The sequence below is a fragment of the Bacteroides sp. FSHCM14E1 genome (genome assembly GCF_019633785.1).
In the GTDB taxonomy this organism is placed as follows: Bacteria; Bacteroidota; Bacteroidia; order Bacteroidales; family Bacteroidaceae; genus Bacteroides; species Bacteroides hominis.
Genome location: NZ_JADKYL010000017.1, coordinates 1 through 57,671 on the forward strand (window position 1 = coordinate 1; position 57,671 = coordinate 57,671).

Annotated in this window: 60 protein-coding genes (1 of these 60 running past the window's edge); 37 read left to right on the plus strand and 23 right to left on the minus strand. The window is 38.9% G+C overall.

Features of this window, described 5'->3' with window-relative positions; all coding sequences use genetic code 11:
• The first annotated feature begins 249 nt into the window (after positions 1-249).
• From upfY to ISX59_RS19335, 37 genes are all read left to right on the plus strand, one after another.
• Positions 250-810 carry a capsular polysaccharide transcription antiterminator UpfY gene (upfY, locus tag ISX59_RS19155; RefSeq protein ID WP_220576206.1) on the plus strand — a complete coding sequence of 187 codons (561 nt, stop codon included), beginning with the start codon at positions 250-252 and terminating at the stop codon, positions 808-810.
• An 11-nt stretch (positions 811-821) separates the two neighbouring features.
• Positions 822-1,304, plus strand: coding sequence for a UpxZ family transcription anti-terminator antagonist (locus tag ISX59_RS19160; protein WP_220576170.1), 483 nt, complete (start codon positions 822-824; stop codon positions 1,302-1,304).
• A gap of 36 nt (positions 1,305-1,340) precedes the next feature.
• Positions 1,341-2,228 (plus strand): glucose-1-phosphate thymidylyltransferase RfbA, encoded by an 888-nt coding sequence (gene rfbA / locus ISX59_RS19165; protein ID WP_193684640.1) that lies wholly within the window; start codon positions 1,341-1,343, stop codon positions 2,226-2,228.
• A 2-nt stretch (positions 2,229-2,230) separates the two neighbouring features.
• Positions 2,231-2,800 (plus strand): dTDP-4-dehydrorhamnose 3,5-epimerase, encoded by a 570-nt coding sequence (rfbC, locus tag ISX59_RS19170; protein ID WP_220576171.1) that lies wholly within the window; start codon positions 2,231-2,233, stop codon positions 2,798-2,800.
• Between the two features lies 1 nt (position 2,801).
• The gene (gene rfbB, locus ISX59_RS19175) at positions 2,802-3,872 is read left to right on the plus strand and encodes a dTDP-glucose 4,6-dehydratase (RefSeq protein WP_220576172.1); all 1,071 of its coding nucleotides are present in this window, start codon (positions 2,802-2,804) and stop codon (positions 3,870-3,872) included.
• 7 nt (positions 3,873-3,879) lie between these two features.
• Positions 3,880-5,328, plus strand: coding sequence for a lipopolysaccharide biosynthesis protein (locus tag ISX59_RS19180; RefSeq protein WP_220576173.1), 1,449 nt, complete (start codon positions 3,880-3,882; stop codon positions 5,326-5,328).
• A 6-nt stretch (positions 5,329-5,334) separates the two neighbouring features.
• Complete coding sequence (locus tag ISX59_RS19185) at positions 5,335-6,717, plus strand: NDP-hexose 2,3-dehydratase family protein (RefSeq protein ID WP_193684008.1); 1,383 nt, start codon at positions 5,335-5,337, stop codon at positions 6,715-6,717.
• Positions 6,718-6,721: 4 nt separating this feature from the next.
• Entirely contained in the window at positions 6,722-7,699 is a 978-nt protein-coding gene (locus tag ISX59_RS19190) for a Gfo/Idh/MocA family protein (protein ID WP_220576174.1), read from the plus strand.
• The gene (locus ISX59_RS19195; protein ID WP_220576175.1) at positions 7,689-8,771 is read left to right on the plus strand and encodes a DegT/DnrJ/EryC1/StrS aminotransferase family protein; all 1,083 of its coding nucleotides are present in this window, start codon (positions 7,689-7,691) and stop codon (positions 8,769-8,771) included. Before ISX59_RS19190 ends, ISX59_RS19195 begins: the two co-directional genes overlap by 11 nt.
• A gap of 25 nt (positions 8,772-8,796) precedes the next feature.
• Entirely contained in the window at positions 8,797-9,939 is a 1,143-nt protein-coding gene (locus ISX59_RS19200) for a glycosyltransferase (RefSeq protein ID WP_220576176.1), read from the plus strand.
• Between the two features lie 656 nt (positions 9,940-10,595).
• Positions 10,596-11,693 (plus strand): EpsG family protein, encoded by a 1,098-nt coding sequence (locus ISX59_RS19205; protein ID WP_188521355.1) that lies wholly within the window; start codon positions 10,596-10,598, stop codon positions 11,691-11,693.
• A gap of 82 nt (positions 11,694-11,775) precedes the next feature.
• A complete protein-coding gene (locus tag ISX59_RS19210) occupies positions 11,776-12,339 on the plus strand; it encodes a transposase (RefSeq protein WP_255580242.1) in 564 nt (187 codons plus the stop codon).
• Between the two features lie 135 nt (positions 12,340-12,474).
• Positions 12,475-13,320: a glycosyltransferase family A protein gene (locus tag ISX59_RS19215; RefSeq protein WP_188521354.1), complete on the plus strand. Its 846-nt coding sequence runs from the start codon at positions 12,475-12,477 to the stop codon at positions 13,318-13,320.
• The gene (locus tag ISX59_RS19220) at positions 13,317-14,342 is read left to right on the plus strand and encodes a glycosyltransferase (protein ID WP_188521353.1); all 1,026 of its coding nucleotides are present in this window, start codon (positions 13,317-13,319) and stop codon (positions 14,340-14,342) included. The genes ISX59_RS19215 and ISX59_RS19220 overlap by 4 nt, the downstream gene beginning before the upstream one ends.
• Positions 14,343-14,345: 3 nt before the next feature.
• On the plus strand, positions 14,346-14,858 hold the full coding sequence (locus tag ISX59_RS19225; protein ID WP_188521352.1) for an HAD-IIIA family hydrolase: 513 nt from the start codon (positions 14,346-14,348) through the stop codon (positions 14,856-14,858).
• A 46-nt stretch (positions 14,859-14,904) separates the two neighbouring features.
• Positions 14,905-15,549, plus strand: coding sequence for an SIS domain-containing protein (locus tag ISX59_RS19230; protein ID WP_188521351.1), 645 nt, complete (start codon positions 14,905-14,907; stop codon positions 15,547-15,549).
• 12 nt (positions 15,550-15,561) lie between these two features.
• The gene (locus ISX59_RS19235) at positions 15,562-16,587 is read left to right on the plus strand and encodes a kinase (RefSeq protein WP_188521350.1); all 1,026 of its coding nucleotides are present in this window, start codon (positions 15,562-15,564) and stop codon (positions 16,585-16,587) included.
• A gap of 40 nt (positions 16,588-16,627) precedes the next feature.
• A complete protein-coding gene (locus ISX59_RS19240; protein WP_188521349.1) occupies positions 16,628-17,386 on the plus strand; it encodes a nucleotidyltransferase family protein in 759 nt (252 codons plus the stop codon).
• A gap of 21 nt (positions 17,387-17,407) precedes the next feature.
• Positions 17,408-18,427, plus strand: a complete 1,020-nt coding sequence (locus ISX59_RS19245; protein WP_220576177.1) for a polysaccharide biosynthesis protein — start codon at positions 17,408-17,410, stop codon at positions 18,425-18,427.
• Positions 18,428-18,460: 33 nt separating this feature from the next.
• Positions 18,461-19,621, plus strand: a complete 1,161-nt coding sequence (locus tag ISX59_RS19250; protein ID WP_188521347.1) for an NAD-dependent epimerase/dehydratase family protein — start codon at positions 18,461-18,463, stop codon at positions 19,619-19,621.
• The gene (locus ISX59_RS19255; RefSeq protein ID WP_188521346.1) at positions 19,618-20,760 is read left to right on the plus strand and encodes a UDP-N-acetyl glucosamine 2-epimerase; all 1,143 of its coding nucleotides are present in this window, start codon (positions 19,618-19,620) and stop codon (positions 20,758-20,760) included. Before ISX59_RS19250 ends, ISX59_RS19255 begins: the two co-directional genes overlap by 4 nt.
• Before the next feature lie 9 nt (positions 20,761-20,769).
• Positions 20,770-21,972 carry a glycosyltransferase family 4 protein gene (locus tag ISX59_RS19260; protein WP_188521345.1) on the plus strand — a complete coding sequence of 401 codons (1,203 nt, stop codon included), beginning with the start codon at positions 20,770-20,772 and terminating at the stop codon, positions 21,970-21,972.
• 8 nt (positions 21,973-21,980) lie between these two features.
• Positions 21,981-22,589 carry a sugar transferase gene (locus tag ISX59_RS19265; RefSeq protein WP_188521344.1) on the plus strand — a complete coding sequence of 203 codons (609 nt, stop codon included), beginning with the start codon at positions 21,981-21,983 and terminating at the stop codon, positions 22,587-22,589.
• 3 nt (positions 22,590-22,592) lie between these two features.
• Positions 22,593-23,234, plus strand: coding sequence for an acetyltransferase (locus tag ISX59_RS19270; RefSeq protein ID WP_220576178.1), 642 nt, complete (start codon positions 22,593-22,595; stop codon positions 23,232-23,234).
• A gap of 12 nt (positions 23,235-23,246) precedes the next feature.
• Positions 23,247-23,477, plus strand: a complete 231-nt coding sequence (locus tag ISX59_RS19275; protein WP_188521342.1) for an acyl carrier protein — start codon at positions 23,247-23,249, stop codon at positions 23,475-23,477.
• A complete protein-coding gene (locus tag ISX59_RS19280) occupies positions 23,477-24,532 on the plus strand; it encodes a 3-oxoacyl-ACP synthase III family protein (RefSeq protein WP_188521341.1) in 1,056 nt (351 codons plus the stop codon). The genes ISX59_RS19275 and ISX59_RS19280 overlap by 1 nt, the downstream gene beginning before the upstream one ends.
• Positions 24,533-24,538: 6 nt before the next feature.
• Positions 24,539-25,291, plus strand: a complete 753-nt coding sequence (locus ISX59_RS19285) for an SDR family NAD(P)-dependent oxidoreductase (protein ID WP_188521340.1) — start codon at positions 24,539-24,541, stop codon at positions 25,289-25,291.
• Between the two features lie 3 nt (positions 25,292-25,294).
• Entirely contained in the window at positions 25,295-26,344 is a 1,050-nt protein-coding gene (locus tag ISX59_RS19290) for a 3-oxoacyl-ACP synthase III family protein (protein ID WP_188521339.1), read from the plus strand.
• Between the two features lie 3 nt (positions 26,345-26,347).
• On the plus strand, positions 26,348-26,749 hold the full coding sequence (locus ISX59_RS19295) for a VOC family protein (protein ID WP_186993094.1): 402 nt from the start codon (positions 26,348-26,350) through the stop codon (positions 26,747-26,749).
• A 10-nt stretch (positions 26,750-26,759) separates the two neighbouring features.
• Positions 26,760-28,349: an HAD family hydrolase gene (locus ISX59_RS19300; RefSeq protein ID WP_220576179.1), complete on the plus strand. Its 1,590-nt coding sequence runs from the start codon at positions 26,760-26,762 to the stop codon at positions 28,347-28,349.
• 1 nt (position 28,350) lies between these two features.
• Positions 28,351-28,566, plus strand: a complete 216-nt coding sequence (locus tag ISX59_RS19305; protein WP_005775535.1) for an acyl carrier protein — start codon at positions 28,351-28,353, stop codon at positions 28,564-28,566.
• Positions 28,567-29,166, plus strand: coding sequence for an MBL fold metallo-hydrolase (locus ISX59_RS19310; RefSeq protein ID WP_186993096.1), 600 nt, complete (start codon positions 28,567-28,569; stop codon positions 29,164-29,166).
• 86 nt (positions 29,167-29,252) lie between these two features.
• Positions 29,253-30,383, plus strand: coding sequence for a DegT/DnrJ/EryC1/StrS aminotransferase family protein (locus ISX59_RS19315; RefSeq protein WP_220576180.1), 1,131 nt, complete (start codon positions 29,253-29,255; stop codon positions 30,381-30,383).
• Between the two features lie 187 nt (positions 30,384-30,570).
• Complete coding sequence (locus ISX59_RS19320) at positions 30,571-32,208, plus strand: bifunctional UDP-sugar hydrolase/5'-nucleotidase (protein ID WP_220576181.1); 1,638 nt, start codon at positions 30,571-30,573, stop codon at positions 32,206-32,208.
• A 174-nt stretch (positions 32,209-32,382) separates the two neighbouring features.
• Positions 32,383-32,640: an OadG family protein gene (locus tag ISX59_RS19325; protein WP_005820754.1), complete on the plus strand. Its 258-nt coding sequence runs from the start codon at positions 32,383-32,385 to the stop codon at positions 32,638-32,640.
• Positions 32,641-32,674: 34 nt separating this feature from the next.
• Complete coding sequence (locus ISX59_RS19330) at positions 32,675-34,510, plus strand: biotin/lipoyl-containing protein (RefSeq protein WP_220576182.1); 1,836 nt, start codon at positions 32,675-32,677, stop codon at positions 34,508-34,510.
• On the plus strand, positions 34,510-35,745 hold the full coding sequence (locus ISX59_RS19335) for a sodium ion-translocating decarboxylase subunit beta (RefSeq protein ID WP_005779936.1): 1,236 nt from the start codon (positions 34,510-34,512) through the stop codon (positions 35,743-35,745). Before ISX59_RS19330 ends, ISX59_RS19335 begins: the two co-directional genes overlap by 1 nt.
• A 173-nt stretch (positions 35,746-35,918) precedes the next feature.
• Here ISX59_RS19335 and ISX59_RS19340 read toward each other — a convergent pair whose 3' ends face one another.
• The 23 genes from ISX59_RS19340 to ISX59_RS19450 all read right to left on the minus strand — a co-directional run.
• A complete protein-coding gene (locus ISX59_RS19340; RefSeq protein ID WP_220576183.1) occupies positions 35,919-36,968 on the minus strand; it encodes a mannose-1-phosphate guanylyltransferase in 1,050 nt (349 codons plus the stop codon).
• Positions 36,969-36,984: 16 nt separating this feature from the next.
• Positions 36,985-37,413: a BT0820 family HAD-type phosphatase gene (locus tag ISX59_RS19345; RefSeq protein ID WP_022012593.1), complete on the minus strand. Its 429-nt coding sequence runs from the start codon at positions 37,411-37,413 to the stop codon at positions 36,985-36,987.
• 22 nt (positions 37,414-37,435) lie between these two features.
• Positions 37,436-38,536, minus strand: coding sequence for an OmpA family protein (locus ISX59_RS19350; RefSeq protein ID WP_220576184.1), 1,101 nt, complete (start codon positions 38,534-38,536; stop codon positions 37,436-37,438).
• 7 nt (positions 38,537-38,543) lie between these two features.
• Positions 38,544-39,863, minus strand: coding sequence for a GldM family protein (locus ISX59_RS19355; RefSeq protein WP_220576185.1), 1,320 nt, complete (start codon positions 39,861-39,863; stop codon positions 38,544-38,546).
• A gap of 9 nt (positions 39,864-39,872) precedes the next feature.
• Positions 39,873-40,385 (minus strand): gliding motility protein GldL, encoded by a 513-nt coding sequence (gene gldL, locus ISX59_RS19360; RefSeq protein WP_220576186.1) that lies wholly within the window; start codon positions 40,383-40,385, stop codon positions 39,873-39,875.
• A gap of 123 nt (positions 40,386-40,508) precedes the next feature.
• Positions 40,509-41,084, minus strand: coding sequence for a hypothetical protein (locus ISX59_RS19365; RefSeq protein ID WP_220576187.1), 576 nt, complete (start codon positions 41,082-41,084; stop codon positions 40,509-40,511).
• Positions 41,085-41,127: 43 nt separating this feature from the next.
• Positions 41,128-42,411, minus strand: coding sequence for a carboxypeptidase-like regulatory domain-containing protein (locus tag ISX59_RS19370; protein ID WP_220576188.1), 1,284 nt, complete (start codon positions 42,409-42,411; stop codon positions 41,128-41,130).
• 31 nt (positions 42,412-42,442) lie between these two features.
• On the minus strand, positions 42,443-43,678 hold the full coding sequence (locus ISX59_RS19375; protein ID WP_220576189.1) for a YjbH domain-containing protein: 1,236 nt from the start codon (positions 43,676-43,678) through the stop codon (positions 42,443-42,445).
• A 5-nt stretch (positions 43,679-43,683) separates the two neighbouring features.
• On the minus strand, positions 43,684-44,388 hold the full coding sequence (locus ISX59_RS19380; RefSeq protein ID WP_220576190.1) for a YjbH domain-containing protein: 705 nt from the start codon (positions 44,386-44,388) through the stop codon (positions 43,684-43,686).
• A 9-nt stretch (positions 44,389-44,397) separates the two neighbouring features.
• A complete protein-coding gene (locus ISX59_RS19385; protein WP_220576191.1) occupies positions 44,398-45,117 on the minus strand; it encodes a WecB/TagA/CpsF family glycosyltransferase in 720 nt (239 codons plus the stop codon).
• 162 nt (positions 45,118-45,279) lie between these two features.
• Positions 45,280-46,362 carry a glycosyltransferase family 4 protein gene (locus ISX59_RS19390; protein ID WP_217737704.1) on the minus strand — a complete coding sequence of 361 codons (1,083 nt, stop codon included), beginning with the start codon at positions 46,360-46,362 and terminating at the stop codon, positions 45,280-45,282.
• Positions 46,363-46,375: 13 nt separating this feature from the next.
• Positions 46,376-47,464, minus strand: coding sequence for a glycosyltransferase family 4 protein (locus ISX59_RS19395; protein WP_220576192.1), 1,089 nt, complete (start codon positions 47,462-47,464; stop codon positions 46,376-46,378).
• Between the two features lie 18 nt (positions 47,465-47,482).
• Complete coding sequence (locus tag ISX59_RS19400) at positions 47,483-48,571, minus strand: glycosyltransferase family 4 protein (protein WP_022012585.1); 1,089 nt, start codon at positions 48,569-48,571, stop codon at positions 47,483-47,485.
• Positions 48,572-48,594: 23 nt separating this feature from the next.
• Entirely contained in the window at positions 48,595-49,698 is a 1,104-nt protein-coding gene (locus ISX59_RS19405; protein WP_220576193.1) for a glycosyltransferase family 4 protein, read from the minus strand.
• A 37-nt stretch (positions 49,699-49,735) separates the two neighbouring features.
• The gene (locus ISX59_RS19410; RefSeq protein WP_022012583.1) at positions 49,736-50,500 is read right to left on the minus strand and encodes a glycosyltransferase family 32 protein; all 765 of its coding nucleotides are present in this window, start codon (positions 50,498-50,500) and stop codon (positions 49,736-49,738) included.
• A 19-nt stretch (positions 50,501-50,519) separates the two neighbouring features.
• Positions 50,520-50,999 carry an acyltransferase gene (locus tag ISX59_RS21475; RefSeq protein WP_337467142.1) on the minus strand — a complete coding sequence of 160 codons (480 nt, stop codon included), beginning with the start codon at positions 50,997-50,999 and terminating at the stop codon, positions 50,520-50,522.
• Positions 51,000-51,066: 67 nt separating this feature from the next.
• On the minus strand, positions 51,067-51,633 hold the full coding sequence (locus ISX59_RS19420) for a serine O-acetyltransferase (protein ID WP_022012582.1): 567 nt from the start codon (positions 51,631-51,633) through the stop codon (positions 51,067-51,069).
• Positions 51,630-52,943 (minus strand): UDP-glucose/GDP-mannose dehydrogenase family protein, encoded by a 1,314-nt coding sequence (locus ISX59_RS19425; RefSeq protein WP_022012581.1) that lies wholly within the window; start codon positions 52,941-52,943, stop codon positions 51,630-51,632. Before ISX59_RS19425 ends, ISX59_RS19420 begins: the two co-directional genes overlap by 4 nt.
• 1 nt (position 52,944) lies before the next feature.
• Positions 52,945-53,772 (minus strand): glycosyltransferase family 2 protein, encoded by an 828-nt coding sequence (locus ISX59_RS19430; protein ID WP_022012580.1) that lies wholly within the window; start codon positions 53,770-53,772, stop codon positions 52,945-52,947.
• A gap of 9 nt (positions 53,773-53,781) precedes the next feature.
• Positions 53,782-55,326 carry an MATE family efflux transporter gene (locus ISX59_RS19435; RefSeq protein ID WP_220576194.1) on the minus strand — a complete coding sequence of 515 codons (1,545 nt, stop codon included), beginning with the start codon at positions 55,324-55,326 and terminating at the stop codon, positions 53,782-53,784.
• Positions 55,327-55,339: 13 nt separating this feature from the next.
• Positions 55,340-56,248 carry a glycosyltransferase family 2 protein gene (locus ISX59_RS19440; protein WP_220576195.1) on the minus strand — a complete coding sequence of 303 codons (909 nt, stop codon included), beginning with the start codon at positions 56,246-56,248 and terminating at the stop codon, positions 55,340-55,342.
• A complete protein-coding gene (locus ISX59_RS19445) occupies positions 56,245-57,069 on the minus strand; it encodes a hypothetical protein (protein WP_022012577.1) in 825 nt (274 codons plus the stop codon). The genes ISX59_RS19440 and ISX59_RS19445 overlap by 4 nt, the downstream gene beginning before the upstream one ends.
• A 7-nt stretch (positions 57,070-57,076) precedes the next feature.
• Positions 57,077-57,671: the 3' portion of an alpha-1,2-fucosyltransferase gene (locus ISX59_RS19450; RefSeq protein WP_022012576.1), read on the minus strand. The gene runs 320 nt beyond the window's last position; the window shows 595 of its 915 coding nt (coding positions 321-915); the start codon falls outside the window, past its right edge; the stop codon is at positions 57,077-57,079.

Below are 57,671 nucleotides of genomic sequence, written 5' to 3' on the forward strand. Positions count from 1 at the left end.
TTAAACGAACGTCTATTGAAACACTTTTTGTTTTCAATACCCTCGTTTAAAGGCTATTATAATAAATAACTATTTTCTGCCTCTCCTTCTGTGATAGTGGAGGGTCATTAAATAACATGGATGCACTGAATTTTTCATTAAAATCCGCATTACATAACTTGACCGGGAGGTATGCTTCGCTACTCCGGTGTCCCCAAAGAACATCCTGACGTGAACGACATGACAACATCCGCATCTATCGAATCTTCGATGGAGCGTTCTCAATCCCTCCTGTCTTCTTCCGCTTTGCACTGGTATGCCTTGCGTATCACTTACGGGCGTGAACTGGCCTTGCAGGAGTACCTCAATTCGGAGGGGATAGAGAATTTCATCCCCATGCACTACGAATATACCATTAAAAACGAGCGTCGGGTTCGTAAGCTTGTTCCTGCGGTTCATAATCTGGTTTTTGTCCGTTCCTCGCGTAGTTGTATCGATGCCATCAAAGAGAGCAAGGGCACCACGCTTCCTATCCGTTACATTATGGACCGTGAATACCATCGTCCCATCATCGTTCCTGATTCTCAAATGCGTAATTTCATGGCGGTCTCTTCGAATTATGATGAATCCCTGCTTTATTTCGAACCTTCTGAGTTGAACATCCGCAAGGGTACCCGTGTGCGTATCACCGGGGGGCTTTTCGAGGGGGTGGAGGGCGAGTTTGTCCGTGTCCGCAATGACCGTCGTGTCGTAGTCACCATCGAAGGGGTTATGGCTGTCGCCACCACCTTTGTCCATCCTTCATTGGTCGAACCTGTCACTGAAAAATAACATAACAAGATATGAACTATTTAGAATCAGAAATCTCCGCTCTTTATGCTTCTGCTCATGAACTTTGCTATCTGGGCATGGACGGTCGGCCGATCTACAGTGATCAATTCACCCGTCTGAATCGTGATGTTTTTTCTCAGGCTAATGCCTTGTACGACAAGCATGGTGATAGTGATGAAGAAGAGGCCCGGTTGTGTCTGTCGCTCCTGATGGGATATAATGCGACTCTCTATAATAACGGTGACAAGGAGGAACGCATTCAGCATATTCTGGATCGTTGCTGGGATGTATTGGAACATCTGCCTGCCTCCCTGTTGAAAGTCCAACTGTTAGTTTATTGTTACGGAGAGGTTTTTGACGAGGAATTGGCTCGGGAAGCTCAGGTCATCATTGATACGTGGCAGGACAGGGAGTTGTCAGAAGAGGAGCGTGAGGTGGTAGAACGCCTGAAGGATGTGCAAGAGAATCCGTATCCTTGGAGTGAGGTGGAATGATTTCGATCTAGTAATTTAATTTTAATAAGTATATTGATGAAAGGTATTGTCTTGGCCGGTGGTTCGGGCACTCGCTTATATCCGATCACCAAAGGAGTCAGTAAGCAGTTGCTTCCGATATTTGATAAGCCGATGATCTATTATCCTATCTCTGTACTCATGTTGGCAGGGATTCGTGAGATCTTGATTATCTCCACTCCATACGATTTACCCGGCTTTCAACGTTTGCTGGGTGACGGTTCTGATTATGGAGTGCGATTTGAATATGCGGAACAACCTTCTCCTGATGGTTTAGCACAAGCTTTTATTATTGGTGAGAAATTTATTGGTGATGATTCAGTATGTTTAGTCTTAGGTGATAATATTTTTCATGGTAATGGCTTTTCGGCTATGTTAAAAGAGGCAGTCCGTGTTGCTGATGAAAAGCAAAAAGCCACTGTGTTTGGTTATTGGGTGAATGATCCGGAGCGTTATGGGGTTGCGGAGTTTGATAAAAGAGGTAATTGTCTTTCCATTGAAGAAAAGCCAAAAGTGCCTAAAAGCAATTATGCCGTTGTTGGACTTTATTTTTATCCTAATAAGGTTGTGAAAGTTGCTAAGAACATAAAACCTTCTGCCCGGGGTGAATTGGAAATAACAACTGTCAATCAACATTTTCTCAATGATAAAGAGTTGAAGGTGCAGACTCTGGGACGTGGTTTTGCTTGGCTGGATACAGGTACGCACGACTCTTTGAGTGAAGCAAGTACCTTTATCGAAGTGATTGAAAAACGTCAAGGGTTGAAAATAGCATGTCTGGAAGGCATTGCATTTCGTCAGGGGTGGATTAATTCTGATAAAATGAAGAAATTGGCTCAGCCTATGTTGAAAAACCAATATGGGCAGTACCTTTTGAAAGTAATTGATGAATTAGCTGCAGACTAATAATGAATATAATAGAAACTGATATAAAAGGTGTTATGATTATTGAACCTCGTTTGTTTAGTGATGAACGCGGTCATTTCTTTGAATCTTTTAATCAAGATATATTTGTAGAGAAAGTTTGTAAAACGATGTTTGTCCAGGATAATGAATCTAAGTCGAGTTATGGAGTGATTCGTGGTCTGCATTTTCAGAAACCACCTTTTGCACAAAGTAAATTGGTTCGGGTTGTGAAAGGCGCTGTTCTTGATGTAGCGGTAGACATACGTAGAAATTCTCCTTTTTTTGGCAAGCATGTATCTGTAGAACTTACTGAAGATAATCATCGTCAGCTTTTTATTCCTCGTGGCTTTGCTCATGGTTTTTCTGTCTTAAGTGAAGAAGTGGTTTTTCAGTATAAATGTGATAATCTTTATGCTCCTCAGTGTGAAGGAGCTATTGCTTGGAATGATCCTGATTTAGGTATTGACTGGAAAATACCAATGGAGAAAGTCGTTTTATCAGAGAAAGATTCTTGTCATTCAGCTTTAAAAGATACTGATTGGTTATTTGATTATCATGATAAACTTTATTAATATGGCATTTAAACGCAATATCCTTATTACTGGTGGTGCCGGATTTATTGGTTCTCATGTTGTTCGGCTTTTTATAAATAAGTATCCAGAATATCGTATTATCAATTTAGATAAACTAACTTATGCTGGTAATCTTGCTAATCTGCATGATGTGGAAAGTGCATCTAACTATACTTTTATCAAAGCTGATATTTGTGATTTTGATAAACTGATAGATATTTTTTCTGAATATAAAATTGACGGAATTATTCATTTGGCGGCCGAAAGTCATGTAGATCGCTCCATTAAAGATCCGCTTATCTTTGCTCGTACTAATGTAATGGGTACTCTTTGCCTATTACAGGCAGCCAGGCTAATGTGGGAGGAGTGTCCGGAGAAGTATGATGGAAAGCGTTTTTATCATATTTCTACCGATGAGGTATACGGTGCATTGAGGTCTGATGGTACATATTTTACGGAATCTACTAAATATGATCCACATAGTCCTTATTCAGCTAGTAAAGCAAGTAGTGATCATTTTGTTCGGGCTTACCATGATACTTATGGTATGCCAACCATTGTGACAAATTGTTCGAATAATTATGGGCCTTATCAATTCCCGGAAAAATTGATTCCACTTTTCATTAACAACATTCGACAAGGCAAACCATTACCCGTGTATGGTAAGGGGGAGAATGTGCGTGACTGGCTATATGTAGAAGATCATGCCCGTGCCATTGATCTGATTTTTCATAAAGGAAAGATTGCTGATACTTATAATATTGGTGGCTTTAATGAATGGAAGAATATTGATTTGATAAAAGTAATTATAAAAACTGTCGATCGTTTGTTAGGCAATGCAGAAGGAATCAGTGAACATCTGATCACTTATGTTGCGGATCGTGCCGGACATGATTTGCGTTATGCTATTGATTCTACAAAATTGAAAGAAGAATTGGGGTGGGAGCCTAATTTACAGTTTGAGGAAGGAATAGAACGAACGGTTCGTTGGTATCTGGATAACCAAGAGTGGATGGATGCTATTACGACTGGAGAGTACGAAGAGTATTATAAAATGATGTACAAAGGATAGTAGCATCGTGTCGGGAACACTAAAAGATAAAACTATCAAAGGGGTATGGTGGAGTTTCGCTGATAATATTTCAGGTTCGGGAGTATCCTTTCTTGTAGGTTTGATTTTGGCTCGTATACTCTCACCGGAGGAATATGGTGTCATGGCTATGATTGCTATCTTTATAGCGATATCAAATTCTATTATTGACAGTGGCTTTTCGAGCGCTCTAATTCGCAAGATAGATGTTAAGGATACTGATTATAATACTGTGTTTTACTTTAATATAGTTATTTCCATCTGTCTTTATATTCTTCTTTGGATATGTGCACCGGCTATTAGTCGCTTTTTCTCGGAATCGTTGCTTATACCTGTTATCAGGGTTTTAGGACTGGTTTTGATCATAAATTCTTGTTCTATCATACAACGTACCGTGTTGGTTAGAAATATTGATTTTAAAACACAGACAAAAGTCTCATTGATAGCTTCTCTTGTAAGTGGTGGCGTTGGCATTACAATGGCTCTATATCATTGTGGAGTTTGGAGTTTGGTGGGGCAACAGTTATCCCGTCATTTTTTTAACTCAGTCCTTTTATGGATTTATGGGAAATGGCGACCATTATGGGAATTTTCATATAAGAGTTTTAAAGACTTATTTGGTTTTGGTTCTAAACTGCTATTATCAGGGCTTATCGATGTTTTTTATAAGAATGTATATTATATAGTGATCGGTCGTTACTACAGTGCAACTCAATTAGGGCAATATACGCGTGCAGAACAGTTTTCTACAATATTCTCTAGTAATTTAACTTCTGTGGTCCAGCGAGTTAGCTATCCGGTACTTAGTTCTATTCAAGAAGAGCCGGAACGGCTACGGGATGCTTATCGCAAAATAATAAAGGTTACTATGTTAATAACATTTGCCTTGATGTTTGGTCTTGCAGCCATAGCAAAACCATTGATTGTTATTCTGATCGGAGAAAAGTGGTTGATGGCTGTTCCGTTTTTACAGATTATATGTTTTTCAGAGATGCTTTATCCATTGCATGCTATAAATTTAAATATTTTACAGGTAAGAGGCTATTCCGGTTTATTTCTAAAATTGGAAATTGTAAAAAAAATAATTGCTGTTATCCCAATTATGATCGGAATATTCTGGGGTATCAACTATATGTTATGGGGTGCTGTTTGCATTTCATTAGTATCTTATATTTTAAATAGTTACTATTCTGGAAGATTAATAGATTATTCTACTGTAAAACAGGTTAAAGATATATTTCCTTGTTTTCTTGTTTCTTCCCTTGTGGCATTATTAATGTGGGGAATCACTTTCTTACATTTTAATTATTGGGTGACTTTATTACTTCAGGTATCTGTTGGGATTCTGTTAGCCATCGTGGCTTATGAAAGAATGCGGTTGGAGGAGTATAAAGAAATACGTCGAATCATACTATCTATAATAAGAAAGAACTCATAAGCACTTATGATAATTAAATCTTTGTTGACGGTTCGTCACACGATAAATTCAATAGAAGAGATAAAAAATTGGATTGATTCTCGCAATAAAACTGTAAAAGTTCAAGTTGACTCGATTCCTTTTTCTTCGTTGGAAGGTTGGGAAACAGATGAGAATGGAACATTGAAGCATGTATCCGGACGTTTCTTTTCAATTGAGGGTATTCAAGTAGAAACAGATTATGGAGATATAAGAAAATGGACCCAACCGATTATTAATCAACCGGAAATAGGTTATTTAGGTATTCTCACAAAAGAATTTAATGGGATACTTTATTTTTTGATGCAAGCTAAGATAGAGCCGGGAAATGTAAATTGTGTGCAGATATCACCCACTTTACAAGCTACTAAAAGTAATTATCTTCAGATTCATAAAGGTTTAAAGCCTAACTATTTAGACTATTTTGTAAATGCCACTCCCAAGCAGATAATACTGGATCAGTTACAATCAGAGCAAGGAGCCCGGTTCTTGAGAAAAAGGAATCGAAATATTATTATTAAAGTAGAAAGTGACGTTGAGTTACATGAAGATTTCCGTTGGATGACATTGGGACAAATAAAGGAGTTGATGCGTTATGATAATATGGTGAATATGGATACACGTACTGTGTTATCAGGGTTGAAAGTTAGTGATTTTTTGTCCCCTACTGATGATATTGAGTGCATGTCTTCTTTAGGTAAGGGTATGATACTTTCTTCTGTAACCAATCATTGCTACTATTCCATGGAGGAACATCTGTCTTGGCTTTCATCTTTAAAATCAAAATATGATTTGTGGGTTCACCCTTATCCTTTATCGAAAATGAATGATTGGCAAATATTGCCTGACGAAATATCGAGAAAAGATAATAAATTTTTTAGAGTGATTGGGGTTAAAGTCACCATATCCAATCGCGAAGTCTCTTCTTGGTGTCAGCCTTTGATACAACCTATGCAGCGGGGAATTTGTGCTTTCATTTTAAAAAAAATAGATGGAGTTTATCATTTTCTGATACAGGCAAAACTGGAATGTGGAAATTTTGATGTATTGGAGTTAGCACCTACTGTTCAATGTTTGACTGGAGATATTAATAATCCTCAATTAGTCCGACCACCTTTTCTTGATTATGTATTGAATGTTTCTAAAGAGCAAATCGTCTACGATACATTGCAATCAGAAGAAGGAGGACGTTTTTATAAAGAACAAAATCGTAATTTGTTAGTTGAGGCTGATGATTCGTTCTCTTTGGATCTCCCGAAGCATTACACTTGGATGACTTTAGGACAAATTTATCAATTCCTTCGTTTTAATAATTATTTCAATATCCAATCCAGAAGTTTGATTGCTGCTCTGAACTATTTACATAATTAAAGGCATGGAAAATATATATAAAGTGGGAGTATTGGGATGTGCAAATATAGCAATTCGTTCTTTACTTCCGGCATTTCTTAAAGCAGACCGCTTTCAGATATTGGCTGTAGCCAGTCGGCAACTTGACAAAGCAAAGGAACTGGCAGGGCAATATAGCTGTAAGGCATATGGAGGTTATGAAGAGCTTTTGGAGGATCCTAATATTGATTTAGTATATATTCCGCTTCCAACCGGGCTACATTACGAGTGGGTAATGAAAGCGCTACATCGGCATAAACATGTAATAAGTGAGAAATCTTTAGCCGCTGATTATGGAGAGGTAGAGGAGTTGGTACAGATCGCTCGTAAAAATGGATTATTATTGATTGAAAATTTTCAGTTTCGTTTTCATTCACAGCATCAATGGGTGCGCGATTGTTTACAACGGAATGAGATCGGTGATATTAGATGTTTTAGGAGCTCTTTTGGTTTTCCTCCTTTTGCTGATTCCAGTAATATACGATATTCTCGAAAATTGGGTGGTGGGGCGCTATTGGATGCGGGTGCATATACAGTGAAGGCTATGCAAGTAATATTGCCTGAATATACCTTCAGTTTAAGGGCCGCATCTCTGTTTAGACCTTTTGGTGCTGAAGTCGATATTTGGGGAGGAGCTTATTTCCATTGTAATGATGGAATTGTAGCGGAGCTTGCTTTTGGTTTTGATAATTATTATCAATGTAATTATGAAATATGGGGTAGTACAGGCAAACTTATTGTAACTCGGGCATTTACCGCTCCTATGGATCTTAACCCCATTATAATTCTGGAAAAACAAGGGTATAAAGAAGAGTTTAATTTACCTAAAGACGATCATTTCGATAATATGTTGAAATATGTTGCCCAATGTCTTGATAAACGAGAATATGAACAGGAATATGCTCAGAATTTAGCTCAGTCTTACTATTTATGTCAAATAAAACAGTATTGCCATGAAGAATAATAATATTTATGTTACAATGCCCACATTAGCTTCGTTGAGTGATGTCAATGCATTGTTGGAAGGAGTTTGGGAACGTGGTGTTATGACTCATAACGGTCCGCTGGTACAACGTTTTGAGAAAGAAGTTGCAGAATTTCTGAATCTTAAAAATGTAGTGACAGTCACAAATGGCACTATAGCTATACAGATGGCAATTAAAGCATTAGGGCTGAAGGGGGAAGTTATCACTACTCCTTTTACATTTATTGCAACCATTAGTTCCATTATGTGGGAAGGGTGTACCCCAGTTTTTGTAGATATTGATCCGGAGACTTTAAATATTGACCCGGATAAAATAGAAGAAAAGATAACCGAACATACTTGTGCTATATTACCGGTACATGTATTTGGCAATCCATGTGATATTGAGAAGATAGAGGAAATAGCACGACGTAATGACCTAAAGGTAATTTATGATGCGGCACATGCCGTTGGTGTGAATTATAATGGTAGATCAATTTTTGAGTATGGAGATATTTCTACAACAAGTTTTCATGCTACGAAAATGTTGAATACAGCGGAAGGTGGAGCTTGCTTTGCTGTGGACGACGGGTTGCATGAGAAGTTGAAGAGACTTCGCTTCTTTGGTTTTGATGATGGAAAAGAAGTCATTGATGATGGAACAAATGGGAAGATGACCGAAGTCCATGCGGCCATTGGTATTGCTAATCTAAAACTTTTGCAGTCAGCTTTAGATGACCGGAAAGAAAAGTATTTTCTATATAAAGAGTTGCTCTCTCGTTATTCGGAGTTAAAATTCCAACGGATTAATCAGGATTGTAACTATAGCTATTTTCCAGTGATCTTTCCTACAGAAGAAATATTATTATCCGTAGAGCATAGGCTGAATCAGAATGGTATTTTTCCGAGAAGATATTTTTATCCATCTGTCAATACGTTCATGAAACAGCTTCCTTATACAGAAATGCCCATATCTGAAGATATATCAAGGAGAATTCTTTGTCTACCGCTATATTATTCTTTGTCTAAGGATGATATTAGTAGAATAGCTGATACTATGTACTTTGAATAGGACACTTTTTATTATGCGAAATCAGATGAAAGTACTTTTTTTAATCTCATATTATAAAATTGGTGATGGAGCATCCAGTGCATTGAATGAATTTATTAGGAATAGTACCTTTATTGATGATTATGATATTCTCTGTAGGTGGAAAGTAAGTTCAGATATAGATTTACATATCAGACAATTTGATGAAGTCAATTCTATTACGGATTATTTAAGAAAGAAGTCATTTAGTTGTATACATTACTTTAAAGCTCGAAATTCGGATATTTTTTATCGTGTAATAAGATCTGCAATACAGATGTCATTGCAAATCCCTGTGTTGACTACCGTCTGTCAACGCCCTTCATTCAAAAGTTTGCTTTTAAGTCCTTTTGAAATTCAACACTCGTCCTATATTGTCTTGATAGACAAAGCTTCATATAATGATTCGATTATTAGATTTATACCCCAGGAAAGAAGAAAACAAATATATTTTAGTGGGGATCCTGGACTTTGTGAGCAAACATCTGGAATTTCATTCAAGAGAAATGAAAACGGACCTATAATTTTCGGCAGAGGGACTTCTTTGCCCAAATGTCCATTAAATATGATTGATATTTTTGACCGAATCTCCATTTCCAATAAAATATTTTGTATAGTTGGTATTCCTAAGGGTGATAATTGGGTTCGTCGAAAAGCAAAAGGCAGAAGTGATATTATTATATATGATTTATTACCTTATGAAGAATGGTTAAAGGTTTGTGCGACTTTTGATGTTTGTCTTTATCAGATACCTGTGGATAGCCACGCTTCAATAGATGCTAATTTGGGGGTAGCTATGTTAATGAATAAACCTGTAGTTTATTATGGTTCAGAAGCTCCTAAAGAACGTTTTATACATGGAGAAAATGGGTTTATAGCTGAGACATATGATGAAATAGTAAAATATGCAACTTTATTAGGTAAAGATGAAGATTTAAGAAAAAGAATTGGAACACAAGCCCGTAAAACTACAGTAGAGTTAATAGAAGGCTTGAACAGGAAATCTCAATATGCAGAATTGTATTCTAACTTGAAGCCTGCTTTGCCATGCCGTATCCCTTTATGTTATAGGTTTACATATCTTCTTAGATGCTTTCGTCCTTTAATCCGAAGGATTTTGAATTGGTATCCTAAGGTAATAATAAATTAATTGTCTGTTTATATGGATGTTTCTGCTATAATTGTGAACTATAATACAATAGAACTTACTTTAAATTGTATTAATAGTATTTTTACACATACATTAGGAATTGATTTGTAAGCGTCCAAAACTGACATCTTGACCAGTTTCGATTTGATCTTTACCTTTGCTGCACACTTAAACAATAATTTTATGTACAGTAGCAGTGGTTTTTGCTGCCGAACGGGCGATATGCCCCTTGACTGTTCAGAGAAAAAGCAGTCTGTTCTTCTGTAGTACGAAAGGAACTTTACGATCGGCAGTTTATAATACCTTTGTTGAAACCTGCAAGCAGGCGGGAATCAGCTTCCGATTTTTCTTCTACAAGTACATGCCGGAGATCCGGAAGGGGCGAACAGATTATGAGAACCTGCTACCGATGACGATCAGTCTAATCAATTAGTGAAAACAAATTAAAACTTAATGTCCAAGACAAGTGACGGGTGCCTACTGGCACTCGCCTGAAAGGTGAATGCCATGTTTTGGACACTTACGGCAAAACTGAGTGTGATCTAAACTTGTCAAGGAGCGGAAACTTTTGGGATTGGTTTTATGATTGTTATAATTTATGCTACAAAAATACATGCATATATGATGTGTAATAAATATAATTTACATTAACTCTAATGAGTATATATTTTATAATACTTTTATTTTTGTTGTGGTTGCAAGGAAAGGCTATTCAAAATAAGAAAAAATACCTAACAATTGCATTCTGGGAATTAGTGTTTATATCTGGATTTAGAGTAATAGATAAAGAGGGCTCTGATACTAGATATTATTGCGACTTATTCATAGAGCTAAGTAATCTGAACTTCGAAAGCATCGTGATGACATATCAACACGAAGTCGGTTTTTATTTGTTTTGTCATTGTCTATCTTATATTAGTAAAGATCCGCAAATATTACTTTTGGTAAGTTCTATTATAATTAATCTGCCTGTAGTCGTTTTTGTGTATAGAAAATCAAAAGATCCTTGTATGAGCATCTTACTATATATAACACTGCTTTTCTTCTTTGGTGGAATGAATTTGATGCGGTTTAGTATGGCTTTATCGATATTGTTAATGGCTACAGATTATGTCGTAAACAGAAAATTCTTGAAATTTTCTTTGGTGGTTTTCTTTGCTTCTCTATTTCATTTCTCGGCATATTTCTTTTTTTTAATTTATTTCATTTACCCATTTAGACTTTCAATAACAAAGATTGTATTAATATCACTGCCATTTATTGGTGCATCATTTGCTTTTAACTCTTTATTTTCACTACTTATATTGGTGAATGCACGCTATGCAAGTTATGATAATGGTTTTGGCGAATTTTATCAATCTGCCATTGCCAATTATTTACTTTTTTTTGTCAATTTTGTTTTTGCAGTTTTTGCATTAAGACAAATACCTAAAAAAATAGAATATATAGAAGGGCACGAAAAATATTACATTTGGTGTATAATTCTAGCAGTGATAATGTCTATTATGGCTATTAATATAATGATGATAACTCGATTTGTTATAATGTTTTCTATTATGGAAATTATCTATATACCTAATCTCTTAAAGAATATGAAAAACCGAAAAAATGCAAGGCTATATAAAAAAATAATATTAACGGGGTCTTTTCTGCAAATGTTCGTAGTACTTCAATTTAGACCAGATTGGTATTTTATAAATCCATATCAGAATACATTTATAGAAGCTGTATTTGATACTTTTTTTACATTTTAATATTGTGTAAGCGTCCAAAACTGACGTCTTGACCAGTTTAGATTTGATCTTTACCTTTACTGCACACTTAAACAATAATTTTATGTATAGTAGCAGTGATTTTGAAAAGTTATGGTTTCTTTACAAGATTGAGGGTGAACCCAAAGAAATTTCGAATAATTCTATAAATCAGGGCTGTGAGAAAGCCCGTTTCTTTTTGGAGCAAATGGCCAAGCTTTATAAACGTGAGGATGACTACCGAAGGTCTAATTTGACGGCAAGTAAGACTAAGGAAAAGTGCAACGATACTTATACGAATGGGATCGTTAATGCTTTGCGGAGTGAACTTTATGATTTGCTTGCATTACCTGAAGAGGGTATGAGTGATTTAATGCGAACGGCTTTGAATTATCTCCATAAGTTTTGGAATCAGCTTTTTGCTTATCGCAAAGACGGTGAGTATACGATAGATAATCTTGCTGCCGAACGGGCGATACATCCTTTGACTGTTCAGAGAAAAAGCAGTCTGTTCTTCTGTAGTACGAAAGGAACTTTACGATCGGCAGTTTATAATACCTTTATTGAAACCTGCAAGCAGACGGGAATCAGCTTCCGATCTTTCTTCTGCAAACATGACGGAGATCCAGAAGGGTCGAACGGATTATGAAAACCTGCTACCGATGACAATCAGTCTAACCAATTAGTGAAAACAAATTAAAACTTAATGTCCAAGACAAGTGACGGGTGCCTACTGGCACTCGCCTGAAAGGTGCATACCATGTTTTGGACGCTTACTAATATTATGATAAAGTCTATTAGTTGCATAGTCCCTATTTACGGACTTACCCAAAACAAGAATTTACAATATTTCGAAGAGCTCCTTGAATCACTATTTATAGCTATTCCTTGTCTTGGTGATAATTTTGAGTTAATAATAGTAAATGATGACAGAAAGAGAATTTCTAGAAAATTGGTGCTTGATATTTGTAAAAAACACAGATTACAGAAATACGTTGTTTATGAGGAAAATATTGAGAATAGGGGACAAGCTTTTAGCAGAAACATAGGTGCTTCTCTTGCACAAAGCAAGTACTTGCATTTTATCGATCAGGACGATTACATATCTGAGAATTATTATACAGAACTAATAACTTATGTGTCTGAATTTGATATGTACCTTTTTAAACCTTACTTTTTTATGCAGAAAACCGGTCAAATAAGGAAAGCTTATACCTATATATTGAAATGCCTCTATGTGAAAAGTAGAACTGTAAAAGAATTATGGCCACTTATGCTTAATAATATTGCTTACTCACCTGGTCAGGTTATTATCTCGAAAGACGCATATACAAGAAACGGAGGTTTTCCCGTGCTATCTAATAAAGGTTCTGACGACTATGGTCTATTTTATCATATGGTATTTGATGATAATGTAAGTTTCATTTATATGGATGCAGCTAAGTTTTTTTACAGGGTACATTCTCAGCAAAGCAGCAGAAATTGTAATATGAATTCATCTGTATGTGAGTTTTTACAAATGGTAAAACCTAATAGTTGTAAGTCAAGATTGATACATTTCTTTAAGACAAAAAAGTATTGCACTTTGTTTGTAAAAGCATTTTATATTTTGGTTTTTAAAAGAGGATGAAGACTATATTATTTTATTCATCAGTAGATGATATGTCTCTATTTGATACTCAGAAGTTTTATGTAAACACAGTGGATGTTTTGAAGCAAATTGGCTATAATGTAGTTCTTACGAACAATATAATGGATGCGTGGACACGCGACTATGATGCGATTTTTAGTTTTTTTTATCGCAAAAGCGTACTACCTTCTTATATTGCAAAAATTAGAGGTAAGAAGGTTTTTTTTACAGGAGGTATTGATGCCATGGAGAAGAGCCTTGTTTCTACGAAAACCTATTTAATTCAAGTTGTTTTATTTAAATTATCCCGTTTGATTGCGGATTGGTGCCTGATTGAGTCGAAATCAGACATAGCAAACATTAATAAAATAAGCTTGATTAAAGACCATAGAAACTTATGTTATTCTCCGCAAGCTATAGAATTATCCCGTTATTCCTGTTCCTTTTTGAATAAATCTAATGATTTTGCTACAATTTGTTGGATGGGGGCAGAGAGTAATTTGAAAAGGAAGGGGGTTGATATCTCATTGTACTATTTTAAAGTCCTATTGCAATTTCCAGAGTTTAAGAATTCTAAATATTATATAATGGGAAGAAAAGGCAAAGGTACACCATACGTTGAGACGCTTGTGAAGAAATTGGAGTTGACTGATAATGTAATCATTACGGGTGAAGTTAGTGAAGATTATAAGATTGATAAGCTGAAAAGATGCCGATATTATTTTCAGTTATCACAATATGAAGGCTTTGGCCTTGCAGCCTTAGAAGCTGTTGCCGCAGACTGTATTGCAATTCATTCTGGTCGTGGAGGTTTAGCTGATGTTATATGCAAAGATGGAGTTTTGGTAGATATAACTAAGTTTGATTACTCGATAGATACCGTTGAAACTGATATTTATGAAAGAATTATGTCGATTACAGTTGAGGATATCAATAAAATGCATGAGCGAGTATATTCCACTTTTGATAATACTTGCAGAGTTAATAACTTCAAGAGTACTGTAGGCGCAGTGTTGAAATAATTTATGAAATTAACTGAAATCGAGTTTAAAGGTTTTGAAACACTTCTTTTGGATAGAGACGGGACTCTCAATATTCACATTATAGGAGATTATGTGCGAAAATGGAAGGAGTTTGAATTTATCCCTGGAGTATTGGATGTGATGCCCAAATTTGCAAAACACTTCATCCACATCTTTATAGTTACTAATCAACGCGGAATCGGTAAAGGTCAATATACTGAAGAAGACCTTGCCGATATTCATAAACATATGATTGAGGAGATTGAGGAAGTCGGTGGACGTATAGATGGTATCTATTATTGTACTGCACTTACTGAAGAAGATTCTCGTAGAAAACCAGGAAGAGGAATGTTTGATGACATTATTCGCGACTATCCTGATGTAGATCCTGCAAAGACACTAATGGTAGGTGATGGTGATGTGGACATGGAATTTGCAAAGAATTGCAAAATCAAAGGAATTAAGATTGATTCTCTAAAACGTGAGGGCAATAAATATTATTGGGTTGAGGTCTAAACTTAACATGCATTTCAAACTGTATAAATGTGAAAACGCCAAGATTATGGACAACAAACTGATGAAACATGTCGATACGCTTATCGACCGCTATCCCAAACTCATTACATGCAAGGAGGATATTATCAAGGCTTATGATATTTTGGAAGACGCTTACACAAAAGGAGGCAAATTGTTGGTTTGTGGTAATGGAGGTAGTGCGTCTGATTCGGAACATATTGTGGGGGAACTGATGAAGGAGTTCAAGTTGAAACGCAAGCTGTATGCTGCTCAAGTTGAGGCTATCAAAAACATAGATTCTGAGATGGGTGCAATACTAGCTGAACATTTACAGGGTGCTCTTCCTGCAATCACGCTCACTGCACATTCTTCGCTTTCTACTGCTTTTATGAACGATAATGAGCCTGTGCTTGTGTTCGCTCAGCAGGTAAACGGTTATGGAATGCAAGATGACTGTTTCCTTGGTATTTCTACTAGTGGTAATTCTGCGAATATTCTTTATGCTGCCATTACAGCCAAGGCTCGAGGTCTGAAAATTATTGGTTTGACTGGTTCAAAGGAGAGTAAGCTAATGAAATTTGCTGATGTCTGCATACGAGTACCGGAGACTGAAACCTATAAAATTCAAGAACTGCATCTTCCCGTATATCATTGTCTCTGTCTCATGCTTGAGGAAAAATTCTTTGGATAAAATCTGGTAAATATGATAATTACAAAGACTCCATTTCGTATGTCTTTCTTTGGAGGAGGTACGGACATACCTACTTTTTTTAATGAACATGGTGGTGCTGTTATCAGCACAACCTTTGATAAATATTGCTATGTGAATGTACGTCACATGCCTCCATTCCATCCATATATTTCGGAGCTTGTGTACAATCGTTTCGAGCGTGTAAACAACATTGAGGATATAGAGCATCCACTTATTCGTGAGTGTATGCGTTTACACGATATTCACGAAATTCGGTTGACTTATGAAGGAGATCTCCCGGCTCGTACAGGTTTGGGTACAAGCTCAACCTTTGCCGTAGGTATGCTCAATGCTTTCTGTGCCTTGAAAGGGAGGAGGATAAGCTATCGGCAATTGGCTCAAGAGGCAATCCATGTTGAGCGTGATGTCCTTCAGGAACACGGAGGTTGGCAGGATCAGGTAGCTGCTGCTTATGGTGGTTTGAACCGTATAGACTTCAAGGATGGAGATTTTACAGTTCGTCCTATTGTCATTTCACCTGAACGTAAGTATGAACTTGATGAAAATCTTTTATTGTTCTATACAGGTATCCAGCGGCTCTCATCAGAGATTCAGGCTGACACATTTGCAAAGCCTGTTGATAAGACACAACAGTTGCTTGATATGCTGCAGTTGGTTGATGAAGCAGAAAAAATCCTTTGTGACGAGAACACTTCACTCAGTGAGTTCGGTAAACTGCTCGACACCACTTGGAAATTAAAGAGGGGAACAGGTGCGAAGGTAAGTAATGGAAATATAGATGAGCTATATGATATAGCTATCAAAGCTGGTGCCTTGGGGGGAAAACTTCTTGGTGCTGGTGGTGGTGGCTTCTTCTTGTTCTATTGCGAGAAAGAGAAACAGTCTGCACTTGTCAATGCAATGAATAAGCTGATGATTGTCCCATTTAAGTTTGAAACAGGAGGTGCTCAAGTACTCTATTATGCTCCTCAGGTTTATTCGCCAAGAAAGGACGTATCATTACGGGACAGTATTTAGTTACTGAGATTATTAATCTGAAACATTTGATAATTAAAATATGGAAGTGATAATTCTTGCAGGTGGTCTTGGAACTCGCTTGCGTTCAGTTGTTAGCGAAGTTCCTAAGTGTATGGCTCCAGTTTCAGGAAAGCCATTTCTTTGGTATTTGCTTAAATACTTGACTCGTTATGATGTTGACCGTGTTATATTATCTGTGGGATACTTACGTGAGGCAATTTACAAATGGATTGATACAGTGCAAGATGAATTCCCTTTCAGCTTTGATTATTCTGTGGAGAAGGAGCCTCTGGGTACTGGTGGTGGTATCAAACTTGCGATGTCATTAGTTAAAGATGAAAAAGTTATCGTTTTGAATGGAGATACTTTCTTCGACGTAGATCTCAATACACTTATAGCAGTTCATAAGAACCATCCAGAAGCAAAGATTACCATTGCGTTAAAACTAATGAAGAACTTTGAACGATATGGTACTGTAGTTACAAGAATTGATGGACGTGTCTTAAAATTTACAGAAAAGCAACCATGTAAAGAAGGTGAAATTAATGGTGGTGTGTATGTACTCGCCAAAGAAGATAGTCTCTTTGAAGGCCAACCACAGTTTTTCTCCTTTGAGACTGCCATCATGCAAGAGAAATGTTGTGAAATCGGTTGTCTTTATGGGGTTGCTTTGAAGGGCTACTTCATTGATATTGGTATTCCAGAAGATTATGATAGAGCTCAAATTGAATTGGCGATTCACGTCAACGCTTATGCTATGAATGAACAGAAAAATAAAAGCATTAAAGGAACTTTCTAAAATATCTATTTACAAATAACTATGTCTATATTTCAAGACAAAATTTTATTAATTACTGGTGGAACGGGTTCCTTTGGTAATGCTATATTACGTCGTTTTCTTGATTCTGATATCAAGGAAATTCGCATATTTTCCAGAGATGAGAAAAAGCAGGATGACATGCGTCATCACTTGCAGAATCCCAAAGTAAAGTTTTACATCGGGGATGTGCGTGACAAACGCTCCGTTGATGGTGCAATGACCGGTGTGGATTATATCTTCCATGCCGCTGCCTTGAAGCAAGTTCCCTCATGCGAATTCTTTCCCACGCAGGCTGTTCGTACCAATGTCCTTGGTACAGAGAATGTCCTTGATTCGGCCATTGAACATGGTGTAAAGAATGTCGTGGTCCTTTCCACAGATAAAGCCGCTTATCCCATCAACGCCATGGGCATCAGCAAAGCCATGATGGAAAAAGTCGCCATTGCCAAAGGGCGTCAATTGGGAAAGGATGGTGCTACTACCATCTGTTGTACCCGTTATGGTAATGTAATGGCCAGCCGTGGTTCTGTGATCCCTTTATGGGTGGAACAAATGAAGGGAAACAATCCTATTACTATAACGGACCCCAACATGACCCGTTTCATGATGACTCTCGATGATGCCGTAGACTTAGTACTGTATGCCTTTCAACACGGCCATAACGGTGACCTTTTTGTCCAGAAAGCTCCTGCCGCTACACTGGATGTCTTGGCTGATGCGCTGAAAGAGTTGTATCATAGTACTGCTGATATCAGGGTCATCGGTACCCGTCACGGAGAGAAGCTGTATGAAACGCTGGTGACCCGTGAAGAGATGTCCAAGGCCATCGATATGGGTGATTACTACCGTATCCCCTGTGATACCCGCGACCTGAACTATGACAAATTCTTTGTGGAAGGTAGTGAGGAAGTCTCCCGTATAGAAGACTACCACTCCCATAACACCCACCGTCTGGATGTGGAAAACATGAAGCAACTTCTTCTGAAGCTTTCCTTTATCCGCGAAGACCTTCATCTCTAATTCTTTCTCATTCTTAAAAAACTTAATGATTTTATGATACGAGTTGGCATAACGGGCCAGCCCGGCTTTGTGGGTACCCATCTCTACAATGAGCTCGGCCTGTTCCCTGATGAATTCCTGCGTATCCCCTTTGAAGACCCCTATTTTCAGAGCGAGGAAAAATTGCGTTCTTTTGTGCGTGAATGTGATGTTATCGTGCATCTGGCCGCTATGAACCGCCACCCGGATGCCCGGGTGCTTTATGATACGAACATCTGCCTGGTAAGCCGGTTGATATCCGCCATGGAAGCTGAGAAGGTAACTCCACATGTGCTATTCTCTTCTTCTACGCAGGAGGAACGCGACAATGAATACGGACGTTCCAAACGAGAAGGACGTAGGCTGCTTGAAGAGTGGGCGGGACGGAACCATGCCAGTTTTACCGGTATGGTCGTTCCCAATGTGTACGGTCCTTTTGGCCGTCCCAACTATAACTCTTTCATCGCTACTTTCTGCTATAAATTGACTCATGGGGAAACTCCTAAGGTCCTTCAGGACAGTGTGGTGAATCTTATCTATGTGGGTAATCTCTGTAAACATATCATTGGGAAGATACGCGAAGCCGCTTTAAATGCTGTTCCGGTGATTGAACGTGATTCAGTTCCTTATGACTTTGAGAAGAAGGTAACTACGATATTAGGTTTATTGGAAAATTTTAAATTCCTCTATTTTGATCAGGGTATCATTCCTGTCCTAAAAGATAAGAATGAAGTGAATCTTTTCAATACTTTCTGCGGTTATATTGACTTTGTTTCCGTCTATCCCCGTAAGCTGGTAAAACACGAAGACCCACGCGGCATGTTTGTGGAAACAGTAAAATTGGGTATTGGCGGACAAGTCTCTTTTTCCACTACGGTTCCCGGTATCACACGCGGCAATCATTATCATACCCGCAAGATCGAACGTTTTACCGTTATCCGCGGAAAAGCCCGTATTCAGTTGCGTAAGATAGGTACGGATGAAATCCTGAACTTCTATCTGGATGGCAGTGAGCCTTGTTATGTGGATATGCCCGTCTGGTATACCCATAACATCACCAATATCGGGGATGAAGAACTCTATACCCAGTTCTGGATCAATGAATGGTATGACCCTTCTGACGGTGATACTTACTTTGACCCTTGTGATAACCATGAAAACTATAAACTGAAATGAGCAAGCTTAAATTAATGACTATCATAGGCACCCGTCCGGAGATTATCCGCTTGTCTGCCATCATCAAACGTTGTGACCAATATTTCGATCAGGTACTGGTACATACAGGTCAGAATTATGATTACTCCCTGAATCAGGTGTTCTTTGAAGACCTGGGGCTTCGTGAACCTGACTACTACCTGAATGCTGTAGGAAAGGACCTTGGTGAGACTATCGGCAATATTATCGCGAAGTCTTACCAACTTATGGCAGAGATGCGTCCTGATGCGGTTCTCGTACTAGGTGATACCAATTCCTGCCTTTCCGTTATTGGTGCCAAGCGTCTTCATATCCCTATCTTTCATATGGAAGCGGGTAACCGCTGTTTTGATGAATGCCTTCCTGAAGAGACGAACCGGAGGATTGTCGATGTGACTGCTGACGTGAACCTTTGCTACTCCGAGCATGCCCGCCGTTACCTGAATGCTGCGGGTACTCCTAAGGAACGTACTTATGTGATCGGTTCACCCATGGCTGAAGTTCTGCATAACAATCTGGAACAGATCAAGGGGAGTGATATTTTGGAAAAACTAAAACTGGAAAAAGGAAAATATATTCTTCTGTCCGCCCATCGTGAAGAGAATATCGATACGGAGAAGAATTTCTTCAATCTGATGAATGCGGTTAATGATATGGCAAAAAAATATGATATGCCTATTCTCTATTCTTGCCATCCGCGATCCAGGAAATTCATCGAACAACGTGGTTTTACATTTGACGAGCGGGTGATCCAGCACCAACCTTTGGGCTTTCATGATTATAACCATCTTCAGATGAATGCTTTTGCTGTAGTTTCAGATTCGGGCACCCTGCCTGAAGAGAGCAGCTATTTCCTTTCAATCGGTTATCCTTTCCCTGCTGTTTGTATCCGTACGAGTACGGAGCGTCCCGAGGCTTTGGACAAGGGTAACTTTATTTTGGCCGGTATTACAACGGGACAGGTGTTGCAGGCTGTTGATGTGGCGGTGGAGATGAATCGTGGCGGAGCTTTGGGTATCCCTGTCCCTGACTATACGGATGAGAATGTTTCGGTTAAGGTTGTGAAACTGATTCAGAGCTACACCGGGGTAGTGGATAAGATGGTTTGGAGAAAATATTGATTTGGAAGGATGAATATTCTGTTTCTTACTTTGCATCCTATTTCTGATATTTCCGAAAGAGGTATCTACACGGACCTGATGCGTGAATTTATCCGCCATGGTCATCAGATACATATTGTGGTTCCTGCTGAACGCCGTTTTCATCTACCCACAGGAATAAAAGAAAGTGAAGGAGCTAAGATCTTGAGTGTGAGAACTCTAAATATTCAGAAGACTAATCTTATAGAGAAAGGTCTTGGGACCTTGCTATTAGAATATCAGTATCAGCGTGCAATACGTAAATACTGGAAAAATATAAAGTTTGATCTGATACTGTATTCCACTCCTCCCATTACTTTCAACCGGGTGATTTCTTCTGTGAAGAGACGATGTGAAGCAAAAACGTATCTTTTGTTGAAGGACATATTCCCTCAGAATGCGGTTGACCTGGGAATGTTTTCAAAAGGCAGCTTTGTATATAAGCTGTTCCGTAAGAAGGAGGAGAGACTTTATCAGCTCTCTTACCATATTGGCTGTATGTCTCCTGCTAATGTGGAATATGTATTGAGGCATAATCCTTCGATAACAGCAGAAAGAGTGGAGGTATGCCCCAACAGCATTGAATTGCATGGGAAGAAATCAGGATATAACAATGGCGGTTTGCTTCAAAAGCTGAATATTCCAATGGATAAATTATTACTTATTTATGGCGGTAATTTGGGACGTCCGCAAGGAGTTGATTTTCTGATGAATGTATTGGCTGCTAATGAGAAACGAACTGATACCTATTTTGTTGTGGTTGGTAACGGTACTGAATATGAGAAGATTTCTCAATGGTTTCGGAATAATACTCCTCATAATTCCTGCTTAATTCCGTCTCTTCCCAAGCAGGAATATGATGATTTGGTGAGTACCTGTGATGTAGGTCTGATTTTCCTGGACAATCGTTTCACAATTCCTAATTATCCTTCCAGGTTGCTATCTTATTTAGAAAACAGAATGCCCGTGCTGATGGCTACGGACATGAATACGGATATTGGTCCAATAGCCGAAAAGAATGGATATGGTTTATGGACGGAAAGTGGAAATCTGGAAACATTTATGGAGATGGTTGAGTTTGTTGCCGGGGACAGAGAAAAGTTAAAGCTAATGGGTGAGAAAGGGTATGATTACTTGAAGGACAATTATACCGTAGAGAGAACATACAGGATTATTATGAAACATTTCCAATAACCAAAATTATGTATGTACATTTTGTAAAACGTCTGATTGATTTTATCATAGTCTTTTGTACATTAATGATTATCTGGCCGATATTATTACTCATTTCTATCTGGCTTTATTTTGCCAATAAAGGAGCCGGTGTTTTTTTTACTCAGGAACGTCCGGGAAAGAGCGGTAAGATTTTCAAAGTCATCAAATTTAAAACAATGACTGACGAACGTGATGCAGAAGGGAACTTACTTCCGGATGATAAACGATTAACGAAGGTTGGTAAGTTTGTTCGTTCTACTTCGATTGACGAGCTTCCACAGTTGATTAATGTGCTTAAAGGGGATATGTCTTTAATTGGACCACGTCCTTTGTTACCTCAGTATTTACCACTTTATAGTAAAGAACAGGCTCGCCGTCATGAAGTTCGTCCCGGTATTACCGGATGGGCCCAAGTGAATGGACGTAATGCCATTTCTTGGACAAAGAAGTTTGAGTTGGATGTTTGGTATGTAGACCATTGTTCTTTCTCACTTGATTTAAAAATTATCTTTTTAACAATAAAAAAAGTTTTCGTACGTGAAGGAATCAGTTCTGATACTTGTTCAACGATGGAAGCTTTTAATGGAAATAATTAAGAAATGAAGAATATAGCAATTTATGGAGCCGGAGGTTTTGGCCGCGAAGTCTCATGTATGCTTAATATTATTAATCAATGTGAGTCGAGATGGAATCTAATTGGTTTTTTCGATGATACAAAGCCTATAGGCTATCCTTGCGGATATGGAAAAGTACTTGGAGGACTTGAGACTTTAAATATGTATGATGAGCCATTAGATGTCATTATTGCTATTGCTTCTCCTGTTGGAGTTCATAAATTAGTGGGTAAAATAAAGAATCCATGTATTGAATTTCCCAATATCATAGCTCCTGATGTGCGTTTTACAGATCAAAATTCTCTGTCCTTAGGGAAAGGAAATATTTTTTGTTGGGGATGTTGCGTTACTTGTGATATAACGATTGGAGATTTTAATTCTTTTAATGGTTTTATTACTATCGGTCACGACTCAAAAATAGGAAATTATAATGTTTTTATGCCTAAAGTACATATTTCTGGTGGAACGGTAATCAATGATGAGAATTATTTAGGAACAGGAGCTATAATATTACAAAAAAATCGAATAGGATATAGAACCGTTGTCGGAGCTAACAGTGTAATCATTCGTAATACTAAAGATGATTCTACCTATGTTGGTAATCCTGCAACTATTGTCAAATTTTAAAATAATAATAAAATGGAACTTAAAACATTTATTGAAAATTTTGCAGCTCAGTTTGATGAAACAGATGAATCCGTATTTGGTGCGGAAACCATTTTTAAAGGATTAGAAGAATGGAGTTCATTGATCGCATTATCTGTTATTGCGATGATAGATGAGGAATATGATGTACGTATTAAAGGAGAAGATATACGTAGTGCCCAAACAATTCAGGAATTGTATAATATTGTAAGAACAAAGGAATAATGGCTTTTATAGATATACCTAATGTTGCAGTTAAAGGTTTTTCTGCATGTGTACCTCCGGATATCGATGAAAACATAAATTACTCCTTATTAACAGAAGAAGAAAGGGCGAAGGTAATATCTTCGATTGGAGTTGAACGGAAAAGAGTAGCTAAAGATAATGTTTCTGCTTCTGATTTATGTTATAAAGCGGCAGAAAAGTTAATCGAAGAACTACATTGGGATAAAAATGATATTGGATGTCTGATATTTGTATCCCAAACCCCTGACTATATTTTACCGGCTACATCTTGCCTCCTTCAGCACCGGTTAGGCCTTAACTCGGAGTGTTATACCCTAGATATATCACTAGGATGCTCTGGATGGGTATATGGTTTGAGTGTACTTTCTTCATTGCTTTCTCATGGAAGTATAAAAAAGGGACTATTATTAGTGGGGGATATAACTACCCGATTGGGATGCCGTGAAGATACGAGTTATTGGCCATTGTTCGGGGATGCAGGGACTGCTACTGCTGTAGAACATGTAGAAGGTACTTCCGGTATGTATTTCCACACAGCTACGGATGGCAGTGGAGCAGAAGCTATAATTATCCCAGACGGAGCATATCGAAATGGAATTTCGAAAGAAAGTCTTAAAATAGAAGTCGATACTGATGGTTTGAAGCGATCTAAACTGAACACTAAAATGGATGGCATGGATGTTTTTGCTTTTGCAGTTTCGAAAGCTCCAAAAAGTGTTGTCGCCTTGTTAGAAAAATTGCAAATACCCCAAGAGGATATTGATTGTTTTGTATTTCATCAGGCAAATAGATTTTTAAATGAGAAGATCAGGAAAAAGTTAAAGATAGATGCGTCTAAAGTACCTTACTCTTTGCTGAATTATGGAAATACAAGCTGCGCTGCCATTCCATTGACTCTGGTTACTGAAAGGCAGAAACAGTTACGAAATTCTCGAATGAATATCGTAGGATGCGCTTTTGGAGTAGGACTTTCGTGGGGAAGTGTATACTTTTCCACAGAGAATATAGTTTGTTTAGATTTAATAGAATATTAATCTTTTATGGAAATATATAATCCTTTTTCTTTATTAGGGAAAACTATCTTAGTAACAGGGGCTTCTTCCGGTATTGGACGTTCAATCGCTATCGAAGCATCCAAGATGGGGGCTACGTTAATAATTACAGGACGTGATAAAGAGCGTTTGAATGAAACTTATACCTCCTTAATGGGGGATAATCACTTACAGTTTATTGCTGATTTAAATGAATTGGAAGCTGTAGATAATCTGGTTGATTCTTTATCTATCATAAATGGGGTTGTTCTTGCGTCGGGTATTGGAGATTGTCTTCCTTTTCAATTTATCAAAAAAGAAAGGTTACAACACATATTTGAGACTAATTTCTTTGCCCCCGTTATTTTAATTCAGAAATTACTGAAGGGAAAAAAAGTACGGAAGAATTCATCTATTGTTTTTTTATCCTCTATTGATGGTCCGGTTGCGGCACATATAGGAAACTCAATGTATGCTGCTTCTAAAGGGGCTGTGTCTGCAATGGTTAGGGGCATGGCTGTTGATTTGGCTTCCAAAGAAATTCGTGTAAATGCTCTTTTGCCAGGAATGATTGAAACACCCTTGATTCATTGCGGCGATATAACAGAAGAACAATTGCAAGAAGATAAAAAGTTGTATCCCTTAAAACGTTATGGGAAACCAGAAGAGATAGCATATGCTGCAATATATTTACTGTCTGATGCAAGTACCTTTACTACAGGGGCAAACTTGATAATAGATGGAGGATTTACTTTATTATAATAAATGGCTACAATAACATATCATAACGTAGGTGTGAAAGCAATGGCAGCTTGTGTTCCTTCAGCGGTTGCCTACAATAAAGATTTGGCTTATCTAATGAGTCAGGAGGAAGTTGATAAAATGATTAATTCCGTTGGTATTCATGAACGCAGGATTAGTCCGCTGGATGTATGTGCATCTGATTTATGCTATAAGGCAGCATTAAAATTGATGGAGGATAATCAGATTGATCCGGAATCAATCGATGTACTTTTGTTTGTGAGTCAAACATCCGATTACCGTATTCCTGCCACTTCTTGTGTTCTTCAACATCGTTTAGGTTTGTCTAAGGCATGTGCGTGTTTGGATTTGACTTTGGGATGTTCAGGCTATGTTTATGCGTTGTCTGCAGCATATGCTTATGCTTCGATGGAAGGTGTAAACAGAGTATTGCTACTTGACGGCGAAACTTTTTCTAAAATAGTGAATCCTCGAGATAAAGTCAATGTACCTTTATATGGTGATGCGGGAACAGCCACCTTGGTAGAGAAAGGAGCTTATAAGGATTCTGTATTTATCTTAAATACAGATGGAACTGGGGCAGATGCTGTGAAAATACATGGTGGAATGCGTCATCCTCTTACGTCTGATTCCTGTTTGGAAAAAGAACGTGAAGATGGTAACTATCGTACGGATATGGAAATCTTTATGGATGGGATGGATGTATTCAATTTTGCTATAAGTGTAGTACCCAAAGGAGTAAAAGAGGTCGTGAAAATAACTGATTCCTCATTAGAGGATATTGATTATCTGGTTTTTCATCAATCTAATAAATTTATGACTGATTTCTTTGTAAAAAGATTGAAGTTTGATGAAACTAAAGTGCCCTATTGTATTGCTAAGTATGGAAATACAAGTTCAGCCTCTGTACCTTTAACTATCGTTTCTGAACTCTGGGAGAAGCTGAATGAAGAAAAAGTAGTAGTGATGTGTGGTTTTGGTGCCGGATTGTCGTGGGCAACTGCACGCATTGTTTATAACGAATGTCATATATCACCTATAATAGAATATTGAGTTATGCTTCCTGATTTTAAATTTCATCATATTGGAATAGCTGTCTTTGATATAGATGATACTGCACAGTATTATATAGATGCAGGGTATCAGAAAACAGAAACTGTAATTGATGTAATACAGAATGTGAAAATCTGTTTTCTGACGAAAGAAGGTATGCCGATGTTAGAACTGTTGGCACCTGTAGATGAAAATTCTCCGGTAAACCGAACGTTGGATAAAATGGGAGTAACTCCTTATCATTGTTGCTATTCGGTAGATGACATGGAAGGGGCTATTGCTCGTTTAAAGAAAATAAAGTTTGTGCCACTTATCAAGGCCGTGGAAGCATGTGCTATTGGTGGAAGGCGTGTTTGTTTCTTATTTAATAAGAAAGTTGGTTTAATAGAGTTAGTAGAGTCTTAATACTGCTGTTATGAAGTATTTTATTTTTCGTAATAACACTTTAGAGAATCTGTTTGGCACGACAGATGTAGGATATTCCGGTTATGATGACATTTCATATGTCCCTTTGGAAGTAGATTCTTATGTGTGGTTTTATCAGGTTCCTATAAAATTTGACATTGATTCTTTGACAGAAGAAGTAAATGGATACTTTGATAAGTTGCAGATTGTTTATAAACAACTTCCTGCTCACAGTCTGCTGATCGTTTTTTCTTTGGAGAATCTTTATAATTTGAATTTTTGTAGTACAAATTATGAGCTCAAAAATTCGATTATAAGATTTAATATGGATATTCGTGATTTTTGCAATACATATGCAAATGTAAAATTCATTGATTTTTCTGAATTCTTATCGGATTACCCCAAAGACCAATGGATCGATTGGAAATATTATTTTTTTTCCCAGATGGTGATTAATCCTAAGTTGGCAGGAGCTTTTCGCAAATGGTTCACTTGTAAAACAAGAGAGCTTGCTTTAAGCAGGAAAAAATGTTTGGTTCTCGATTTGGATAATACACTTTGGAGTGGTGTACTGGGTGAGGACGGTATTGGAGGTATTGGTATCGGAGGAGATTACCCCGGAAAGGCTTTTCTTTATTTTCAGGAAGCTTTGATTGAATTAAGCAAACAAGGGGTTATCTTGACGGTTTGCAGCAAAAATAATGAAGCAGATGTGCTGGAAGCATGGAAAAAGAATCCGTTTATAGAACTTAATCAGAAATATCTCTCTGCTTATCGAATCAATTGGCAGAACAAAGCTGATAATATAAAAGAATTGGCTCAGGAATTGAATATCGGTCTGGATAGTTTTGTTTTTGTTGATGATAATCCCACAGAACGAGAATTGGTGAAGCAACTTTTGCCGATGGTGGAAGTTCCTGATTTTCCGAAGTATCCTTATCTGTTGCCGGTATTCTTTTTCAACTTGGTTGAACGTTATTTCCGAGTCTATGCCATTACGGAAGAGGATAAGAAAAAGACGGAACAATATAAAGCGAACGTTAGCAGGACACAGGAAAAAAAGAAATTTACAGATCTTGGTGCTTACCTGGCAAGCCTTGAAATTGAGGTTACGGTAACGGGAGCAAACGAATTTAATATTCCTCGTATTGCACAGATGACTCAGAAAACAAATCAGTTTAATCTGACAACTAAACGTTATACTGATGTGGAAATTCGTAGTCTTATAGAAAAAGGATGGTCTGTCTTTTGTATTAGTGTAAAAGATAAATTCGGAGATAATGGTATCACCGGAGCTATAATTTTAGAACCTCTTGCTGATGGAATGAGAATTGATTCATTGCTGTTAAGCTGCAGAATCTTAGGTAAAGGAATTGAGTTAGCTTTTGTACGTTTTGTTTTAAATCGCTTGCACAGCTATGGAGTTGGCAAGATATATGCTGACTATTATCCGACATTAAAAAATGCCCAAGTAGCTGACTTTTACGATAGGGTAGGGTTTGATTTGTCAGATCAGAAAGAGGATGGGACAAAAGCATATGTACAATGTTTGTCGGGTAATTATCAAATAGAATCTTATTATAAAATAAATATGAACTGATATGGAAGAGAAAATATTGGAGATACTGAAACTGGTATTTGAACTGGAGAATGTGGATGAAAGTTGCGCCCAGGTGAATTGTGAAAAATGGGACTCTTTGAAGCATTTGGAATTAGTGGTTGAGATTGAATCGGCATTTAATGTAGAGCTGGAACCTGAAGAGATTGCCGAAATGAAAAGTTTTAAGGACATTAAAAGGATACTTCAGGGGAAATAGATGGAGGTTGTTCGTTTTGTAAATTCAGTTTTTGAATCTAACACTTACCTTATTAAAGATGATTGCCAGAGTCAATGCTATTTAGTTGATTGTGGTGATCCGGAACCTATATTAGAAGAGTTGCAGCGCTTTGATTTAGAACTTGCGGCTATTTTTATCACTCATTCACATTTTGACCATATTTATGGATTGAATGAAGTGGTATCTAATATTCCCTTCGTTAAAGTGTATCTTTCATTACATGGAAAAGAAGGACTGTTTTCCGACCGATTGAATATGTCCAGATACCATTCTACTTCTTTTATATATGAATATGATGATAATATTGAAGTAGTAGAAAACAATTGTATCATATCTTTATTTGGTAGAGACGAGATGCAGATGAAAACTTACGAAACTCCCGGACATGATTGGAGCGCCTGTTGTTTTCAGATAAATAATTGTTTGTTTACCGGAGATTCCTATTTGCCTCAACACAAAGTGGTAACGACTTTCCCCAAAAGTAACAAGAGGGAGGCAGAAAAGTCTTTAGAGCGCATTAAAAAAATTGCTGTAGGATGCAACCTCTATCCGGGACATGGAGAAATCATATATGCGTAAATATGGGCTGCTGCTGTTAAGTGTTTTTTCTTTTCTTTTTATTCCTTACTACGTAAGAAAATCAAATAAACATAGATAATTTCGTTATGAACAAACGAATCTGGCTTTCGCTTGCTCACATGGGTGGCCGTGAGCAAGACTTTATAAAAGAGGCCTTTGATACGAACTGGGTAGTTCCTTTGGGACCTAACGTGGATGCCTTTGAGCAATCTTTGGCCGAATATTTGCATGAAGACCGCCATGTGGTGGCTTTGAGTGCGGGAACGGCTGCACTTCACTTGGGCTTGATTCTTCTGGATGTGAAGCCCGGTGATGAAGTGATTTGCCAAAGCTTTACTTTTGCCGCTTCTGCCAATCCGATTTCTTATCTGGAGGCCAAACCTGTTTTTGTGGACAGTGAGAAGGATACCTGGAATATGGATCCGGTATTGCTCGAAGAGGCTATAAAGGACCGTTTGCGCAAGACGGGCAGGTTGCCGAAAGCGATCATTCCCGTTCACCTTTACGGTATGCCTGCCAAGATGGACGAGATCATGGATATTGCGGGGCGTTATGGTATCCCCGTATTGGAGGATGCCGCGGAGGCTTTGGGTTCGGAGTTGAACGGACGGAAGTGTGGCACATTCGGTGAGTTGGCCGCTCTCTCTTTCAATGGCAACAAGATGATCACGACTTCCGGGGGAGGTGCTCTGATCTGTCGTACGGAAGAGGAGGCCCGACAGACAAAGTTCTACGCTACGCAGGCTCGTGATGCCGCTCCGCATTACCAGCATACCCATATCGGTTACAACTACCGCATGAGCAACATCTGTGCGGGTATCGGCCGTGGGCAGATGTACGTTCTGGAAGATCATATTGCCCGTCGTCGTGCTATCCACTCTTTGTATGTTGATTTGCTGAAAGATGTGGCGGGTATTACGGTCATGGAGGACCCTGATTCACGGTTTGCTTCCAACTTTTGGCTGACTTGTATCCTGGTTGATCCGAATCTTGCGGGCAAGAGTCGTGAAGATATCCGTTTGAAGCTGGATGTCGAAAACATAGAGACTCGTCCTTTGTGGAAGCCGATGCATCTTCAGCCTGTGTTCACGGATGCTCCGTTCTATGGGAACGGTACGAGTGAGAGGTTGTTCGATATCGGTCTTTGCCTGCCTTCGGGTCCTACATTGACAGATGAAGATATCAGGAGGGTGGTAGATACGATTAAGAAGATATAATGATTCATTGTATCAGTATTATAAAGGAAAGCCGGCTGGAATATTTGAAAAATTCCGGCCTGCTTTCCTTTATATATATATATATATATGGGAATACAAGAAAACTAAATTTTACTTTTCCGGGAAACGAATTGCTTTTGAATATATTTCTTTTACCTTTGTGAGAAAATACTTAAAATAAATTGCTATGGAAAAATTATACTTTCAAAGAGCTGCTTCATTAGGGTTGCTTTTCTGTCTTCTTGCAGGAACATGGGCTCAGACACCTCTGAAAACAAAGAAGAAAAAAGAACATAAGTCGCAAACAGAAGTATCGGTAAACGAATGCGTATCGGTGGATACGTTGTCTTTGGTATCGTTTAACGATTTCCATGGAGCCTTTGCCAGCGATAAGGGAGTGCCCGGGGCAGGGAAATTAGTACAAACTATCTTGACTCAAAAAGAACAAAATAAAAATACAATAGTGCTTTCGGTCGGCGATAATTTCAGCGGGAGTTATTTCTCAAGAATAACAAGAGGTAATCCGTTGCCTGAAATGTTTCGGGAGATGGATGTCAAGATGTCAGCGGTAGGTAACCATGAATTTGACTGGGGATTACCTTATCTGACGGATACAGCCAAAGTATATATGAACTTTGTAGCTGCCAATATCATTTCAGAACGGGGGGATTCGTTGGAGTGGGCAAAACCTTACCGGATTGTGAATCTGGAGATGAAAAACGGAGGAATGGTGCGTGTTGCTTTTGTTGGATTGACAACAACGGAAACTGCCCATAAGACGAGTCCGGAAAATATCAAAGGATTGGCTTTTGTACATCCCACATATGTTGCCCGTGTCGAGACGGCTTGCCGGTTGAAGAAAGAGGGGAAGGTGGATCTGGTGGTGCTTCTGATGCACATTGGTACCAATATGAAAAATAAAGATATTATTGAAGAAGAGAATGCCAAGTCACTTCCTTATCTTAATGGAGTGGACGCTATCATTTCCGGTCATTCCCATGAAGTGGTGCTTAGTAAGGTGAACGATGTTCCCATCATTCAGGCAGGAGTCAACGGTACACACGTCGGTAAACTGGATTTCAAGGTTGTCAGAGAAGGAGGGAGTTGTAAGGTTTCTTATATCGGTGGCGATACTATTCGTACCGGTGAGGTTTCGAATCCATATATTGATTCATTGGTCAATAATGTACTGGAAGAATATGGATTGTCGGATAGTTTGACTAATGCTGAGGATGCTTTGATCCATGACCGTACCGTCAATAAGTGGGACTATACATCTGTGGGAGCTTATGTGACTGCTGCCTACGTGCAGAGTTTCTTGCAAAGTGAATGTGTGGCGGATGAATTGAAAAAATTACCTGTGATTGGAGTGAATCATTACGGGGGCTTACGTGCCAGTATTCCGGCCGGAAAGGTCACAAGGCTGCGTGCCGGTAATGTGCTTCCATTCGGTGGCAATGTGGTGGCTTATCGGTTTACGGGTGAACGATTGAAGCAATTATTGGACGATGGACGCAGAAATAAAAATGGTTTTCTGCAAACTTCTTACTTAAAATTACATTTGAATTCGAAAGGAAATATTGAAACGATAACCGACTGCCGTACCAATAAGATAATCCGTGATGACGATAAATGTATTGTTGTGTTGGATGCTTTCATTACTTCCGGTGGTGACGGTTATGACAGCAAATTATTTTCAGGTTATGAAATAGGAGATTTTAATAATCAGAAACTTGAAACAACCACGGCTTTTATCGATTATTTGAAGAGTTTGAAAGGGTTTATTTCGTCTGCGGCTGCACCGATACCCATAGTGCAAAAGTAAAAAAATAGAGCTAAGATAAAAGCGATCAGGCGGTTTAAAATGTAATTACACATTTTGAGCCATCTGGTCGCTTTTGTGTTTTTTAAGTTTTTTGTCTTTCACTTATTAATAAATTATTGCTAAATTCGAACGATTTTTTGCAAATCGACATTGTTTACTAATAATTTAATTTATATGGAAAATCTGGAAACAGCGCTTCTGCTGATGGTAGTCGGAATGGCAACTGTCTTTGCTATTCTCCTTCTTGTGATCTATTTAGGAAAATTACTCATCTCTTTAGTTAATAAATATGCCCCTGAGGAACAACCTCTTGTGAAACAGGGAGCTAAAGTATCAGCTCCTATTCCCGGTAATATTGTTGCAGCCATTACAGCGGCTGTCAATGTAGTGACACAAGGAAAAGGGAAAGTGACTAAAATCGAGAAAATCTGAAAATTAATCTTATAGAATAATACCGAAAACGGAAATGAAAAGAGAAGTAAAATTTAGTCTGGTTTTTAGAGACATGTGGCAGTCTGCCGGTAAATATGTGCCTCGGGTAGACCAGTTAGTGAAGGTAGCACCTGCTATTGTTGAAATGGGATGTTTTGCCCGGGTAGAAACAAACGGCGGTGGTTTTGAACAAGTAAATCTATTGTTTGGTGAGAACCCCAATAAATCTGTGCGTGCATGGACGAAGCCCTTCCATGAAGCCGGAATACAAACCCATATGTTGGATCGTGCCCTTAACGGGCTTCGTATGAGCCCTGTTCCGGCCGATGTGCGTAAGTTGTTTTATAAAGTAAAGAAAGCACAGGGGACGGATATCACCCGTACATTCTGTGGGCTGAATGATGTACGTAACATTGCACCTTCCATCACTTATGCCAAAGAAGCGGGAATGATTTCGCAGTGTTCACTCTGCATCACCCATTCGCCGATTCACACGGTGGAGTACTACACCGACATGGCATTAGAATTAATTAAATTGGGGGCGGACGAGATTTGCATTAAAGACATGGCAGGTATCGGACGTCCCGTTTCTTTGGGCAAGATTGTGGCAAATATCAAAGCAGCACATCCCGATATTCCTATTCAATATCACAGTCACGCGGGACCGGGCTTTAACATGGCCAGCATTTTGGAAGTATGTGAGGCCGGGTGTGATTATGTGGATGTCGGAATGGAACCGTTGTCATGGGGAATGGGACATGCCGATTTGTTGAGTGTGCAGGCCATGTTGAAGGATGCGGGATTCCGGGTGCCTGAGATTAATATGGAGGCTTATATGAAGGTGCGGGCCCTGATTCAGGAATTCATGGACGACTTTCTGGGGCTGTATATCAGTCCGAAAAACCGGCTGATGAATTCATTATTGATAGCTCCGGGACTTCCGGGCGGAATGATGGGAAGTCTGATGGCGGATTTGGAAACGAATCTGGAATCCATTAATAAGTATAAGGCAAAACACAATCTTCCTTTCATGACACAAGATCAGCTTCTGATCAAGTTGTTCAATGAAGTGGCTTATGTATGGCCCCGCGTCGGATATCCTCCTTTGGTAACTCCCTTTAGCCAGTATGTGAAAAATCTCTCGATGATGAATGTTATCGCGATGGAGAAAGGAAAAGAGCGTTGGGGAATGATCGCTGATGATATTTGGGATATGATTCTGGGTAAAGCCGGACGCCTGCCGGGCAAGCTCGCTCCTGAGATAATAGAGAAAGCCGAGAGAGAAGGAAGGAAATTCTTTGAGGGAAATCCGCAGGATAACTATCCGGACGATCTTGACAAATATCGCAAACTGATGAAAGAAAAGAAGTGGGAGACAGGCGAGGACGATGAAGAACTCTTTGAATATGCGATGCATCCGGCTCAATATGAAGCTTATAAGAGCGGGAAAGCGAAAGAAGATTTCTTGGCCGATGTGGCAAAACGCAGGGCGGAGAAAGAACAGGCGCCTGCTGAAGAGGCAAAACCCAAAACACTTACAGTACAGGTAGACGGGCAAGCTTACCGGGTGACAGTTGCTTACGGAGATACGGAACTGCCTGTTGCACCGGCTTCACAGCCGTCTGCTGCTGCAGGTGAGGGAAAAGAGGTGCTTTCTCCGCTTGAAGGAAAATTCTTCCTGGTGAAGAATGCGCAGGAGACTCCACTCAAAGTAGGCGATGCGGTAAAAGAAGGTGATGTGCTTTGCTACGTGGAAGCAATGAAAACCTATAATGCCATCCGTGCCGAATTTGGTGGAACGGTAACAGCTATTTCTGCAAATCCCGGCGATACGGTTTCTGAAGATGACGTATTAATGAAGATAGGATGATGAACGGAATATTTGAAAAATTATATGATATGACTGCTTTCAGCAATATTGTTGCCGAACCGCAGTTTCTGGTGATGTATGTCATCGCCTTCGTTCTCTTGTATCTGGGTATAAAGAAACAATACGAACCCCTCTTATTGGTGCCGATTGCCTTTGGAGTATTGCTGGCTAACTTCCCCGGTGGAGGGATGGGAGTGATACAGGCTGATGAGAATGGCATGATCCTGGTGAACGGAGTAATGAAGAATATCTGGGAGATGCCTCTCCATGATATTGCTCATGAATTGGGATTGATGAACTTTGTATATTATATGCTTATAAAGACAGGGTTCCTTCCCCCGATCATTTTTATGGGAGTGGGAGCATTGACGGACTTCGGGCCGATGCTTCGCAATCTGCGTCTGTCGATCTTCGGGGCTGCAGCCCAATTGGGTATCTTCACCGTATTGTTGGTAGCTATCCTGATGGGATTTACACCCAGTGAAGCGGCTTCTTTGGGAATTATCGGTGGTGCGGACGGGCCTACGGCTATCTTTACCACCATCAAGTTGGCTCCTCATCTGTTGGGACCGATTGCCATTGCCGCCTATTCTTATATGGCACTGGTTCCGGTTATCATACCATTGGTCGTTCGGCTTTTGTGTACCAAGAAGGAACTGAGCATTAATATGAAAGAGCAGGAAAAGAAATACCCTTCGAAAACGGAAATCAAAAATCTCCGCGTACTGAAGATTGTTTTCCCGATTGTGGTGACTACGGTTGTAGCTCTTTTTGTACCGAGTGCAGTGCCTTTGATCGGTATGCTGATGTTCGGTAACCTGGTGAAAGAGATCGGTGCCAATACTTTCCGTCTGTTTGATGCGGCTTCAAATAGTATAATGAATGCGGCAACCATTTTTCTGGGTTTGTCGGTAGGAGCCACTATGACGAGTGAAGCCTTCCTGAACTGGACGACTATCGGCATTGTGGTAGGAGGATTCCTGGCTTTTGCCTTGTCTATAGCAGGAGGTATCTTCTTTGTGAAACTGGTGAATCTGTTTACGAAGAAAAAGATTAATCCGCTGATTGGTGCTACGGGACTTAGTGCCGTTCCTATGGCCAGCCGTGTAGCCAATGACATTGCCTTGAAATATGATCCTAAAAATCATGTATTGCAATATTGCATGGCCAGCAATATCTCGGGAGTGATCGGGTCTGCTGTAGCGGCAGGGGTGCTGATTTCTTTTCTGTCTTAATAGAGCCGGAAAGATATCCGGTTCATCATAGGTGATAAAAAATGTTCCTCCGACCACGCCTGGCCGGAGGAACACACACAAACAAAACAAATAAAAGCTGCCACGATTCACATCGGGACGCCCCTACGCCCGGCATTAAACCGGGATTTATAAATATTGAAAGGGATCAACATTTATTCTTTTGAAAAGTCTTTGATTCGTTGCTCTTCCGATAATTGGCATATAAGCAGTATATTGTCTTTTTCAGCCACGATATAGTCATTCAGACCTTGTATGACTACCCGTTTCTCTTGTGAAGTATGTACCATGCAGTTCCGGCTTTCGTACATCCGGACATCTGTTCCTACTGTGGCATTGCCTTCTTTGTCTTTGGGCAACAGACTCTGCAGTGCTCCCCAGGTTCCCAAATCGGACCATCCGAACTTTGCGGGCAGTACATAAATCTCTTCTGCTTTTTCCATCACTGCATAATCTATTGAAATGCTTTCGGCTGTGGGAAATAGTCTTTTTACAGTCTCTTCCTCACGTTCTGTATAGAAGTCGGGATAAATCCGGTCGAAGATCTGTGCTATACCCGGTGCATAAACCCGCATGACTGCTGTGATTGTTCTCACATTCCATACGAAAATCCCTGCATTCCAGAAATAATTACCTGCCGCCAGATATTTTTCGGCTGTCTCCCTATTGGGTTTCTCCCTGAAAGACTCTACATGGAATATTTCTTTATCCCTTGCTATGGGTTCGCCTGCGGCAATATACCCATAACCGGTTTCCGGACGTCCGGGTTTTATTCCGAGTGTAATGATGGCACTGCTTTTATCCGTAAACGAGAGTGCCTTGTCTATTATTCTGCGAAATTCGGTGGTATCAATCACCACTTGGTCAGAAGGAGTGACCACAATGTTGGCATCCGGATATTTCTTTTTTATTTTCCAGCAGGCATACGCTATGCAAGGAGCCGTATTTCTGGGACAGGGCTCTGCCAGTATGTTGTTTTCCGGTATACCCGGCAATTGTTCCTGAACAATGTCTTTATACCTTTCAGATGTGACTACCCACATGTTTTCTTGCGGGCAAAGGTTGCCGAATCTTTCGGCTGTCAATTGGAGCAGTGTTTTCCCACATCCCAATATATCTATGAATTGTTTGGGACATTCCGGTGTACTCATCGGCCAGAAGCGACTTCCTATGCCACCGGCCATAATTACTACATGATTATTCATCGTTGGTCCTTTCCTTTTATTTGTTACGTTTGCCGAACAGTTTCCCTATCCAGTTTGAATCACCGGCCGATTTCTGTCTGTCAGATAGAACGGGTTCGTATGGTTTTTGTTCATGGATCATCTGGTAGATGGTTCCCCAGTCGGGTAAACCTCCCAGGTTCCGGTCATCAATGAAAAGGTCTGCTTTCAGTTTGCGGGAGAATCCGTGATGATTTTTTTCTTCCTCCGGATAGTCTTTATTGACGGCATAGAAGGAGACCCCCCGCTGCCGGCACCATTCAATGGCTTCTTCAAGTAAATCACCTTCGCGTACAGTCCATAAAATCAGTCGGTGACGCTCTTTGGCCAATATCTTCAGGGTTTCTGTGGCGAATGGAATCTCTTCACCGATTTTCGGATAACGGTGTTCTACGATAGTACCATCAAAGTCAACAGCAATCGTCATGTGATCAGGGTGTATAGGTTGATTATTGTTTATTTTCGGGGATATATACAATCATGGCATTGCATCCCGTTTTGTTTTCATATCCCATTGCTTCCGGAGTCGATTCGGTGATCCGTTCAGGCGCAATGTGATGTTTCTCTATCAATATCTTCCGGATGGCTTCCGAACGACGGCTGCGCAATTCCCGGTCCGCTTTCTTATCCGTAAGATTATCGCTGAAGGCAATGATCCGAATGCTTGCGTCATTATCCTTCATCCATTCACCTATACCGTCTATCTTCTGTCCCTGTTCTTCACTGACGAATGAACTGAATTCATCGAACATGATGTCGATGGAGAGCGCATCTTTTTGTGGAACGATCATTAAGTTCTGGCCATCCATTATCTTCCGGCGTTCCTTTAATTCCTGTTTCATTTGTATTATTTCTTCACAAAGTATCCCTACTTTTTCTTTTATTTCCATCAGGTCTGCAACCGGCGTATAAAGAGTTCTATCACCCTCTTTGCTATTCTTCCTGTATTTATCTTTGAAGGTATATGCCACTCCAACCGTTAAGTTACTTTGTGTATAAAGTTTGTTGTTCAACTCTTTGCTGTAATATTTAGGCAAAACCTTCAGTCCCGGTTCTATGAATATGCTGAATTTTCGGTTTACATTGTACGAAGCCTGTATCGAGAAGTTGCCCGAAAGAGTGTTTACTCTTGTATATTTCGGGTTATCGTTTCCCAAATCATAGTAGTTAAAACCGGCACCCAGAATGACCGACAGATTAAATCTGTTGAATCCATTGTTCCCTATCAGGGTTAACATATAATCCAGATTCGCGCTGAGTTGGGTGGCTTCTCCATTGTTTTCCATCCGGTTTTTTCCGATTTCGGCAGTCGCTCTGAATCCCGACAGGGGAGTCAGATGTACACCTCCGGAGATTTTACCTCCAACATACATATTGCCCGGTGTCTTGGTCAGCCATTCTCCGCCCAGACCACCGGATACAAACCAGTTGCCTTTCTCAAACTGCTCTTTTCCAGTTTGTTGCTCCTGTGCGTGTGAATTGTAAATCATTAGCAGTAATGTCGCCAGGAGTATCCATTTGTTTGGTTTTAACCCCAATCTATTTGTCATGATCTTATTATATTAATACAACATTTATTGATGCAATCTGTTTCTTTTTGTTTCCCGGACCTGCTACTACGATCGAAGTAATGTAGAATTTATCTCCTTTATCCAGCTGCCTGATCAGTTCCATTTGTCCGGTCGAGAACCTGTTCCCGTTGTTAGGTATTGAAGTCACCGCCTTGCCGTTTCCCTTGATCAATACCATTTCAAAACTGACCACCTTGTATTCGGCTTTCGGTCCGTCACTGATTGAAGCACCTATTTGTGTCATGTTGGATACTGATTTTTTGTTGATAGGCACATTTCCCCGGTATTGAACCGTTTTTCCACTTTCATCCTTATATAGCACGTAAGGTGTCGGATCGGGTAACGCTTTCACGGTATATTGATATTCTGCCAGCCGTTTGGTTTCCCCGTTCCTTGTCTGGGTGGCGGTTACTGTTGCCGTCCGTGCTTTTTCATCCGGAATGGCCAGGCAATTATTCCCTCTTTTTATTATTTTTCCATTCGTCATGCTGAATGTCACCTCGTTGAAAGGAATACCTGCAGTCAGGATATTCAGTGGATTTTCGTAATTGGTATACAGAATATTGGTTAGGGCCGGAGTTATTTGTACAACGGGAAGATCCACCGTTCCGTCTCTATTTACTATCATCTGGTCTTCATTGATAAATACAAAGGTCCCGCTTTTTCCGTCTTCTGCTTCTTCATACAGCAATGACCGATATACTTCGTTTACACACAGCAGCACCTCTTCCTGTATTTTGTTGATAAATGTCACTCCACCGATGGCAGGGAGGTAGGAGAACGTCTCTTTTTCCCAGGAAATGCCTGTGCCCGGTCCTTCCGTATCCAGATAAGTGCCGACCAGTTTCCGGTGTGATTCATTTTTAATCAGTGACAGCGTCTCCGCTTTGAATGCTTCCAGTGAGAGCCTGAGCATTTTGCCTTTGCCTCCGGTCACCGACAGGAATACTTCCGGCACAGCATTCAGGTCGTCTTTAGCCTTCAGTTTTCCCGTTTCATATTTTTCTTTGTCCGCTTTCCGGGCAATATCTTCTTTCAGTCCTTCCAGTGTGCCCATCAGCTTCCCTGCTGTTGCGTCTATGCTCTGTGCTGATAAGGTTGTCTGGTCATTCCGGCTGTTGTTGATTCGTTCCAGTAAAGTCCGGTTATATTCTTCCAACTGCTCTATTTGTGGAAGATAATCATTATTCATCAGTCCATATCCTTCCAAGACATCCGATGATATATTGATAGCCAGCATGGCAATCAGCACCACATACAGCAGGTTTATCATTTTTTGTCTTGGCGGTAATGTATATTTAGCCATGTGTTTCTGTTATTTCCCTGTTTTTACGTTCATGGCATTCAGCATCTTACTGTATTGTTTGTTAAGCAATTCGATGTATGCTGCCATTTTTTCCATTTCTTTTTTCAACTCTTCCGAATTCATATCGTTCAACGACTTGGCATGTTCGGTCATGCCTTTAATCTGTGCTTCGTATGTTTCATTGAGTTTTCCGATGTTGCTTTCCAATCTCTTCAGTTGCTGCAGGTACTTTTCCGTCACCAGCGTGTCTGCTACTCCCGTGTTCGGATTTATGTTTGCGTTTTTGTCATTCAATAACGGAAACACTCTTTCCCATTTGTACTCTCTTGCCGGTTCATCAAATCCGGAGATGAAGAAAATGAATACTTCCGTAAATAATCCGATCATCAATAACAGATTATCATAAGGCATGTGAGCTATTTTAAATACAGCTCCCAGAATTACAAGACAGGCTCCCCAACAATAACAGAGGTTATAGAAACGTTTTCCTGTTCTGCTCGATAAGAATTTACTTAATTTCATTGGTCAATCCGTTTTTGAATTCTCCACAGAGTGTACCGATTTTTGCCCGGTTGATCATTTCTTTTATCGGTATAAAAACGACCGCTGCCAATCAGTGTAATTCTGTGGAGAATCTCTGAGTTATTAGAATTTGTATATTACGCCTACGGTCATCATGCCGGCGGCAAACACATCATCCTTATTTTCCATATCATAGAACTTGGTGCTGATTTTAATTCCCGGTTCTGCAAAGACACTTAGTTTCGAGTTCAGTTTGAAGGCAGCCTGCAGAGAGAAATTACCGCTTATCGTATTCGTTTTCGATAAATTCGGAAAGTCGTTATCAAATGAATAGTAGTTGTATCCCAGTCCGAAAATCGCATTCAGCCGGAACTTGCTGTCTTCATTTGTATAGTTCTTCATCAAGCTCACCATGATGTCTGCTCCGGCACCTGCCGTTACAGCGTTGTATCCGCCTTTCAGCCACACATTACCGGCCTCTGCGTTGACACGCAGACCGATAATCTTGTTTAACCACACTCCACTGGATACTTTACCTCCCAGCATGTTGCTTGCCGAACCGTTTAAAGCCGATAGTCCATTTATACCTCCCGACACAAACCACTCCGGTTTGAACGGATTGTCCTGTGCTTTCATATTTCCGAATGCCATCAGCAATCCTACCAAGAGCAATACTGTTTTTATATTATTCAGCTTCATAATTTAGTTATTTATTAAAAGAATGGTGTTTACAGGATAGATTTTAAACTTTACCTCCCGAGTGCTGGCTTGCTTCCACATTCGTGTAAGTTATCTTCATTCCCGTATAAAATTTCAGAGTAATCGTTACAGTTCTTCCGCCACTGATTTTGAACGTGTATTTCTTTTCGCAATATTTGGCCTGATTCAGGTAATACAGAATATGGTTACCGCTGATACCGGCCACCAGTTCATGGCTCACTTTATAAGTGCCTGTTGTGCCTTCTTGCGCTTCGATGGCACTGTTGATCATAGATGCCATTCCTTTTGCATCCGTAGCGTTTACACCGGCATTGGCTAATGCTGTTTCCGGAGTCACCGTGTATTCCCATCCGGCTGTTGCCTCAAAGTTGATTTTATATTCAGGGATGGCTGTCATATTCCCTTCGTTACTCTTTTTCTCCTCTTTGTTTGTCTCGCCTATTTGTTCAGAACCGGTAGTCTTGCTACTTTTGATACGCATTGAATACTTGCCGGACAATGATGCTCCAGCGGGTAATGTAAATGTATAGCTATTCGTAGCCCGGTCATAAGCAGCATCAGCCACTTTGTCCCAGCTTTCTCCGGCTCTTGTTGCCGCTTTCTGGTTGTACACTTCCACGTCCTCAAATGTGGCATTTTCCGAGGCTTTGTTCACCACTGCCAGCGTGACCGGTTTGGCAAGTGTCACGGCCTCCGTTGTTGCCACTTCGATATTGGCAATAGCCACCGGAGTTTCCACCGTTCCTGTTGTCACGGTAGTTGTGGCGGCTGCAGGCTCTTCATAAGGAGTGATGCTTACGTTGGTTGTTGTTTCAATCGCTCCAGGGGGGACAATTACGGCTGCTTCCGCCTTTGTCATGTCACTGTGCCCTTTGTCTGTTACAATTATTTCTTCTGTCGCTTCGGCATCTATTTCCTTGGCGGGACTCTGCTTGCTTAGTTTTACGCTTAAGCTCACCATGCTGCGGTTCTCCGCATTGTCTGCAATGGTGGCCTGTGCATTATCTATACTCAGGTATCCCTCCTTTGTAAAAGTAACGGTATATGCTTTCTTACTGTCTACCGTCAGTTTGTATGCTCCTTCCGCATCTGTGGTAGCTGTAGCCTCGCCTGCCTTTACTTCCACACCGGGCAGAGCAGTGCTTCCTTCCGTAACTTTACCTGCGATGTAGTACTCTATCGTTTTCTCGGCAGGGTCCACTACTATTTCCGGCTTCTTCTCGTCTTCGCCGAAAGAACATCCAGTTGTTCCCAAGGTAGTTGCCACCAGCAACACACCTATCTTAAATAAGTCACTTTTTTTCATAATCATTTTTGTCATTAAGAAAATATTAAAATTACTTTTTATTTCTCTCTTTTTCGATACTTCTGATCAGGAAGTATCGCATATATTCCGGTTGGAAGTATCCGCTGCTCCGGTTCTCTGCCGGACGTGTCTGATAGGTATATCCCATTTTCTTATCGGCATACTCACCCCATGACACCATGCTGTATTCGGCTGAAAAGAATTCGGCCGGCTTGATTCTTATGGCATGGTTCCGGTTCCATTTCTTTCCGGGCAACGGGATGGCAAAATGAAAGCCCCCGTTGATCTCTCCTTCTACGTACATGGCGTATACTCCCACGGCATATTCTCCGAAGTGGCGTGTGCAGTCACCTCTTACCCCGTAGTCGCCGTATAGATACCTTCCGGCCTGTAAATCCAATTGGACATTGAATTGCGGAACATAGAGCGAACCTTTCACGGCCGCGTTGATGCGTTGCCTTGTCCCGATATACCATCCTTCGTCCGTGATGGCCGAATATCCGGTTGTTCCTATCTGTGCGCCCAGTTCCACACGTCCGTTCCCGGTGCGGTATTTCACTTCCGCCTGTGCGCCGATCCGGTGATTGGTAAAGTTACCTATCACGATGCGTCCCAGAAAGTTGTTACGGAACCTTATCTCCTGTGAGAGTGTCATCACACCCGGCCGTATCTTCCGGTATTCCCCTTTCATATTGGTTGCGATGGGGAAAACCACCTGTGCTGTTGCTTCTGCTCCTTTCCATAAAGCCATTTCCACGGCAGGAGACAGATTCACCGTATATGAATATAATTTCTCAAAAGTCGAGTTTTCTAAAGACACTTCCGGATACAGGACGATGTCCGCTTTCCATGCCGAGCGGTTGATCACTTCTGTGCTTTCCTTCAATAACCGCATGGGACGGTCGGTGCTGTAACTCAGGCCCATCCGTTCGTATACCTCTTTCAGCGTTATCTTACCGGCCTTGTAACCGGTTATCAATGTATCCGGCAGACAGATACTCAGTTGGGGAATGCCGTTTCCGTCCAGCGCCACCAGTTCCAGATTTCCGTTACTTATGCCTTCCATTCCGGCGACAATCGCTTTTCCTATTCCGCGATAAGTTCCCCGATATACATTGTCCTCAAAAGCAGCGATGGTTGTTCCCCCGGCTTCGGCTGTCCGGATATTCTCCAGACCCAGCTCCCTGAGTTTACGGGCCACTTGCGCATCAATCATGACAGGGCAGGAGAGGAGCAGACCGATTATAATTATCAATTTCTTCTTCATACGGATTAATGGATTAAAACGCATTCATATCGTATTCCGGCAGAAATACATTTAAACTCCCGGGTAAATACATTCAGTGAGAGATGTTTCCATAATTTGGCTGCTGCTCCTACGTTAAATCCGTCGGAGTCATACTCGGCCATGACGGACAGTGGTTTGCAAAAGGAGGGAGTATAGCTGAGGCCGCCGAATATGCCGTCCTGTAAGATATACTTGTCTTTACTCAATGGGTGATTGTAACCTGCGGTCGCTGCCAGTCGATGTTCGCCTATCCTAAAGTTCTTTGTAAGCACTCCGTATACGGATGCGAAATAATTTGTACCCTTGTCTTTGAACGGGTCGTTACTTCCAATGACTACTGCCGGCCAATATTTACCTTCTTTCAGCGGACGTATCCTGACCGATAAAGACCTGTCCTGCTGATTGAATTTGGGCTTTGTAGCCATATAGTCACTTTTCAGCAAAATGCAACGGTAATTCAATTCTAAGAATGAAAAGAAAGTGATGTTCACGAAATAGTTTCCGGAATTATATTTAAACGGATTCAGTTCTTTGGGCAAGTAGTTGCCACCGATCATAAACGTTCCCGTCTGCTGCATCTCGGCGGTCGGAATGTTCATCATTCCCGTTGTCCCCATGGTGTACTGTGCCTTGATTCCCGATGCCATCACCATTACACAGACCGTTAATACTGCTTTTTTTAATCTCATTGATTTATGTTATATGGAGAATTTTTCTTTGGTGATGTTCCATAGGAACAAGGCATTTCCGATGATATACCGGCGCCACATCCGTTTAGGCTCTTTGATCAGGCGATACAGCCATTCCAACCCGTGCTCCTGCCACCAGACCGGAGCACGTTCCACCGTACCCGCAAAGAAGTCGAATACCGCTCCAATGGTTCCTATGTGTCCGTTCACCTCCAGTTCATCCAGATGCGTATATGCCCATTTCTCTTGTTTGGGAGCCGTCATGCCTATCCATAATAAGTCTGGCTTTACCGCATTTACGGCATCTATCATCATTCGGTTTTCTTCGTGTGTAAACTCCGGTTTGTAGGGAGGAGAGTAAGCCTTGATCTGAATATTCGGATATATGGTTTTAGCTTTTTCTTTAATCAGCTTAAGTGTATTCCCGTTGCTTCCCAGAAAGTAGCAGATGCCTCCTTTCCGGTTCAACCGTCCCATTTCATATTCAAAAAGATCCCATCCGGCGGTACGTTCTATGCTCTCTTTCCGGAGCCACCTGAAAGCCAGCACCATGCTTGCCCCGTCCGGAATCAGTGCTCCGCCTTTGAGCAAAGCTTCTGCAAATTCAGCATCTTTCAGCGCCGTATTATATGAATGGGCGTTAATCGTGTTTATCAATAATTTACCTTCAGGCAATACCGATAAGTCGCTCCTGTGCTTCAGGAGTGAAACTGTTTTAAGCTTCAACATGTTTTGTGAAAAAGGAATGGGTGGTTATAAGTACGCTACGCTGTTACCTGTCACGAAGAACAGGCTTTCGAATGATGTGGTAAGAATTTCTTTGCAAAGGTATGCTTTTTCGGATAAAGAGAAAAATTTTATTGAAAAAAGATATCTGTGCACTGCGTCTTATTATTTGGTATAGATAGCTTCTTCTAAAATAGCTTTCATTCTCTCTTCAAATTTTTCTAATGTGAACTCTTTTTGAAACTTATTTTTTCCGGCTTGCCCCATTTGTTTTCGCAATTCCGGATGATCTAATAAATATTCTATTTGTTGAGCCAAAATTTTGGGATTCTGTTTCTCAACAATATAGCCGGTTTTACTTTCTTCTATGATGTCAGTGATTCCTCCTTCGTTGGTACTGATACATGGTAAACTATACTCCATTGCTTCAAGCAGGACAAGAGGGAAACATTCATTGTTATAGTAAGTCGGGAAAACAAATAAATCTGCCTCTCGTAGATACTTCTCTTTTTCGGTTCCATATTTGGAACCATGGGGTGTTACATAATCTTCCAATCCATATTCCCGTATTCTTTCATGAAATGTTTGAAAACTGATATCATTCCATTTGCCTACGAAGTCACAATGAAATTCCTTTTCTTTTTCTTTAAGTATTCTGCACGCTTCCAGTAAATCCCATACTCCTTTTTCTACCATCATGTTCGATAAGAAGAGTATCTTGAAAGACTCTTGTTTCTTAGAGAGTGGTTTCGGTAGAGAATAACTTTCTGGGATTCCATTCGGACATATATACACATCTTTTGGGGCTACATATTTCTCTATATCTTTGTATAAAGCTTTTGCCAGCAATATAACTTTTTGATTCTTAAAAAAATGGTTGTATAAAAAGTTATCCAATACCCTGTCTTGCCGTGTCGCTACTCCTTTGTTATGATAATGTGCTATTACGTTTTGTCCCATGGCTTTGAGTAACATCACCACTATAAAATCTTTGTAGAAAGCACCTCCTTTGGTATTGGGGGTTACGTAGCATAATCGGGGCTTTTCTTTGTGGACGGCAGATGTGATATGTTTCATTTGCCTTAGAAAACTCCATAATTTAGAGAAACCTCCTTTTCCAATATCCGATAAATCTTTTGCTAATGTCAGATTGATATATCGGCAGTCAAATGTTCGGTCGATCAGTTTGCTGTCATGGATGTATTTTCCCATCATTGATGCACCATGGACCGGGGGAGGCATGTGCATGATGAAAAGTATTTTATTTCTTTTGCCAGTTTCTGTAGAGTTCTTCATATTTCTTTTGCATCATATTTAAAGAAAAACGTTCGATAGCAAATCTATGGGCATTTTTTGCCAGTTCCTCGTAATTTTGTTTATCCAGTTTCTTGGAGATAAGTTCAATAAAGTCAGGAATGGAATTATTATTTACACTTAATGGCCAATCTTCCGGTTGTGTATCTTTTAGCCCAGGGCAGTTATTTATGATTGTGGGGGTATATGCTAAGCTGGCTTCTATAGGCATAAGAGCTAGACCTTCGTGGTTAGAAGGCATAAATAAGTAATCAAATGAACCGATATACTGAGCCAGTCCGAATATTTTTTGATATACCGTTACATTGGTTAGTCCTTTAAAAGCTGTTATTACTTTAGGTTCCATAGATCCACTCCCTACCACATGAAAGTAAAATCTTGAATCATCCTTGAGTGCACTGACTACTGCAATCATTTGGTCTACTCCCTTTTGGTATTCTAATCTTCCGGCAAATAGAATATTAATCTGAGTTGGTTTGATTACTTGAAACTTCTTTTGAGGTATTTCATCTATACCATTATAAATGATTGGTGGCTGTTCTCCCCCGTAACAGCGAGTATAGCAGTCTCTGGTGGACGTGGAGATTGCAATATTACTCTGGTGCTTTATATAATATTTTTCTACTATATTCCCTATTTTTTCCCATTCATTCCATAGCTTTGTATTGTGTATTGTTCTTATGTAGCTGGGGCTAATCCAAAAGCAAAGCCATGCTATTTTCCTAAATATCCAAAGTGAGAGATCCGGTGTTTCCGTGTGTGCGTGTATGATGTTTGGAGAGTACTTTATATAGTACCAGATGAACCATATCCAAAAGAAACAGATTGCTATTTTTCTGTTTTTGAAAGGAGAGCAATGATATGGTATACTATTTTCTTTAAACTCTTTTTTAAGAGAGGTAGAGAAATCGGAGTGTCCTTTTACAACTTCAAACAAGTGGTATTTAAAGTTTGGATTTGGGGATTTTGTAATATTGATTGCTACTCTTTCGGCACCTCCGAGATCAAAAGATGAAATAATCTGAAATACAATCATGCTGTCGAAAAGTTAGAATTATAGTTGCTCTAAAATTGTTGAGGCAGTCTTTTTCCAAGTAAAGTTAGTCATGACTCTTTGCCGTGCATTTTCTACCTTCTGTCTATTGATAATGATCTTACTCATTTCTTCTACAGAGTTAACAATGAATCCTGAAACCTTATTTTCTATAATACATTCCGGCCCAGGAGCTTTTATGGCTATAACATTGCAATTATGATACATTGCCTCCAAAATGGCCATTCCGAATATTTCATTAGGATTGAAGTTTACTACATAGTCTGCTATTCTATAGTACGAATGAATTAGTGCATTGGGAATAGCCCCTACATATTTAATTTTATTATAGCTTTCTTTCTCTGATAACTTATTTATGAAGTTCTCTCTCAAAGGTCCGTTTCCTCCTATATAAATAATGCAAAATTTTTCATCCAGCAACTCTGCCAGTTTAAATATATCGAATGGATGTTTGTCATGTCTTAATGCACACACACACAGAATGTATGTTTTGTTTTGGGATATCTTTAAATCACGTATTAAATCGTTTTTACTTTTTTCTTCCTTGGGGATTACTGCTTGATCCAGACCTACGGGAGCAATTATTGTATTTTTAACTCCAAGTGCTAATAATTCTTTTGCCATAGTCGGAGTTTTTGCGAAGACACAACTTCTTTTTAATGCTTTGATATTTCTAAGGGTGATTCTATCTAATATTTTTCTTATAATAGGATTAGGGTTGCTACTCTTGATTGTACCAATATAACAATAATACTTTATGTTTTTTTTGATGCAATAATATATTGCTTCAGGCACATATAGTAGATTGTCTGTTTGCAGATGTAAAATGTCTAATTTATAAGACCTGAGTAAATCAAGGTCAACTATGGCGTGATGGGCTATCCTAAAACGATATGGTAGGTATACTTTTTTAATATTAGAGGTGAGATTTACCTCTGAGAAACACTTAGAATCATGTTTGTTTAGCCAATAAAAGATGTATACTTTGTGACCTAAACTTTCAAATGCTTGGGCCAATCCTATTTCTTGTGCATTGTATGTGCCGTTAGTCCATTCTCCATAATCTAAATGAATATAACCTATTCTCATATACTTGTTAAAGTTGTTGAAGATTAAATATTGATTATTATTCGGGTGATTACTTCCCAGTCTAATTCATGTAAATACGACGCCATTTTTTTTTGTTCTTCTTTAAGTTCTCCCGGATTGTGTATGCACCATGCCATTTTTTCTTTTAGTGAGTTGATATCGTTCACTTTGCAGAATATCCCTATCTCTCCATTATTTAATTGTTCTTTTAGTCCTCCCGTTTCACTTGCTATGATTGGGGTGTTATATTCCAAAGCTATCGGAATTACTCCTGATTGGCTTGCGTCAATATATGGAAGTACGACGATCGTGTTGGGTATGCTGAAATATTGACCGATTTCGTTATCCGGTATATACCTGTTGATGATCGTTACATTTGGGATATTTCTGAATTCTTCTCTATATTCTGCCAAGTTTCCACTACCTGCTATGGTTAGGGTTATATTAAGGCTGTGTGTCTGGACGAGTTCTTTATAGGCTTTTGCTAAAAGCTGTATTCCTTTGTATTTTTCAATGCGTCCAAAGAATAAAAAGTTAATGGTCTTCTTATCCATATAGTTGTGGTCAGATGGAAGAAGCGTTTCTTTTTTCCGATATTCACTCATGCGGCCATGTGGCATATAGTGGATATGTTTTTCTGAGAATCCAAAGTTTTTGGAAACCAATGGAATAAAACTGCGAGTTAGAACAATGATTTCATCGGAGGATTTTATATAGTGAAATGTCAATATCTTTTCTAATATTTTTACTCCAGAATGGTGTATTGGGTCGTGGCAAATTGTTATTCTTTTGGCTTTTACACACTTTAAAACACTACTGGCCCATGGATGATAAAAAGTGCTTATGGCGTAATCAAATTGGAGACTTTTATATTTCGATTTGATTTTAAATTTTTCCTTCAAAAAGAATTTAAAGCTTGCTTGTATGGCTGTTTTTTGTGTACCTGTATCAATAAAGTATACTTCTTTAAAGAGTTTTTCTGTTTCCCAATCTATTCTATTTGATATTTTATGAGATAAAATGACATATATATTACATCCGTTCAATGCCAGCCCTCGTGCCATTTCCAGTGTGAATACTGGGCCGGATCCTTCTTTGAAAAGAAATGTTATCAGGATATTTTTCATTCGAATTTTAGTGATCAGTAGGGTAACTAATTTTTGTTTAGATAATATTTTTGTTTTTCAAGTATAGTCTTATTCTTTTAAATAATGGATTGTTTTTACTTCGGTCCCATATATATTTTGTTAGCTTAAAAATAAATGTTTTGCGCCGTTTTAATTTCTTCTGTTCCTGTTCCGGTAACCAAGAACCCATGTATAGGTGAACGCATACCGTTTCCGGAGATTTATCCCAATTTCCGAAATAGTCCATTGGATTGAAGAAAGTCTTAGGGTAAATATTTATATTTTCTATTATTTGCTTGGCGTTATTTCGACTTAGACCATATTTTTCTGATAGAAATTGAGTTGTTATATTGGCGTTAGACTCTAACTTGTTCACAATATTAAGGTCAAACTCTTGATTATAATAGTCTAAAAGCTCTTTAATGATTTTATTATTCTTTTTGAATCCCATGACTCCCATAGATAATATTTCATCTCTTTCGAATCCCATAAAAGCTTCATTCGATAAAAAGGGATTCAAACTTTTGTATAATTGAATATCTGTGTCTAAATAAATGCCACCTTGCTCATATAAAACTTTGAGGCGTACATAGTCAGCTACAAATGCATACTTTTTCTGTTTGTACGCTTCTTGACACCATTTATTTGAAGTAATATCAAAAGATTGTTCGTCCCATAATTTAAACTCATAATCGGGGAGATACTTGTGCCATGATTTTATGCATTTCTTTACTAAGGGAGGAAGATCATTTTTGCCAAACCAGCAATAGTGTATCGTTTTAGGAATTGTAAAAATATTCATTTTATTGGTATCTTATTGATTATAAGTCGTATCCCCATTTGTTGAGGAGAAGTCCTGCCTGTTCTTCTTTGTCTTTAGATGATTTTTGAGAGAATAAAATATTGGAAACTGGACTGTTTTGCAATAAAGTCTTATTCTTTTTTATGTATTCATCATAGGTACAGATGATGCGTATGGGATTTCCACATGCCACTGAATTTTCTGGAATATTTTTGCATACAACACTTCCTGCTCCTATAATAACTTTATTCCCTATGGAGGTATTTCCTAAAATTATAGAGCCATGGCCGATAAATACGTCATCTCCTATCGTTATTTTTCCAACTTTACTGTATCCTAATGGTCTTTTTGTACTAGCGTCATGGGCTATAAGTGTAGAGTGGGTTATAGTTACATTATTACCTATGGTGATAAGATGGCTAAAACATCTATCGATAAAAACACTATAAAAGTTACAGTTACTTCCAATTTTGACTCCTAGGTTTCTATATTTCTTAATTTCAGATTACTGTGTGAATAGTTTCCTTATAATCTTATTGATGATATTCATTTTTATATAGTATATTTTAGTTGACAAAGTATTGTATATGATCTTTTCCATTGTATGAAATAACCTTTCCCGGATTTCCTACAACGACTGCATTATCGGGGATATCCTTTACAACGATGGCTCCACTACCTATCATTACATTATTTCCGATTCTAACCTTTCCTATGATTTTTGCTCCAGAAGATATTACTACATTATCTCCAATGATGGGAGCGCCTCCTTTGGGACCTCTAACTCCGCCGATTGTAACTCCATGATATATAGTACAGTTCTTTCCTATAAGAGCAGTACTGTTGATAACAATACATGAAAAATGTGCAAAACACAGACCTTCTCCTATTTGAGTTCCGATAGGTAATTGGATTCCTGTCAAATATTGATTGTGTTTATGTATCAAAAACACTATTCCATATAATAGTTTAAAGAGTATCCCTTTTTGGCGGGCTAAATAGCTGCCTATTCTGAACCAAAAGGTGATGCGGAAAGAAGCGTTGAAGAATAGATATTTTACCCCTCCGTATTTAATTTTTGTTAGTCTATTTAGATCTGATTTTATCAGATATTTGCATTCTTTGAAAGTCATTGTCCGATACAACTATACTCAAATCCTAAATTCTTCATTTCTTGTGCATCATATACATTACGTCCGTCAATGATTAGTGTTTTGTTCATTGATTTCTGCAATACACCCCAGCTTGGCAGACGGAACTGTTTCCATTCTGTTATTAGCAGCAATGCGTCTGCGTTTAGAATCGCATCATACATATCTGCGGCATACTCTACTGCCTCACCTATACGGCGATGGCATTCATCCATTGCTATCGGATCGTATACACGTACCTTGCATCCTGCTTTGAGTAATTCGTCAATTGTGACCAAAGCCGTAGCTTCACGCATGTCATCTGTTTCCGGTTTAAAAGCCAATCCCCAGATAGCAATGGTTTTTCCCTTTAAAGCTCCTCCATAATAGGCTGAAAGTTTTTTAAATAGAATGCTTTTCTGACTTTCGTTTACTTCTTCCACAGCTTTCAAAACTTTCATTTCGTAGCCATTTTTTTCGGCCGTTTTTATTAATGCTTTTACATCCTTGGGGAAACAACTACCTCCATATCCACATCCCGGATAGAGGAATTTACTTCCGATACGGCTGTCCGCTCCGATGCCTTTACGCACCATGTTCACATCCGCACCCACCACCTCGCATAGGTTTGCGATATCATTCATGAAACTGATACGTGTGGCCAGCATTGAGTTTGCTGCGTATTTTATCATTTCTGCCGAAGGAATATCAGTAAAAATAATCCGATAATTGTTCATCATAAATGGTTTGTAGAGTTTACTCATAAGCTCTTTGGCTCTTTCTGATTCTACGCCCACCACTACCCGGTCGGGACTCATAAAGTCTTTGATAGCAGCACCTTCTTTCAGGAATTCCGGATTCGAAGCCACATCAAATTCCATTTCTACTCCTCTCTTATCCAGCTCTTCTTGAATGGCTGCTTTGACTTTCTTTGCGGTGCCTACGGGTACGGTCGATTTGGTAACAAGTATCAGGTACTTCTTCATATTCCGGCCCACTGTACGGGCAACTTCAAGTACATAGGTCAGGTCAGCACTGCCATCTTGGTCCGGGGGAGTACCTACCGCACTAAAAACAACATCCACATTGTCCAGGCATGTTGTAATATCTGTGGTGAAATTCAATCTACCCTCCCGATGATTACGGAGTACCATCTCCTCCAACCCCGGCTCATAAATAGGGATTTGTCCTTGTAATAATCTTGTTATTTTTTCTTCGTTCACGTCTACACAAGTCACGTTGACTCCCATTTCCGCAAAGCAAGTGCCGGATACTAATCCGACATAGCCTGTACCTACTACTGCTATATTCATACTATTTTCTTTTTTCCCAAATTTGTGGAATGAATAATCTTAAATGTATAGTGAAATAATGAAGACACGCCGGAAAGACTCCATAATGTTTTCTCTCAAAATAAAAGTTCTCTTTAGGATGGCCTCCTAAGGGGGAGTGAAAGACCCTTATCCTTTCTTTTAACGGATAACTTGAATTACACCATTTGGCCAAACTGCTATGCTGTTCACAAGTTCCGATGTACTCTTTTGATTGATAGGATTTTATTCCTAACTTCCCAGCTCTCAGCCCGTAATCAAAATCTCCCAAAGCATGACTATAAGTATAGTCCAGATTCCCGATTCTTTGGTAAACATACCGGGGAATTAGAACGACATTGCCATTAAAATGTTGGCATATTTGTAAACTTCCATTTGGAGGGATAATGCCGTTATTGTTTCTACCTCCATAAGTGGGTTTACCATCTTTTTCAGAGCATGTAGCTCCACAAATGATTGCTTCATCTTTAACTGAAATGCTATCGTTTAGTAATCTTGATATGCTATCTGGATAGATAAATGTATCGTCGTTTAGCCATAGGTAATAGTCGTATTCTTTTCTTTTGGTTGCTTCTTCCCAGGCTGTGTACATTCCCCGGTTCCAAAACAAATTTCCTTTCGAATGGATTATGTTTACTTTGGGGAATTCTTGTGCGACAGCTTCCGGTGTACCGTCTGTGCATCCGTCATTGGTTAAATAGATGTCAATGCTATAGTTTTTTATAGGGAGCTGTGAATGAAGAGCATCAAGACACCTTAGAGTTTTCTTTCTACGATTGAAAACTGTAAGTAATATTGCTATAGATTGCATATGGTTGAGCTATTTGTATTTTTGATATATTTTCTTTCTGAATGTTGATAATACATTTTTTAAATCGTTTCGTTCTTTAGGGGTAATAGCAATTGTCCAAAATGAAAAAAGGAAGACTATAGATGTTGTCAAACAAACAGATATGGTTCTTGTTAGGGAGGAGTGCATTATATAGTGAGGGATCAGTCCGCTACTGCCTACAATAAGGAATAAAGTTACACTTTTTAGGAGTACATTTTTATAATATTCATAAATATTCAAACCACAATTTTTGTGGCAAAAAAAGATAGTAACTGATCCACCCAAAATGCTCCAACAGATTATCCATACAATATATAACCATATAGGTGAGAAACCTATAGAAAACAAATAGAATGTTATTGGTAGGGGGATAAAGTTAAAGATGCTTCGAAAAATAGAATAGCGATGTATCCTACCGTCTGCATTGATGGCGCCATTAATACCATTTACTAATTGATCAATTATATTTCTGAGAATTTCCAATCTGCAAAAAAGGATAGCCCATTCGGGAACATTTTTAAGCCATATCTGCATTATCCATGGAGCCTCTATTATAAATGGAATTGCGAAAAAAGCAAGTAATAACGATGACATTTTGGATGTGGTTTGGGCTGTCTCCACTAAACTTTTATAGTTTCCTTCTCCAGCTTTTTTCCCTATTATTGGATTTACAGCAGATAACATTGTGTTCGAAAAGACCATTAGCTGCCCTGATATTTGGTTTGCTATTCCTTGTGCTGCATTTAGTATAGTTCCAAATATATTGTTTAATATAAGTCCCATTCCATACATCGATATCATTGAAGAGGAAGTTGTTATCATATTCCACCCTGCAAATTTTATCATTTTTTTCATTAACTGTTTGTCAATATATTTACGTGGATTTATTATGCATTCTTCATATTTGCGTTGACAGTATATTCGCATGATGATCATAACAGTTATTGATAGTATTGCCATTAATAAACCGTACATGATTAATTTATCATACATTGTATAAGTTATGAACAGTGCGATGCATAGTTTTAGAAATGTTTGTAGAAACCCTATTTTCGCATAATAAAGCATGTTTTCATGTGCTGTTACGATTGCGTTATATGGGACTGTTAAAATAGTCATTATCGTAGATAATACCATAAACTGATAGATACATTTAGCTGCATACACCCTTTCTTGAGGAATGTTTAAAATATTGTTGAAGAATATATAAAAAGCAATTTCCAGAACAATAAGAAAAATGAATGATAATATAGAGTGGATTATGATGCTTATGTTAAAGATACTTTTTTGTGTTTCTTTTTTATTAGCTCCTTCTGCGTAATTTATAAAACGCTGGGTGGAAACATTCATTGCGCCCCCAATGAATCCCAACATTCCGATAGCACCTCCGACAATGGCGAAAATTCCAAAGTCGGACGTACCTAAAGCATTCAATATTAATCTTGTGGAATACAAGGATACAAACATAGAGAATCCCATATTCGCATAAAGATACCCTGAATTTTTTATAACTCTATTAGCAGTAGAAGACATTAATTTGGTATTATTATTTAAATAAAAAGTAACTGGAGGGTGATAGATAAAACAGAATGCATTTTGTTTTCTTCATACAAATTCTGAAATGGTTCTGAAAGAATCTATTGTATTTTCTTTTGAAGTCTTTTTTTTTGTTTTTACTCTGCTTATACCCTCTAACATATGCGCCAAATAGCCAATCAAAAGCAATTTGTGTATCTACTTGTTTGTTACACATGAATGAATAGAATTTTTCTTTTGCTTGAATATCATTTATTAGTTTTTGATCGTTTAGCATAAAAGAGGCAGAGGTATTTCTTTCGTAATAATAATATAATCCTTCAGAAGTATAGACTGCTTTGTGGCTTTGCGATAGTATGTCGGGCGTAATAAACAGATCTTCAGCGTAAGTCATGTTTTCCGGAAATCTTAAGTTAGTCCAATATTGCTTTTTATAGAGTTTATTTACGCTAATGTTGAGATCGTACTGGCATCCCAGTTTTCTCATATCTATTTTTCCATCATAAAAGATTTGAATACCGGTATCAGCATATTTTATAGTTTTGCCTTCACAAATTCTGGTTCGTCCGCAGATGGCTAAGTCACAAGAATAGTACTTCATCAAAGAATAAAGTCGTTCATATATATTGGGCGACAGATAATCGTCTGAGTCAACAAATGCTATAAGTTCTCCTTGAGCTATTGACAATCCCATATTTCTTGTATTACTAACTCCACTGTTCTTTTTGTGAATCACTTTGATTCGTTTATCTTTTGCAGCCCAAATGGAACAAATGTGACCGCTATTATCTGTTGAGCCATCATTTATTAGAAGAATTTCTATATTTTTATAACTTTGTGCAATTATGGAAGATATACATCGATCCAAATATGTTGCAGTATTATATATGGGGATTATAATACTTATTTTCTCTTTCATTTTCTTTGTAGTAGTCTGTATGCAATTTTTTTTAAAAGTCTTTTCGCAAATATTCCCAGTGTTAATCGAGGGGATTTATGTAAATATATTATGGGTTTGTAGATGTCTTCTTCATGAATGGGTACTTTGTATGTATATAGTGAGTTGTGATAGCTTTCTGGATCATTTCCTCTTTGTGAGATATCTTTGTGTGGAGATATGTGATGTTTTTTGCATAATAAACTAAAAATGGATTGATCTTCCCTATGCGCGACAAATGAATCTCCATAATTTTTATTGATGTTTAATTCAATGTTTCCGGCAGGACTTATTAAACTATACCGACAACAAAGGCTTAACCATTCATATATGAATTGCCGACTTTTAGGGCATACATAAATGCCTAAATAAGTTGCGATTATTTGGTTGGAAGTGTGAAAAAAATCCTCCTTACATTCCATTTCATCAAAACACTCAGGCTTTGTGAAACATGATTCTATCAAAGGAATATCACAGACGAATAGAGGGGTCTCCTTGTTTACTTGATTCTTAATAGTATCTATGTTTCTTATGAAAAATGCTCCTGAGTCACAATAAAAAATAAAGTCTCCATCTTTAGTCTGCTCCAATACTTTGTTTATTATGTAGGGTTTCCATAACCATAGCCCGTTTCCTCTCTTGGACAAAAGTATTTGCCTATTCTCTTTTTGAAATTTATCATCGATATCATTAGGAGAAAATTCATATATTGTGTCGAATTTCGCAATTAGTTTCCCTGTCCTTGAGTTCCATTTTCGGGCTTGAGCATATCGAGAATCGGCATAGTTAATTAGTATTTTCACTTCGTGTTTATTTTATAATAATCCATTCGGGCATGTAGATGTCACTGAAATCAATACCTTTTCTTTTATCCCAAATTTTAGGAGCTATTATTATTTTATTTTTGCTTTCAGATAGGTATTGAGCCCACCAACTGAATGAACTGTTCGATAATATGAAATGTTTGCAATTGTACATTAAACGTAATTCTTCATAATCAGGATTGTTTAAATCCACATAAACAGAGTTTTGAGGGATATTGTAATTTTTTCTAATCCATACCAGATCTTCATGTGTATTGGAGAAAATGAAGAATGTCGGATTCTCTATTTGGGAACTTATCATTTTTATAGCTTTTTCATAGTAGTCTTTATTGCAGACTTCAAGGTGAGGGCTAAATTGGGCGCTTAAAAAATCACCTCGCCTGATGTGTACGCAAATAGAATTGGAGTTTTGTATTTCTTTTAAAATCTTCTTGTTTGGCTCGCTTATTGGGGTTATTACTTTTAGTTCGGCTTTAATCATTGATTGATGTTCTTTAAAGTATTTCCAGCTTTGGAATCCTCCATGAATGATGGTTGTGTTTTGGGAGCGATGCCGAGGATGATAGTACTTGTATGGTCCA

Coding starts and splice junctions, on each gene's coding strand:
- ISX59_RS19255 (WP_188521346.1), top strand. CDS start 19,618: ATGAGCAAGCTTAAATTAATGACTATCATAGGCACCCGTCCGGAGATT.
- ISX59_RS19215 (WP_188521354.1), top strand. CDS start 12,475: ATGATAAAGTCTATTAGTTGCATAGTCCCTATTTACGGACTTACCCAA.
- ISX59_RS19300 (WP_220576179.1), top strand. CDS start 26,760: ATGAAGTATTTTATTTTTCGTAATAACACTTTAGAGAATCTGTTTGGC.
- ISX59_RS19320 (WP_220576181.1), top strand. CDS start 30,571: ATGGAAAAATTATACTTTCAAAGAGCTGCTTCATTAGGGTTGCTTTTC.
- ISX59_RS19440 (WP_220576195.1), bottom strand. CDS start 56,248: ATGAAAGAGAAAATAAGTATTATAATCCCCATATATAATACTGCAACA.
- ISX59_RS19245 (WP_220576177.1), top strand. CDS start 17,408: ATGTCTATATTTCAAGACAAAATTTTATTAATTACTGGTGGAACGGGT.
- ISX59_RS19200 (WP_220576176.1), top strand. CDS start 8,797: ATGAAAGTACTTTTTTTAATCTCATATTATAAAATTGGTGATGGAGCA.
- ISX59_RS19210 (WP_255580242.1), top strand. CDS start 11,776: ATGTATAGTAGCAGTGATTTTGAAAAGTTATGGTTTCTTTACAAGATT.
- ISX59_RS19345 (WP_022012593.1), bottom strand. CDS start 37,413: ATGACGATTGCTGTTGACTTTGATGGTACTATCGTAGAACACCGTTAT.
- ISX59_RS19395 (WP_220576192.1), bottom strand. CDS start 47,464: ATGATTGTATTTCAGATTATTTCATCTTTTGATCTCGGAGGTGCCGAA.
- ISX59_RS19335 (WP_005779936.1), top strand. CDS start 34,510: ATGAACGGAATATTTGAAAAATTATATGATATGACTGCTTTCAGCAAT.
- ISX59_RS19435 (WP_220576194.1), bottom strand. CDS start 55,326: ATGTCTTCTACTGCTAATAGAGTTATAAAAAATTCAGGGTATCTTTAT.
- ISX59_RS19240 (WP_188521349.1), top strand. CDS start 16,628: ATGGAAGTGATAATTCTTGCAGGTGGTCTTGGAACTCGCTTGCGTTCA.
- ISX59_RS19230 (WP_188521351.1), top strand. CDS start 14,905: ATGGACAACAAACTGATGAAACATGTCGATACGCTTATCGACCGCTAT.
- ISX59_RS19195 (WP_220576175.1), top strand. CDS start 7,689: ATGAAGAATAATAATATTTATGTTACAATGCCCACATTAGCTTCGTTG.
- ISX59_RS19225 (WP_188521352.1), top strand. CDS start 14,346: ATGAAATTAACTGAAATCGAGTTTAAAGGTTTTGAAACACTTCTTTTG.
- ISX59_RS19190 (WP_220576174.1), top strand. CDS start 6,722: ATGGAAAATATATATAAAGTGGGAGTATTGGGATGTGCAAATATAGCA.
- ISX59_RS19310 (WP_186993096.1), top strand. CDS start 28,567: ATGGAGGTTGTTCGTTTTGTAAATTCAGTTTTTGAATCTAACACTTAC.
- ISX59_RS19365 (WP_220576187.1), bottom strand. CDS start 41,084: ATGAAGCTGAATAATATAAAAACAGTATTGCTCTTGGTAGGATTGCTG.
- ISX59_RS19420 (WP_022012582.1), bottom strand. CDS start 51,633: ATGACTTTCAAAGAATGCAAATATCTGATAAAATCAGATCTAAATAGA.
- ISX59_RS19295 (WP_186993094.1), top strand. CDS start 26,348: ATGCTTCCTGATTTTAAATTTCATCATATTGGAATAGCTGTCTTTGAT.
- ISX59_RS19410 (WP_022012583.1), bottom strand. CDS start 50,500: ATGAATATTTTTACAATTCCTAAAACGATACACTATTGCTGGTTTGGC.
- ISX59_RS19220 (WP_188521353.1), top strand. CDS start 13,317: ATGAAGACTATATTATTTTATTCATCAGTAGATGATATGTCTCTATTT.
- rfbC (WP_220576171.1), top strand. CDS start 2,231: ATGAATATAATAGAAACTGATATAAAAGGTGTTATGATTATTGAACCT.
- ISX59_RS19290 (WP_188521339.1), top strand. CDS start 25,295: ATGGCTACAATAACATATCATAACGTAGGTGTGAAAGCAATGGCAGCT.
- ISX59_RS19385 (WP_220576191.1), bottom strand. CDS start 45,117: ATGTTGAAGCTTAAAACAGTTTCACTCCTGAAGCACAGGAGCGACTTA.
- ISX59_RS19400 (WP_022012585.1), bottom strand. CDS start 48,571: ATGAGAATAGGTTATATTCATTTAGATTATGGAGAATGGACTAACGGC.
- rfbA (WP_193684640.1), top strand. CDS start 1,341: ATGAAAGGTATTGTCTTGGCCGGTGGTTCGGGCACTCGCTTATATCCG.
- ISX59_RS19275 (WP_188521342.1), top strand. CDS start 23,247: ATGGAACTTAAAACATTTATTGAAAATTTTGCAGCTCAGTTTGATGAA.
- gldL (WP_220576186.1), bottom strand. CDS start 40,385: ATGAAATTAAGTAAATTCTTATCGAGCAGAACAGGAAAACGTTTCTAT.
- ISX59_RS19340 (WP_220576183.1), bottom strand. CDS start 36,968: ATGAATAATCATGTAGTAATTATGGCCGGTGGCATAGGAAGTCGCTTC.
- ISX59_RS19265 (WP_188521344.1), top strand. CDS start 21,981: ATGTATGTACATTTTGTAAAACGTCTGATTGATTTTATCATAGTCTTT.
- ISX59_RS19285 (WP_188521340.1), top strand. CDS start 24,539: ATGGAAATATATAATCCTTTTTCTTTATTAGGGAAAACTATCTTAGTA.
- ISX59_RS19280 (WP_188521341.1), top strand. CDS start 23,477: ATGGCTTTTATAGATATACCTAATGTTGCAGTTAAAGGTTTTTCTGCA.
- ISX59_RS19350 (WP_220576184.1), bottom strand. CDS start 38,536: ATGACAAATAGATTGGGGTTAAAACCAAACAAATGGATACTCCTGGCG.
- ISX59_RS19250 (WP_188521347.1), top strand. CDS start 18,461: ATGATACGAGTTGGCATAACGGGCCAGCCCGGCTTTGTGGGTACCCAT.
- upfY (WP_220576206.1), top strand. CDS start 250: ATGGAGCGTTCTCAATCCCTCCTGTCTTCTTCCGCTTTGCACTGGTAT.
- ISX59_RS19260 (WP_188521345.1), top strand. CDS start 20,770: ATGAATATTCTGTTTCTTACTTTGCATCCTATTTCTGATATTTCCGAA.
- ISX59_RS19430 (WP_022012580.1), bottom strand. CDS start 53,772: ATGCAATCTATAGCAATATTACTTACAGTTTTCAATCGTAGAAAGAAA.
- rfbB (WP_220576172.1), top strand. CDS start 2,802: ATGGCATTTAAACGCAATATCCTTATTACTGGTGGTGCCGGATTTATT.
- ISX59_RS19390 (WP_217737704.1), bottom strand. CDS start 46,362: ATGCACATGCCTCCCCCGGTCCATGGTGCATCAATGATGGGAAAATAC.
- ISX59_RS19325 (WP_005820754.1), top strand. CDS start 32,383: ATGGAAAATCTGGAAACAGCGCTTCTGCTGATGGTAGTCGGAATGGCA.
- ISX59_RS19425 (WP_022012581.1), bottom strand. CDS start 52,943: ATGAATATAGCAGTAGTAGGTACAGGCTATGTCGGATTAGTATCCGGC.
- ISX59_RS19355 (WP_220576185.1), bottom strand. CDS start 39,863: ATGGCTAAATATACATTACCGCCAAGACAAAAAATGATAAACCTGCTG.
- ISX59_RS19380 (WP_220576190.1), bottom strand. CDS start 44,388: ATGAGATTAAAAAAAGCAGTATTAACGGTCTGTGTAATGGTGATGGCA.
- ISX59_RS19330 (WP_220576182.1), top strand. CDS start 32,675: ATGAAAAGAGAAGTAAAATTTAGTCTGGTTTTTAGAGACATGTGGCAG.
- ISX59_RS19270 (WP_220576178.1), top strand. CDS start 22,593: ATGAAGAATATAGCAATTTATGGAGCCGGAGGTTTTGGCCGCGAAGTC.
- ISX59_RS19405 (WP_220576193.1), bottom strand. CDS start 49,698: ATGAAAAATATCCTGATAACATTTCTTTTCAAAGAAGGATCCGGCCCA.
- ISX59_RS19235 (WP_188521350.1), top strand. CDS start 15,562: ATGATAATTACAAAGACTCCATTTCGTATGTCTTTCTTTGGAGGAGGT.
- ISX59_RS19160 (WP_220576170.1), top strand. CDS start 822: ATGAACTATTTAGAATCAGAAATCTCCGCTCTTTATGCTTCTGCTCAT.
- ISX59_RS19185 (WP_193684008.1), top strand. CDS start 5,335: ATGATAATTAAATCTTTGTTGACGGTTCGTCACACGATAAATTCAATA.
- ISX59_RS19375 (WP_220576189.1), bottom strand. CDS start 43,678: ATGAAGAAGAAATTGATAATTATAATCGGTCTGCTCCTCTCCTGCCCT.
- ISX59_RS19305 (WP_005775535.1), top strand. CDS start 28,351: ATGGAAGAGAAAATATTGGAGATACTGAAACTGGTATTTGAACTGGAG.
- ISX59_RS19205 (WP_188521355.1), top strand. CDS start 10,596: ATGAGTATATATTTTATAATACTTTTATTTTTGTTGTGGTTGCAAGGA.
- ISX59_RS19370 (WP_220576188.1), bottom strand. CDS start 42,411: ATGAAAAAAAGTGACTTATTTAAGATAGGTGTGTTGCTGGTGGCAACT.
- ISX59_RS19315 (WP_220576180.1), top strand. CDS start 29,253: ATGAACAAACGAATCTGGCTTTCGCTTGCTCACATGGGTGGCCGTGAG.